The following is a 57,671-nucleotide window of genomic DNA, read 5'->3' as shown; positions in this document are numbered from 1 at the left end:
GCCGTCTCCTCGATCGAGACGAACGGCAGGTTGAACTCGTCGGCGTAGCGGGCCGCGAGGCGGGGCGTACGCTTCGGCCCCTTCCCGCCGAGCAGGATCGGCGGGCGCGGCTGCTGCACCGGCTTGGGCAGGGCCGGCGAACCCTGCACCGGGTAGTAGCGCCCGGCGAAGTCGAAGGTCTCACCGGCCGGGGTCTCCCAGAGCCCGGTGATGACGGCGAGCTGCTCCTCCAGCCGGTCGAACCGCTCCCCCAGCGGCGGGAACGGGATGCCGTACGCGCTGTGCTCCTCGGCGAACCAGCCGGCGCCGATGCCCAGCTCCACCCGTCCGCCGCTCATCTGGTCGACCTGCGCGACGGTGATCGCGAGGGGCCCGGGGAACCGGAAGGTGGCGGCCGTCATCAGCGTGCCGAGCCGGATCCGGGAGGTGTCCCGGGCCAGCCCGGCGAGGGTGGTCCAGGCGTCGGTGGGGCCGGGGTCGCCGCTGACCGAGCCCATCTTCAGGTAGTGGTCGGAACGGAAGAACGCGCCGTAGCCGGCGTCCTCGGCGCAGCGGGCCACGGCGAGCAGCTGGTCGTAGCTGGCGCCCTGCTGGGGTTCGGTGAAGATCCGCAGTTCCATTCCCCGAGCATAGGGAGTGGCAAGGAAGGGCCCCTTGTTAACGCCTCCGGTAGAGAAGGGGACCCTCCTCACGCCCCGGGCCCGCCCCGCGACGCCCACGTCGGGCGGGCGGGTCAGGGCTGGCCGAGGCCGGCCTCGCGGGCCCGCCGGATGGCCTGGCTGCGGTCGGCGACCTGGAGCTTGCCGAGCACGTTGGACAGGTGGTTGCGGACGGTCTTCGGGCTCAGGGTCAACCGGCGGGCGATGACGAGGTTGCTCAACCCCTGGGCGACCAGGTCGAGCACCTCGCGCTCCCGGTCGGTCAGCTCGGGGAACGGCGCCGGGCCGCTCGCCCGCCCCCCGGCCAGGAAGCCGATCGCCCGGCTCGCCACCACCGGCCCGAGCAGCACCTCCCCGTTGGCCACCGCCCGGACGGCGCGGTCCACCTCGCCCGGCGCGGCGCCCTTGAGCAGGTAGCCCCGCGCTCCGGCGCGCAGCGCGGCGAAGACGGAGTCGTCGTCGTCCAGCATCGTCACCACCAGCACCCCGGTCCCCGGGTGCCGGCCGACGATCTCGCGGGTGGCCTCCACCCCGGACCGGCCGCCGCCGAGGTGGAGATCCATGATGATCACCTGCGGGCGGGTGAGGTCGGCGACCCGGACGGCCTCGTCGGCGTCCGCGGCCTCGCCGACGACCTCCAGCCCGGGGGTGGACGCCAGCAGCGCCGTCATGCCGAGCCGGAATACGGGATGGTCGTCGACGACCGCCACCCGGATCGCCGCCTCGTCACCGCCCACGAACGGTCACCTCCGACCCGCCCGACGCGACCCCCACCGGCGGCACACCGCCGACCGGCAGCAGACCGCCCTCCACCCGCGCCGCGCCCACCGGCAGCAGACCGCCCTCCACGCGCGCCGCCTCCATCGGCAGCACCGCGTCCACCGGCCGCTCAGCGCCCACCGCAGCTCCCACCGGCCGCTCAGCACCCACCGGCCGGGCACCGTCGGCCGGGGTCCCGGCCGGGAGCGGCGGGGGCGGCGGGAGCGACGGGGGCGGCGGGAGCCGGTCGGCGGGCACGTGCACGCTGACGACCGTCCCGCCGTCCGGCCCCGGCCCGACCGCGCACACCCCGCCGATCCCCTCGGCCCGCTCCCGCATCGAGAGCATGCCGACCCCGGCCGGGATGCCCGCCCCGATGCCCCGCCCGGCGTCGGCGACCCGCACGGCGAGCCCGTCGGCGTCGCGCTCGACCAGCACCGTGCAGACCGACGCGCCCGAGTGCCGTTGGGCGTTGCGGACGGCCTCGGCGACGATGCCGTACACGGCGGTGGCCACCGGCTCGGGCAGCGGCAGCGGCGGGGCGTCCACCTGCACGGCCAGCCCCGAGCCGTCGTACCGAGCGGCCAGCTCGTGCAGGGCGGGGGCCAGCCCGCGCTCGCCGAGGACCGGCGGCAGCAGGCCGCGGGCCAGGTCACGGACCTGCTCGACGCCCTGGTCCGTCTCGTCGCGCAGCCGGTCCAGCAGTCGGCCGGCGGCGGCCGGGTCGACGCCGAGCAGGTTGCGGGCCGCCTGGAGGCCGAGCGCCACCCCGGCGAGGGTGGGGCCGAGGCCGTCGTGCAGGTCCCGGCGCAGCTTGCGGCGTTCCGAGTCGCGGGCCTCGGCCAGCCGGGACCGCGAGGCCACCAGCGCCCGGCTGGTGGCGGCGAGGCTGGCCGCCGAGGCGACCACGGGGGCCAGGTCGACCAGCGCCGATCGGGTACGCCCGTCGAGCCGCTCGCCGGCCCGCGCCCACGCGGTGAGCCGCCCGACCTCCCGTTCGCCCCGCCGCAGCGGCAGCACCAACGGCTCGCCCACCGGCCCGGTCGAGGCGCAGTGGGCGGTGCAGGGCTCCGGGCCGTCCACCTCGATGCCGCACGCGCCCAGCCGCAGCGAGTCGGTGAGGCTCCGCGCCACCCCGGTCAGCACGTCGGCCGGGTCCTCGCTGGCGCTGATCCGGTCCCCCACGCCCCGGACCACCCCGAGCGGCTCGGCGGCGGCACCGTGGATGAGCCGGTCCACCCGCCGCTGCACCCACCAGCGGCCCGGCTGCACGGCGGCGGCGACGAGGGCCGTGACCAGCACCCCGGGCACCGCCCGGCTGGCCGGGAGCAGGGCGTCCAGGGTGGTCACCCCGACGACGTACGCGGCGACCAGCAGGAACGTCAGCAGGAACCAGACCAGCGTACGACGGACGGCGATCTCGATCCCCCACAGCCGCTGCCGCAGCACGACGGCCAGCACGGCGGCTGGGAAGAACGCCTGGGCGGCCAGCATGCCCGTCGGGGGCAGCCAGGGCGGCACCAGGTGCGCCCGGTCGGCGGGCAGCGCCACCGGGGCGAAGCTCACCGCGAGCAGCGCCGTGCCCACGGCGAGCCAGCCCAGTCCGACCCGTTCGGTGGTCGACGCGACCCGCCGCCGCCACAGCAGCCCACCGGCGGCGATCAGCCCGAGCACCGGCACCAGGGCGGCGAGCACGGGCAGGACCAGCTCGACCAGCGTCGCCCAGCCGGCGCTGCGGATCGGCAGCGGCACGTCGGAGCCGGTGGCCCCCGGGCCCGGCCAGGTGAGCTGGCACAGTTCGAAGGCGGCCACGACCGCCGCGCCCGCCGTCACCGCCACCCGCGCCGGCACCGGCAGCCGCCCCTCCCGCACCAGCCACGGCAGCACCACGATCAGCGACAGCATGCCCGGCGCCCAGCCCCAGTGCCGGGCCGAGGTGAGCCAGGTGATCTCGGGCAGCCCGGGGTGCACCCGGAGCAGGTCGGCGTACTGCGCGCCCAGGGCGGAGACCCCACCGCCGATCCCGGTCACGGCCAGCAGCCACGCGACCGGGTGCCCCCGGCGCAGCAGGACCAGCCAGGCCACCGTCCCGTAGACGGCGCAGTCGGTGAAGTCGACGAGGAAGTAGAGCTGGGCGAGCCCCCACGGGCGGTGGGCCAGCGCCCAGCACAGCGCGGTGCCGGTGAACAACAGCGCGCAGGCGACGGCGACGGCCCGGGCGGCGACCGGGCGGCGGTGGTCGTCGCCGACGCTCGGGACGGGGCGGGCACGCGGCGGCGGGTCGGCCAGCATGACGTGATCCTGTCAGCCGCGTCGTCGGTTGCCGATGGCCCGTTGCTCCAGGGCGGATGTCGGTCCCGCGACAGTCGCCCGCCGGCCGGCGGGGACGGGCTGGGCGCTGACGGACACGGAGACCTCCCGGGCTGACGGCTCGTGGGCGTGGGCCGGCGGGTCGCGGTGCGGGCGACGGCCCCGGCCCGTCGAGCATCCCGGTCCCGGTGTCCCGGCCGCCTGGTGCGTGCCGTCCCGGTCGGTCGGGAACTTCTGCCGTACGCCGCGGGCCCGGCCCGCCGGTACCGCTGTCCCTTCCCGCCGGGACGCCGGGCGACGCACCGTCTGTGCCGTGGCGTCGCAGGGACGTCGCGTGCCAGGTGTGACCAGGAGGCGGCAGTGGACGACCAGGACCGGATTCGCTTGATCGGCGCCGTGCGGGAGCTGGCCCCGGAGCTGGCCCGGCGGGCGGAGGAGATCGAGGCGGCCCGGGGGCTGCCCGTCGACCTGCTCGACCGGCTGCGGGCCGCCGGCTGTTTCCGGATGTTCGTGCCGCGCAGCCACGGCGGGTACGACGCCGACCCGCACACCGGCCTGGCGGTGCTGGAGGCGCTGGCCCGCGCGGACGGGTCGACGGGCTGGACGGTGATGATCGGCGCGGAGACCCCGCACCTGCTGGCGATGCTGCCGCGCGACCAGTTCGACAAGCTGTACGCCCACGGCCCCGACGTCGTGGTGGCCGGCGGCTTCGCCCCGCAGGGGCGGGCGGAGCTGGCCGACGGCGGTTTCCAGGTGACCGGGCGGTGGGCGTTCGCCAGCGGGTCCCGGCACGCCGACTGGATCTTCGGCAACTGCGTGCTCACGGGCGACGGTCAGCCGCTGCCCGGCCCGGCCGGCCAGCCGGTGGAGGTCCGCTCGATGCTGCTCCCGGCCGGGCAGGTGACCGTGGAGGACACCTGGCACGCCCTCGGGCTGCGCGGCACCGGCAGCCACGACGTGCGGGTCGACGCCGTCTACTGCCCGGTCGAGCGGAGCTTCGACCTGTTCACCGGCGTGCCGTGCGTGCCGGGGCCGGGTTTCGTCGCGCCGCTGGCCCAGTTCGTCCTGCACCTGGGCGCGGTGGCCGTCGGGATCGCCCAGGGCGCCCTGGACGACACGGTCGCCCTGCTCGACGGGGGCCGGCGGCGGCTCTACGCCCGGCAGTCGCTGGCCGACTCGCCGGCCTTCCGGGAGCGGCTGGGCCGGGCCGACCTGCACGTCCGGGCGGCCCGGGCGCTGCTGCGGTCGCTGGCCGACGACCTGTTCCGGGCGGCGCACGGCGGCGGGCCGGCCGCGTTCGCCGCGTTGCAGCCGCGCATCTCGGCCAGCCTGCCCTGGGTCACCGAGGTCACCGCCGCCGCCGTGGACGCCTGCTACCGGGCGACCGGGGGCGGCGCGGCGCGGGACTCCTCGCCCGTGCAGCGCCGCTTCCGGGACATCCACACGTTCTCGCAGCACGCGGCGGCGGCCGAGGGCTGGCTGGGCAACAACGGCAGCCAACTGCTCGGCCGCCCGGTCGAGCTCGCCTACTGACGGCGGGGCGGCGGCCACGGCCCGACCGCACCGAGGGCGGCCCGACCGCACCGGAAGCGGCCCGGCCGGACCACGATCGGTCCGGCCGGGCCGAGCAGGGCCGGGCGGGGTCAGTCGCCCGCGCCCAGGGCGGCCACCGGGCTCACCCGGGCCGCCCGGCGCGCCGGCAGCAGCCCGGCGAGCGCCGTCGCCGCCGCGAGGGCCAGCACGACCCCGGCGAGCTGCCCGGCCGGGAACTCGACGGGCGCGTCCTGGCCGAGCGCCGCGACGGTCAGCCACGAGTACGGCCACGCCAGCAGCAGGCCGAGGGCCGCGCCGAGGACGCCGTACAGGCCCGCCTCGACCGTCAGCATCGCCCCGAGCCGGCGACGCGACATCCCGACGGCCCGCAGCAGGCCGGACTCCCGGGTGCGTTCCACCACGGACAGGGCCGTGGTGGTGCCGACGCCGACCACGGCGACGACCACGGTCAGGCCGAGCAGGGACAGCAGCACCCCCAGCAGCGCGTCGAGCCCGCCGTCCAGCTCGTCGCGGTCGTCGGCGGTCACCACGATGCCCACCTGCTGACCGCCGGCCGCGTGCAGGGCCCGTACCGCCGCCGTCCGGGCCCGGTCGTCGTCGCCCGCAACGTCGGCCAGCAGCCCGGTCGGGCCGGCCGGCACGCCGAGCCGGTCCAGGTCCGCCGGGTCGAGCAGCAGGCCCGCGCCGACCGGGGTGTTCGCCATGGTCGCGGCCACCCGCAGCCGCACCGACCGGTCGCCCCGGGTGACGGTCACCTCGTCGCCCGGCCGCAGGCCCGCCTGTTCGGCGAGGAACCGCAGCAGCACCACCCGCCCCGGGCCGGCGTCGGTGAGCCGGCCGGCGCTCGCGCCGAAGTCCGCCCAGGTGGCCAGCGCGCGCAGGTCCAGGTCGGTGGCGGCGAGCCCGTCGACCTCCGCGCCGGCGACGCGCACGTCGGGGCTGCTGCGGTACGGCACCACCCGGTCCAGCTCGCCGATGCCCCGGACGCGCTGCACGAGCCCGGCCGGCAGCGGCCCGTCGCCCCGGGCGGTGACGGCGACGTCGGCCGGCGCCATGCCGGCGAGTTCCCGCTTGAGCAGCGTCCCGAGCGAGGCACTGCCGACGAGCGCGCCCGCGACCAGGGTGACCCCGAGCGCGACGACGACGCTGACCGCCGCCGCCCGACGGGGCGCCCCGCCGACCCCGCCGACGGCCAGCCGGCCGAGCGGGCCGAGGCGGCGCAGGGGCCAGCCGACGACCGCCAGCACCGGTCGCACGAGCAACGGCCCGAGGGCCACCAGCGCGGCGTACGCGAGCGCGCCGGACGCCACGATCGCCAGCAGCGGGTTCGCCGGGTCGTAGTTCTCCGTGTCGGGGCCGGGCAGCCGGCTCGCCACCAGCAGCGCCACCAGCACCGCGCCCACGGCGAGCAGGAGTCCCGCCGCGGCGCGCAGCCGGCCGACGCCGCGCCGGCCGGCCGTGGTGCTGGCCGCGCGCAACGCCTCCAGCGGGGCGACCCGGGCGGCGGTGACCGCCGGGGCGAGCACCGCCAGCGCCGTGACCAGGGCCGCGCCGAGCGCCACGGCGACCGCCGCCGCGACCGGGTGGCCGGGCGAGGCCACGGCGAGGCCGGACGCCCGCAGCACCGGCGGCAGCCCGTGCCCGACGCCGTACGCGGCCAGCACGCCGGCCAGGCCCGCGACGAGGCCGGTGCCGGCCCCCTCGACGACCAGCGCCCGGAGCAGCCCGGCGCGGGGCGCCCCGACGGCGCGCAGCAGGGCGAGCTGCCGCATCCGCTGGGCGAAGACGATCCGGAACGTGGAGGTGGCGACCAGCACCGCCGCCACGACGGCGATCGCCACGAACATCGTGACGAAGGCGAAGAGGTCCTGGACGCGTCCGCTGACCTCGTCGGCCTCCGCGCGGCGGACCTCCGCCCCGGGGCGGACGACGACGCCGTCACCGGCGCCCTCGGACGGGCCGGCCGTCACACCGGGAGCCGACGCGGCGGGAGCCGACGCGGCGGGAGCCGACGCGGCGCCGGCCAGCGCGGCGGACACGGCGTCGGGGTCGACGCCGGGGGCGAGCCGCACCTCGACCTGCCGGAGCTGGTCGGAGCCGCCGAGGCGGGCGGCGAACGCCTCCGTGGTGTAGCCGGTCTCCCCCGGGTCGTCCGGGGCGTCGACCACGCCGACGACGGTCACCGCGACCGGCCGGTCCGGCGCGGCGCCCGCCAGCCGCAGGGTCTCGCCGACGCCCAGCCCGAGCCGGTCGACGGTGCGCCGGGTGACGGCCAGTTCGCCCGCCGTGGCCGGGTACCGCCCCTGCACGACGCGGACCGTGGCGAGCGGCCCGGAGCCGGGGTCGGCGTACACGGACAGGCCCGCGCGCGGGTCGTCGGCGAACTCGTGGAAGTGGTCCGTGCGGCCCACCGCCTCGGCGACGCCCGGCAGCCGGCGGGCCGCGTCCAGCGTCCGCAGGGAGACGCCGTCGCCGCCGGTGACGACCAGGTCGGCCGCCGCCGGGGTGCCGCTGAAGCCGGCGAGCACGGTCCGCTCGGTGACCTGGTAGGCCAGCACGGTGCCGAACACGACGAACGCCGCGACGATCACGGCCAGGCCCGTCAGCAGCGTCCGGCCGGGACGGCGGGCCGCCTCGACGAGCTGCGCGCGCAGCAGCACGGCGCGCCGGCTCACCGGGCCGCCGCCAGGCCGTGCAGGGCGGCGGTGACCGCGCCCCGGTCGGGCTCGGCCAGGTCGCCGGCGACCCGGCCGTCCGCGAGCAGCACCACCCGGTCGGCGTACGCGGCGGCGACCGGGTCGTGGGTCACCATGACGACGGTCTGCCCGAGGGTACGCACGCAGTCGCGCAGCAGGCCGAGCACCTCGGCGCCGGAGCGGGAGTCGAGGTTGCCCGTCGGCTCGTCGGCGAAGACGACCTCGGGGCGGGACACCAGGGCCCGGGCGAGGGCGACCCGCTGCTGCTGGCCCCCGGACAGCTCGCTGGGGCGGTGCGCCAGCCGGTCGCCGATGCCGAGCGCGTCCACCACGTGGTCGAGGAGCTCCCGGTCGACGCCGCGCCCGGCGAGGTCGAGCGGCAGGGTGACGTTCTGCGCGGCGGTGAGCTGCGGCAGCAGGTTGAACGACTGGAAGACGAACCCGATGCGCTCCCGGCGGACCCGGGTCAGCACCCGGTCGGACTGCCGGCCGAGATCGGTGCCGCCGAGCAGCACCTGCCCGGAGGTGGCCGTGTCGAGGCCGGCCAGGCAGTGCATGAGGGTGGACTTGCCGGAGCCGGACGGGCCCATGATCGCCGTGAACGCGGCGCGACGGAAGCCCACCGTCACGCCGTCGAGGGCGCGTACCGCCGTGGCTCCCCTGCCGTACACCTTGACCAGGTCGACCGCCGCGACGGCCGCCGTGGGGTCGGGATGGTGCGTCGTCATGTTCTCCTCCACCTCCGGTGCCGGTCACCGGGACGCCGCAGAGCCTCCCGGTGGACGGGCCGCCGGCGCATCCGTCCGGGGTCGGGTCCGCGCCCGCCGGCTCCGACTTTCGGCAGATCCGCCGGGCCGGCCGGGTGGCTACGGTGGGGGCGATGACCGGAACCCTCAGCGGCGGGTGGCGGCGGGCCGGCCAGGCCGTCGCCCTGGCCGGCATGGCGCTGCTCGGCCTCGTCGACGTCGTCGGCGGCCGGATCTTCCCCGTCGACGGCACCCTGGCCGTGCCGGCCGCGCTGGCGCAGGTCGCGCTGGCGGTCGCCACCGCGGCGGTGTGGTTGCCCGCGCACCGGCAGGGCTCCCGCCGGCTGGCGGCGGCCGGCGGCGCGGTGGCGGCCTGGTCGCTGGCGACGACGACGGCGTACGCCTTCCTACGCGGCACCTACGGCCTGGACGGCCGGGTGCCGGTGCGGGAATCGGCCCACCTGTGGGGGCTGGCCGAGTCGGTCGGGCTGCTCGGGGTGGTCTTCGTGCTGGCCCGGCGGGCCGCCCCGCTGCCGGCCCTGGCCGCCGTGGCCGCGACCGGCCTCGCCGCCGCCGCACTGCCGCTGCGCGCCGAGGTCGACGCCGACCACCTGATCATCGGCATGGCCTACGCGTTGCTCGCAGCCGGGGCCGCCGCCGCCGGCATGTACCTGCGGCTGGCGGAGACCGCCCGGGAGCGCCGGGTCGCGACGGTACGCGCGGAGCAGCGCGCCGAGTTCGCCCGGGACCTGCACGACTTCGTCGCCCACCACGTCACCGGCATCGTGGTGCAGGCCCAGGGCGCGCGCTACGTCGCCGAGCGGGACCCGCAGCGGGCCGTCGCCGCGCTGGAGCAGATCGAGCGGGCCGGCGCGGAGACCATGACGGCGATGCGCCGCATGATCGGGGTGCTGCGCGGCCAGGACGGGCCGGCAGACGCCCCGGTGACGCCTTTGGCCGGGGTGGCCGACCTGGCGGAGCTGGTGGAGGCGTTCACCGCCGCCGGCCCGGTCCCGGCCCACCTGCACACCGACGGGCCGCTGGGCGACCTGCCGGTCGAGGTGACCACGTCGGCGTACCGGGTGGTGCTGGAGGCGCTGACGAACGTCCGGCGGCACGCCACCGGGGCCCGGCGGGTGGACGTGCTGGTCAGCCGTACCCCGCAGTGGTTGTCGGTGCGGGTGGCCGACGACGGGCGGGGGCAGCGCGGCGGCCGGCCGGGATACGGGCTGACCGGGCTCACCGAGCGGGTGGGTGCGCTCGGCGGCCGGCTGCGGGCCGGGCCCGGCGTCGATGGCGGATGGGTGGTCGACGCGGCCCTGCCGCTGGGCGGCGGGTCGCCTGCCGGGAGGGGCCTTACCGGCCCGGCGGCGCGGGGGCTCACGGGCGGGGAGGGCGGCCGGTGATCCGGGTGCTGGTGGCCGACGACCAGGCGATGGTGCGCACCGGGTTCGGGATGATCATCGGCGCGCAGCCGGACATGGAGCTGGTCGGCGAGGCCGGCGACGGCGTCGAGGCGGTCGAGCTGACCCGCCGGCTGCGGCCCGACGTCGTGCTGCTGGACATCCGTATGCCGAGGCTGAACGGGCTGGACGCGCTGCGCCGGCTCGCCGGCCCCGGCGTCGTGGACCCGGTGCGGGTGGTCGTGGTGACCACGTTCGACCTGGACGAGTACGTGCACGCCGCGCTGCGCAACGGCGCGTGCGGGTTCCTGCTGAAGGACTCCGGCCCCGCCCTGCTGGTGGAGGCGGTCCGGGCCGCCGTCTCCGGCGAGGCCCTGATCAGCCCGTCGATCACCGTACGGCTGCTGCGGCACCTCAATCCGCCGGAGCCGGCGCGCCCCGACCCGGCGGGGCTGTCGCCTCGGGAGCTGGACGTGGTGCGGCTGGTGGCGCGGGGTGCGACCAACGCGGAGATCGCCGCGAAGCTGTTCATCTCCGTCGGCACGGTCAAGACGCACCTCGGCAGCGTGCAGGCGAAGCTGGACGCCCGTAACCGGGTGGAGATCGCCGCCTGGGCCTGGGAACGCCGCCTGGTCGGCTGACGGCGACCGGCGCCGCCGCACCGGCACGCCGCGGCACCCGAACTCATCGGTCGTCCGGGCCGACGGCCGGGCGGTGGACAGGCCGCCCGGCCGCAGAACCGGCTACAGGTACGGGCGGGTGATCAGCTCGATGGCGTGGCCCGCCGGGTCCTTGAAGTAGACCCCCCGGCCGCCGTGCTCGGTGTTGGTCTCGCCGGGGCGGCGCATCTGCGGATCGGCCCAGTGCTCGATGCCCTGCTCGCACAGCCGCTGGTACGCCCGGTCGAACAGGTCGTCGTCGACCAGGAACGCGTAGTGCTGCATCTGGATCTCCACCGGCGGCTCGGCGAACTGGAGCAGCACGCCGTCGGTGAGCTGGATGTTGGTGAACGGGCCCCAGGACGGCGCTTCCGGCAGCTCCAGCAACTGGCGGAAGAACCGGGCCGACTCGGCGCGGTCCCTGGCGGCGATGATGGTGTGGTTGAACGTGACTGACATTCGGTTGACCTCGCGGTGCTCGACACGGATGGGGACCTGCGGTGCACAGGCCGCCGGGAGGTCCGCGTGCCGAGCCTGGAGGGTGCCCTGCCGGCACCCGCCGTGCGGTCAGCCCTCCACCGGATCGCCGATCCGTGCGTGGCGAGATGCCGGTCCGGTGTTCACGATCGGTGACGCTACTTGAGGCGTATCGCCACCGCAAACATGATCCCCGCTACGGCATCCGTCCGGGTCTGGGCAGCCGCGCGTTCGGCCTGCGCAGGTCGCGGTGCCGGCCGGCGGAGGCGGGGCCACCCGGCGCCGGGTGCTAGCATTGCTCTCATGACCCAGGTCGGAGGATAAGCGATGGCAGCCCTCAGCATCAGGGATCTCGACGACGCGGTGCGGGAGAAGCTGCGCATCCGCGCCGCGCAGCACGGCAAGTCCATGGAAGCCGAGATCCGGGACATCCTCACCGCGGCCGTCGCCGAGGACACACCAGCGACCGACCTGTTCAGCGCACTCGCCGAGCGCTTCGCCCGGCTGGGCGGCGTCGACCTGGAGCTGCCGTCGCGTTCCACCTCACCCCGCGCGGCGAGCCTGCCCGAATGATGATCGTTCTCGACACCAACGTCGTCTCCGAACTGATGCGGGCCGAGCCCGCGCCAGCGGTGCTCACCTGGCTCCGACAGAGTTCAGGCGCCAGCCTCCACACCACGGTTGTCACTGTCGCCGAGATCCGCTACGGCATCGCTCGGCTGCCCGAGGGCCAGCGTCGGGAATCGCTACACCAAGCCGCCAACGAGATCTTCGCCGCCTTCCCTCGACAGGTGCTGCCCTTCGACCTCGCGGCAGCCGGCGCCTACGCCGACGTGGTCGCCGGCAGGGAAAGGCTCGGCCGCCCGATCGACGGGTTCGACGCCCAGATCGCCGCCATCTGCCGAGCCCGAGCCGCCACCCTCGCCACCCGCAACATCAAGGACTTCGCCGATACGGGGATCGGAGTCATCGACCCCTGGCAGGCCACGAACGCCTGAGACCACCGCCCTGCCGCGCCGGGTTGGGCACGGCTCGGTGCGGCGGCGCACGCGGCACGCCGTACGACAAGCCGGCCCGCCCGTACCACGCAGCACCGGCTCGACGAGTCGCCGGTCAGGTTAGGCTAACCTTTGTCGGCATGTCGACCTTCCGCAACTCGCCCAACGTGCTGTTCGAGACAACCGTGGCGGCGACCCGGCGACTGTCGCCCGGGTTCGTCCGCGTCACGCTCGGCGACGAACGACTGCGGGAGCTGGCCCCGCACCAGCTCGACCAGCGCATCAAGATCATGCTGCCGATCGCCGGCGACTACCCGGCCGGGCTGCGGGCGGGGCTGCCCGAGCAGGGGTGGCGGCGCGCGTGGCGGTCCACGCCCGACCGCGAGCGGCCCCTGCTGCGCAGCTATACCGCGTACCGGACCCGGCCGGCGGCGGGCGAGCTGGACCTGGACTTCTACCTGCATCAGCCGCACGGCCCGGCGAGCGGCTGGGCGGCGAGGGCCCGACCGGGCGACCGGCTGATGCTGTCGGGTCCGCACGTCCGGGCCGGCCAGCCCGGGTACGGCGTGCAGTGGGAGCCGGGGCCGGCGACGCGGGTGCTGATCGCGGCGGACGAGACGGCGTACCCGGCGGTGCGGGGCATCCTGCCCAGCCTCGGGCCGGGGGTGCGGGCGACGGTCCTGCTGGAGGCCGGCGACGCGGCGGACGCCGCCACCCTCGACGACGTGACCGCCCGCCACTCGGTCCAGGTCGGGTTGCGCAGCGGGGCCCGGGGCGGGACGGCGCTGACCACCATGGTGGGTGACTGGTTGGTCGAGCACGGCGCGGCGGCAGCCGGGGCGGGGACCGACTTCTACGCCTGGGCGGCCACGGAGAGTAGCAGGATCGCGGACCTGCGTCGGCTCTTCGGCGAGGCGCGCATCGACCCGGATCGGGTTCACACGCAGGGGTACTGGCATGATCGCCCGGCCCGCGAGGAGGCAGCAGATTAGGTTACGCTAACCTAATCCCGCCGCCCTGGCATCACCATAAGTCACCAGACGGGAACCTGCACCATGCGCTCGACAACCCCTCGAACAGCCCGCCGACGCCTCCTCGCCCTCGCCGTCGCCTCGACGACGGCGCTCGTCGTGGCCGCCTGCGGCTCCGCCGACGCCGACCAGGCGGGCAGCGTCGGTGACACCAGAACCGTCGAGCACGCGCGCGGCAAGACCGACGTGCCGAACAAGCCGACCCGGGTCGTCGTCCTCGAACCGGTCCAGCTCGACACCGCCATCGCCCTGGAGATCACCCCGGTCGGCGCAGCCGTGCTCAGCGAGGCCGCCGGCGTGCCCAGGTACCTCGGCGACAAGGCCGCCGGCATCACCACCGTCGGCACCGTCCAGGAACCCAACGTGCAGAAGATCGCGGCCCTCAAGCCCGACCTGATCATCGGCACCGAGTCCCGGCACTCCGCCCTCTACGACCAGCTCACCGCCGTCGCCCCGACCGTGTTCATGGCGTCCCAGACCGACCCGTGGCAGGACAACGTCACGTTCACCGCCACCACGCTGGGCGGGGCGGAATCCGCCGCCAAGCTCCTCACCGGCTACCAGCAGCGGTGCGCGGAGATCGCCAAGAAGTTCGGCACCGCCGGGAAGACCGCACAGCTCATCCGGCCGCGCGACGGCGTCCTCACGCTGTACGGGCCCACCTCGTTCGCCGGCAGCACGCTGGAGTGCGTCGGCTTCAAGACCCCCCAGCGCGACTGGGAGAACTCCATCTCGGTCGACATCTCCCCCGAGCGGGTGCTGGAGGCCAAGGCCGACCACGTCTTCGTCACCACCGTCGACGTCAACGACCGCAGCACCATCCCGGCCTCGGTCGACGCCAACGCCGCCGCCTTCCCCCGCCTGCACCTGGTCGACCAGTCCTTCTGGATCACCGGGGTCGGCACGGTCGGTGGACAGGCCGTCCTCGACGATCTCGAACGCATCCTCGCCGCGTCGAATTGACCACCACCACACCCGCACGCGCGGCACCGCCGACCACCGGCCGTGCCGCGCGTCGCCGTACCGTCTGGCGCTGGCTGGCCGGGGCGGTCGCCGTACTCCTGGGGTCGGTGGTGTTGTCGGTCTTCGTGGGCGCGAACCCGGTGCCCCCGGCGGACGTCTGGGCGGCGCTGCGGGGCGCGGGCAGCGACACCGCGCAGTACGTCGTCTGGGGACAACGCCTGCCGCGCACCCTCGCCGGGCTGCTGGTCGGCGCCGGGCTCGGGGTGGCGGGCGCCCTGATGCAGGCGTTCACCCGCAACGCGCTCGCCGAACCGGGCATCCTCGGCGTCAACGCCGGAGCCGCCGCGTTCGTCGCCGCGGGCATCGCCTTCCTCGGGGTCACCTCGCCGGCCGGCTACATGTGGCTCGCCCTGCTCGGCGCGCTCCTGGTCGCCACCGCCGTGTACGCCGTCGGCGGCGCCGCGGACCTGCGGGCCTCCCCGACCCGGCTGCTGGTGACCGGGGTGGCGACCGGTGCCGTGCTGGCCGGCCTGACCACGGGGATCACCCTCACCCACCCCGACACCTTCGACCGGATGCGCGGCTGGAACGCCGGCAGCCTGCTCGAACGCGACGCCGCCGTGGTGCTGCCGGTGCTGCCGCTGATCGGGGCCGGGCTGCTCGCCGGGCTGCTCGCGGCCCGCAGCCTGAACGCGCTCGCGCTCGGCCCCGACCTGGCCGCCGCGCAGGGCGTCAGCCTCGTCCGGACCCGGCTGCTCGTGCTGGGTGCGGTGACCCTGCTCGCCGGCGGGGCGAGCGCCATCGCCGGGCCCATCTCGTTCGTCGGGCTCGTGGTGCCGCACCTGGTGCGCTGGGGCGTCGGCACCGACCAGCGCCGGATCCTCGCCGGCTCCCTGCTGGCCGGCGGGGTGCTGGTGCTGCTGGCCGACGTGGTCGGCCGGATCGCCGTGCTGCCCAGCGAGATGCCGGTCGGCATCGTCACCGCGTTCGTGGGCGCGCCGGTGCTGATCGCGCTGGCCCGACGGCGACGGGCGACCGCGCTGTGAGCGCGGGGAGCCGGCCGGTCCGCCGCACCGCCGGAGGCCGCCGGCTGGTGCTCGGCACCGACCGCCGGCACGTGGCCGTCGGCGTACGCGAGGCCGCCGTCTGCGCCGCCGCCGCGCTCGTCCTCGCGACGCTGGCGGTGGTCGGCCTCTGGCTGGGCGACTTCCCGCTCCGCGTCGACGAGGTGCTCGGCGTGCTCGGCGGCCGGATCGGCGGGCTGACCCGCACCGTCGTGCTGGAGTGGCGGCTGCCCCGCGTCGCCGCCGCCGTCGCCTTCGGCGCGGCACTCGGCGTCGCCGGGGCGATCTTCCAGACCATCACCCGCAACCCGTTGGCCAGCCCGGACATCATCGGCCTGGCCAACGGCTCGTTCTCCGGAATGCTGGTCGCCCTGCTGCTGCTCGGCGGCGGCTGGCACCTGCTGATGCTCGGCTCGCTCCTCGGCGGCCTGCTGGCCGCGCTGGCGATCTACCTGCTCGCCTACCGGGACGGCCTCTCCGGATTCCGGTTCATCGTCGTGGGCGTCGGCGTCTCCTCGATGCTCGCCGCCACCAACACCTGGCTGCTGCTCCGCGCCGACCTGGAGACGGCGCTCTTCGCCGCCGCCTGGGGTGCCGGTTCCCTCAACACCGCCACCGCCGAGGTGGTCTGGCCCGCCGCCGGGGTCGTCCTGGCGCTGCTGGCGGTCACCCCGCTGTGGGCGGCGGCCCTGGCCCAGTTGGAACTGGGCGACGACGTCGCCGCCGCCAGCGGCGTCGCGGTCGACCGGAGCCGCGCCATCCTCGTCCTGATCGCGGTCGCCCTGGTCAGCGCCGTCACCACCGTCGCCGGGCCGATCTCCTTCGTGGCCCTGGCCGCCCCGCAGATCGCCCGCCGGCTCGTCCGGGCACCGGGCCTGCCGCTCGCCGCCACCGCCGGGGTGGGGGCGGTGCTGCTGCTCGGCGCCGACCTGGTCGCCCAGCACGCGATCCCGCTGACCGTGCCGGTGGGGGTGGTCACGGTCACCCTCGGCGGCGGGTACCTGCTCTGGCTGCTCGTCCACGAGATCAGGAGGACCAGATGGTCGACCAGCTGAACGCGCGGCTGCGGGCGGAGAACGTCACCCTCCGCTACGACCAGCGGATCGTCAGCGAGGAACTGTCGTTCGCGGTGCCGGACGGCTCGTTCACGGTGCTCATCGGGCCGAACGCGTGCGGCAAGTCGACGCTCCTGCGGGCCCTGTCCGGGCTGCTCCGCCCCGCCGTGGGCCGGGTCCTGCTCGACGGATCGGATCTCGGCGGCCTGCCGGCGAAGGAACGCGCCCGCCGGCTCGCCTTGCTGCCGCAGACCATGACCGCGCCCGAGGGGATCACCGTGCGGGAACTGGTCGGCCGGGGCCGCTACGCCCACCAGCGGGTGCTCCGCCGCTTCTCCCACGCCGACGAGGAGGCCGTCGAGTCGGCGCTGGCCGCGACCGGCACCACCGAGCTGGCCGACCGCCGGGCCGACGAGCTCTCCGGCGGGCAACGCCAGCGGGCCTGGATCGCCATGGTGCTGGCCCAGGAGACGCCGCTCGTGCTGCTCGACGAGCCCACCACCTACCTGGACGTGGCGCACCAGATCGACGTGCTCAACGTGCTGCACCGGCTGGTCACCCGGGGCCGCACCGTCGTGGCCGTGCTGCACGACCTCAACCACGCCGCCCGGTACGCGACCCATCTCGTGGCGATGCGCGACGGCCGGATCGTGGCCGAGGGCCCGCCCGCCTCGACGGTCGACACCGGGCTCGTCACCGAGGTCTTCGGGATGCCGAACCAGGTCGTCCCCGACCCGGTCACCGGAGCGCCGCTCGTCGTGCCGGCCGACACCCGGGAGCCGGACTCGAACCCGTGACCGAGGGATCGTTAGTGGCTCTCGGCGCTAAAGCCAGCGCCTCACGAGGTCACGTGACTGTCAGTTCTCTGGCGCACTACAGATCACCCCAGTCCCTCGGTAGTGCACGGCTTCGCACCACAACCCGCACCACGGATGGCCTACGGATCCAGACGCACGAAGCCGCCACCCTCCTGTTCGTAGATGCAGGAGACGTTGACGCTGTGTAGCAGATCAACGAGATCGGAGCCCGGGTAGGACGGAAGCAGGACCGCCCTGGATCTGTGCTCGACGTAACGCGCGTAGTCCAGCAACTGACCGAGAGCCAGACGCACATGGTGGCGAGCCGCGGAGCTCTTTGCCTCGATCAGCTCAGCCCGGCCTCCGTCGAAGAGATCGGTGTAGAGAGCCCTGCCGAGGTCGGGCAGCTTGATCTCCTTGCGCGACGCGGTGCCGCCTTCTGCCGTCAGGGTACCTACGTATCGATCCACGAGGTCAGCTTCGCGCCGTTCAGCGGTCGTCGGTTCACGCTTGGGCTCTACCTGGAAAGTCTCGGCACGGTGGGCCTCCATCGGAACATCCCGCACTGCCGACTTGCCCGGACTCGTCGCGCCGAACTCGGGCGCTTTGGCATCGACGGGCAGAAGCCGGAACACGATGACCTTCCGTAAGTCCCCCAGCCGGTCCTTCGCCTCTTCCGCGTACCAGGGGCGCTCCGGATCAACCCGGAACTCACCGAGGTAGCGCACGACCGAAGGCTTGACCTGGCCGAAGAAGCGAAGCCGCAGACCGCGGTCAAGGTGGTCCCTTACAGCTGCGTTGCCACGGACGAAGGTCTGATCGCCGACCTGACCCTCACCCGTGTAGTGGAACGCCCCATCAGGCCGCCACCCATCAAAGTCGTACCCAAAGCGAGCGCCGGCCGGCGACGAAAAGAGGAGCACATCCGTGCTGTTGGCCGGTCGCGTGATGCCACCCTGCCGAGAGCCACCGACTCGCTGATGAAGCTGTCGCCGAACGAGCACGTCGCCTAGTTGAATCTCCCACGCCGCACTGATCTGAATGTCCCATGCCACACACGAACGATAGAGCAAGTCAACAAAGGGGCAGAAGCCGCAAATGCCACTATAGCCATCTATTGCTTCTTTTACGCAAGACCTTTCAATCATCTCCATCAATCAATGTCAACTCGTTACATTCCGACTCCCCTCGGATACCTTGAGTAGCCGAAGGCGCAACCCGCGAGACCTACAGGGGGCGGCCATGGCTCGATACTGGCCCATACTCAAGGCACGCGCAGGCGAGTTCAAAGCGCTTAGGAAGCTTCGAGACCACGAGGTCAGCCGCATACACCCCTTGTTCGAGGTCTCCCCTTCAAAGGACGGTCCAACCAAGGCCGGCCTCAAGTTCGTGCGTCAGATCCAAGATGCAGCGCCAGCCGGCCTGGCCGTCGGAGTCGACACCACCTACGTCCGACTCAACGATGATGGTCGAGCCATGATCACGGAGATCGCTAACGACCTGGCACAGTGGGGCGTTCCCATCGCGCCGGTCATCCACCTACACGACTCAGACGAGCAGTTGTCCGCTTGCGGTGAGGCAGCCCGCCTTCACAACGAAACAGCTATCGTGCGCCTGGGCAGCATCACCACAGACCCCGACCCTGTCGCCGATGCATCCCGGCTATCCAGAGCTTTGTCAATCGCCAGGATCAGCCTTGAACAATGCCACTTGATAGTAGACATGGCCGAAGTCTCATCCGAAAGAGATGTCACCCGAGCAGAGCGGGTCGCCAGGAACGTGCTTGACTCCCTCGGCAACCGGGAATGGTTATCCATCGTGGTCGCATCAGGCGCCATGCCAACCGCCATCACGAACCTCCCTCGCAACGAAGCGACACCCTTAACGAGATGGGATTGGGAGCTCTGGAGGCGGCTAGCTGATCGCGGCCCAGATTTTGGCGACTACGCCATCGCGCATCCAGAGATGCAAGGACCTGTGCCCCGCGGTCCCATGCCCAGCCTCAGATATGCCACGACCGACAACTGGTGGATCTACCGTTGGACCCGCAACGAGACCGGCGGTAACGACAGCTTCTACGACTTGTGCCACGCCCTAGTCACATCCGACCATTGGCCGGCCGAGGGTCAAGACTTCTCGTGGGGCGACAGCGAGCTCGCGCGATGCGCTAGACGTCAGCCTGGCCCAGGGGGCGCCACAGAGTGGCGAGCTTGGGGAACGTCCCATCATCTCGCGCACGTCATGAGCGAGTTGGCCAGTCCTCCCGCGTTCTAAGCACGCGCCGAACCTCTGCCTGCAACTCCCTTAACTCCAGAGTCTCGGCAAGGCGTTCCCAGACGAACCACCTCGGCGCCCTGGACAGGCCGCGGTGATTGCCTCGCTCACGCAGGAGCCTCATTGCCTCATCCCGCCAGAGCAGCTGGGCCACTGAAAATGGGTTGGGGCTTGGATTGCAGGTGCCGCGGCGGACGGTCCGAAGCCGGACCGTGCGCTTACCAGGAAGAGCGAGCAACACCCCCCACCAAGAGGGGACTATCTCGGTAGCCTGATCCAGATATCGTTCCGTCGTCACTAACGCGGCGCGATCTAGCACCCGACTATACAACTCGGCCTGGGCCTCCAGCCGGGTCAGCCTGTCCTGGTCACTCTTAATCTCGAAACCCGAGATGTGACCATTGATAACGGCCACATCGACTCGGGTTCGGCCAGCGCAAAGACCTAACTCGTGCCGGATTTGAGTGCCAGGCTGTGAGTCGTACTTGGTGGCGAGGCGAGCCGTTAGCGCTTGGCGGATATCGGTATCGCGCATCTCACCCTCCTCGGCTCGGCGCCATCGATGACCTGACGATCCTTCCATAGAAGACCTCACGCCTCTAGCGCATCCCAGTCCCTATGACTGACGGCAACTGGCGGCCCCACGTGCCCGTGGTCTGACTCACCTGCTAAGGCCACCAGACGCATCCGCCCGTCGTTCTGCATCAGGGGCATTGGCTGAACCCCGCGACGGTCTTGGTGCCTGAAGCATGCGTCCCACCCGCCCCACTCAGTTTCCGTGCTCAGGACCAGGACGGACGGGGCCTTGGGACGGTTGGGGCCGACCGTAGCGCGCTCGCACCACGAGTAGCACCACGGGAAGATCAGTGATCTAGTGTCTTGCCTGGTGGGGCGGAGGCACCACCATATGAACCACACCGCCACGATCACCGGTGACCCGCGCCCACCAAATTCAGGCAGCTCGCAGCGCCGTCAGCCCAGCTGAGGAGTCATGCCGCCAGGGGCACAGCGGCGGCTCGGTCAGACCCGCTCCCCGGAGGGGTCCTACCAACGGTAGGCGTCGCGTCGGTGGCGGATCGAGTGGATCTCCACGACTCGTTTCGCCTCGTTGATCCGGTAGACGATCCGGTAGGTGCCACGCCGGGCGGAGTGGAAGCCGTCGAAGGGTTCGTCGAGAGGCTTGCCCGCCCGATACGGGTTCACCGCGATCGCCCGCTGGATGGTCTCCGTCGCCGCGACCGCCACCTCCAGTGGCAGGTCCTCGTGCAGGTTGCGACGAGCCTGACGGGAGAACATCACCGTGTACGGGCTGAGCGGTTCGTCTGTGTGGTCGTCCATCCGCCTGCCTCCTGGAGGCATCAGGCCGCCCTGCTTCGACGCCGCTCCAGCTCGGCACGAACCTCGTCCACCGAGAACGTGTCGCCGGCCGCGAAGTCCTCCCGCGACTGGCGCAGGTCCGCGAGGGTCTCGTCGTCGGACAGCAGGTCCAACGTCTCCCGCATCGACTCGTACTCGGCCACCGAGATCAGCATCACGTCGGCCCGGCCGTTACGGGTGATCGTAAAGTGATCATGCTCCCGAGCGACCCGGTCGGCGAGCTCGGCGATCCGGGCCTTAGCCTCCGTGATCGGAATGGTCTCCATGCCAACCACTCTAGCGACCGGTCAGAATAATGGCCAATCCGACCGCTCATCCCGACGACCGCGGCTCGCCGCCATGCTGGACGAGCGCACTGGGCCGGAGGCACCCACCATGCGAACCACCGCCACGATCGCTGGGCGACACGTTGGTCCCACGTTGGATCTCCACGGCTCGTTTCGCCTCGTTGATCCGGCACGTGCCGCGTCGGGCGATGCTCGATGACCTCGGCTTGCCGACCGGTGCGGTTCGCCGGGACGACTCGCCTCGTCGTACGTGATGTCGGCCGAGGCGCGCGGGGATCAGGCGATCTGACGGAGGTCGCTGCCGTAGTCGAAGATGATCCGCATCCTGGCGCCGAGCGCTCGTGCGTACCGGCTGAGGGTTGCCACCTCGTTGGCGTCCAGGTCGCCGTTTTCGATCTGGCTCACCCGACCGGGCGTGACTCCCATCAGCTCGGCCACCTGCCGCTGGGTGAGACCGAGACGCTTGCGCTCCTCGGCGAGGTGGAACGCGCTGACCCACGCCTCGGTGCGGGCGCGCTCCACATCGAGCGCGTCGTCGTCCCCATCGTGCAACTCGGCGCGAATGTCGTCCCAGTCATGGAAGTCGACCATCAGCCCTCCCTCCGTTTCCTCTCGAAGGCACCGCCTGCGACCATGGATCAAAGACGAACAGAAGCCGGATAGCGACGTCGCGGCCGGATCTCGGCCGCAGCTCCTTGAGGTTGCTGATGCTCGAACCCCGGAGAGTGTCGACCAGCGGACGCCCCAGACCCGGACCGGTCTCGGCGAGCATGTCGATCGCCGCGTTCACCGAGCGGTACGCCGCCGGGTCGGTCCGACGCAGGGCCCGTAACCAGTCACGGACATCGCCTGTCGCCCTGATCGCCCAGCGGTTGGCCGGCCCATTGGCCACGGGACAACTATAGCTCAGGCTATACACGCCAGGCCGCGCTTCACTCATGCGAACCGTGGAAGCACAGGTCAACAGCGAGATCATGTTACGCGGTGGGGCGGACGGGACTCGAACCCGTGACCGAGGGATTATGAGTCCCCTGCTCTAACCCGCTGAGCTACCGCCCCGCAACCGCGCCGGATCGTAACCCGGCCGGCGATCACCGGCCAGCACGAAACAGCCCCACCCGCCGGCAACCGATCGATGATCCAGCACGATGGGCAACGCGAGGATAACAGCACGCAGCCGTCCGCGACGGCCTCAGCCCTGGGCGCGCAGCTCGGCCAGCACGGCCCCGGCGGCACGCCAGCCGCTGGCCAGCGCGCCCTGGATGGACGGGCTGTCGCGGTGGTCCCCGGCGACGAAGAGGCCACCACCGAGCGCCACCGGTTTGCGCAGCCGGCCCTGCGGCGGCGGCGCGGCGGGCAGCGCAGCGGGGACGCCGACCGTGGTCAGGTGCTCCCAGTCCGCCGTGGGGCGGCCGTAGAGGCGGGCCAGCTCGGCGCGGACGACCGGTTCGGGCGGGACGGACGGGCCCACCACGGAGGTGGCGACGAGGTGCCGCCCGGCGGGCGCGTACGTGGGCGCGGCCTGGCTCAGCACGACGGTGTTGGCGACCAGTTCCCGGCGGTCGCCGTCGACGAGCAGGATCGGCTCGTCCAGGGGCGGGGTGTCCGTGGCGTGGTAGTAGGTGGTGTAGGCGTGCATGCGTACCCGGCCGAGGGCCGGCAGCAGCGTGCCGGCGGTGGGCGGGTCGACGGCGACGAGCACGGCGCGGCAGCGCAGCTCGCCGGCCTGCGTGCGTACCCGATGAGGGCCGACCTCGGCGACCGGCGTGCGCAGCTCGACCAGGTCGGCGGGCAGCGGCGCGGCGATCGCCCGGGGCAGCGCACCCATCCCCTGCGCGGGCACGCCGACGCGCCCCCGGGCGAACGAGCGCAGCACCATCGCCAGCACGTGGCTGGAGGTCTCCAGCGCCCGGTCGACGAGCACGCCGGACAGGAAGGGCCGCAGCAGCTCCTCGATGATCGCGTCGGAGAGGCCGGCGCGGCGCAGCGCCCCCTCGGCGGTGGTCTCGGGGGCGTCGAGCAGCCGGCCGGGCGGCAGGGTGGCGCAGCCGGTGGCCAGCGCCGCGAACCGGAGCCGGTCGCGCAGCGAGCCGACGTCGGCCAGCGCGGTGCCCGCCGCCCCGGCGGGCTCGCGCAGCGGGTTGACCAGCCGGGCGACGGCCTCGCCGCGCCGGACCAGCACCCCGGGGGTGAACCAGCCCAGGTCGAGGGTGGCCAGGTCGAGCAGCGTGCCGAGCCGGGGGTACGCGGTGTTGAGCACCTGGAAGCCCCGGTCGATCAGGTACCCGTCGATCGCGTCGGTGGCGACCCGGCCGCCGAGCCGGTCGCCGGCCTCCAGCAGCCGCCAGGACACGCCGGCGCGGTGCAGCCGGCGGGCCGCGGCGAGGCCGGCGAGGCCGCCGCCGACGATGACGACATCGGGCTCAGCGGGCATGACGCGCCTCCCGGTCCGTGCGGCTCAGCCGGCCGGGCCACCAGATCCGCGCCCCGATGTCGTACGACAGGGCGGGCACCAGCAGCGAACGCACGACGATGGTGTCGAGCAGGACCCCGACGGCGACGGCGACGCCCAGCTCGACGAGGACCACCAGGGGCAGCACGGCGAGCGCGGAGAACGTCGCGGCGAGCACGATGCCGGCGGAGGTGATGACGCCGCCGGTGACGGCGAGGCCGGCGAGCACGCCGGGGCGGGTGCCCCGGTGGACCGACTCCTCGCGGACCCGGCTCATCAGGAAGATGTTGTAGTCGATGCCGAGGGCGACGAGGAAGACGAACGCGAACAGCGGGAACGACTGGTCGACGCCGGGAAAGTCGAGCAGGTGCCGGAAGATCAGCGCGCACAGCCCGAGGGTGGCGAGGAACGACAGCACCACGGTCGCGATGAGCAGCAGCGGGGCGAGCAGGGCGCGCAGCAGCAGGGCCAGGACGACGGCGATCACCAGCAGCACCACGGGGATGATCACGTTGCGGTCGCGGGCGGACGCGTCGGAGGTGTCCACGTTGATCGCGGTGAACCCGCCGACGACCGTGTCCGAGCCGGGTACGCCGTGCACGGCCTCGCGCAGGTCGCGGATGGTGCGCTCCGCGCCGTTGCTGTCGGGCGGGTCGGCGAGGGTGGCCTCGAACTCGACGCGGCCGTCGACCACCTTCGGCGGGGCGTTCGGGTCGGGCGGGCCGGCCTGGCTGCCCTGGGTGACGGGGCGGACGGCGGCGACGCCGGGCACCCGCTGGGCCACCTCGGCGACCTGCTGGGCGCTGGCCTGGTTGGTGAAGATGGTGGCCGGGCTGCCGGTGCCGGCCGGGTAGTGGGCGGCGATCACGTCCTGGCCGGCGACGGAGTCGGTGCGCTGGGTGAACAGGTCGGTCTGGCCGAGGGTGGTGACGCCGAGCTGGGTGAGGCCGATGGTGAGCAGGGCCAGCACCGCGGCGGTGGCGAGCCAGACGACCCGGGCCCGGCGGGCGACGAAGCCGGCGATGCGGCTCCACAGTCCGTGCTCGGTCTGCGGGTCGGCCTGGTCGACGGCGGGCCGGCGCGGCCAGAACGCCCAGCGCCCGCCGAGCACGAGCAGGGCGGGCAGGAAGGTCAGCATCACCAGCAGGGTGGCGGCGATGCCGATGGCGGCGATCGGGCCGAGCGCCCGGTTGGAGTTGAGGCTGGACAGCAGCAGGCAGAGCAGGCTGAGGATGACGGTGCCGCCGGAGGCGATGATCGCCGGGGCGGCGCCGCGCCAGGCGGCCCGCATGGCGTCCCAGGGGCGCCCGTGCCGGTGCAGTTCCTCCCGGTAGCGGGCGATGAGCAGCAGCGCGTAGTCGGTGCCCGCGCCGAAGACGAGGACGGTGAGGATGCCCTGCGCCTGCCCGTTGAGCTTGACCACGTCGTGGTCGGCGAGGAGATAGACGAAGACCGCCGCGAGGGCGTACGACGTGCCGGCGGCGAGCAGCGGGAAGATCCACAGCACCGGGCTGCGGTAGACGACCAGCAGGATGACCAGCACCACGCTGAGGGTGACCAGCAGCAGCGGGCCGTCGATGGCGCCGAAGACCTCGATGAGGTCGGCGAGCAGCCCGGCGGGCCCGGCGACGTCCACGGTGAGGCCGTCGCGGTCGCCGCCGGCGATGGCGCGCAGTTCGTCGACGACCTGCCCGATCCGCTCCCCTTCGGCCTCGTCGATGGGGACGACCACCTGGAGGGCCTGACCGTCCTGGCTGGGCACGGGCGGCGGGATCGGTGTGACGACGCCGGGGACCTGGGCGAACCGGGCGGCGTCGGCCGCGGCCCGCTGCCGGTCGGCGTCGGTGATGCCGGTGGTCCGCGCGTAGACGACGAGCGCCGGGGTGGTCTGCCGGTCGGCGAACTCGGCGGCCAGGTCCTGCGCCCGGGTGGCCTCGGCCTCGGCGGGCAGGAAGGAGGCGTTGTCGTTGGTGGAGACCTCCCCCAACTTCCCCGCGTACGGCCCGGCCACCCCGCCGACGACCAGCCAGCCGATCACGACCAGCGCCGCGACCAGCGTGGCGGTGCCGCCCCGTCTTCCGGCCATCCCACCCACCCACCTCTTGAATCGACGCAGCGATCGACGCAGCGGGAGTCTAAGTCGACATCGACCATCCTGCCGGCCGAGCGCGCCCAGGCGGGCGGAAACGGCCCCGTTACCCCCGCCGGGCCACCGCCGTCGTGGGCCGCGCGCCGCCCCTCACACTCGATTGCCGGGCGCGCGGGGTGCGCGGGGGTGAGAGCGGGGTGAGAAGGGAACCCTTCTCTACCGCAGGCGTTAACAAGGGGCCCTTCCTTGCACCTCAGCTGGCGGTGAGGGTGACGTCGTCCACGACGAAGCTGGTCTGCAGCGACGAATCCTCGACGCCGGTGAACGTCAGGGTGACGGTCTGGCCGGCGTACGCGGCGGCGTCGAAGGTGCGCTGGGTGTAGCCGCTGGCCTTGTTGAGGTTCGAGTACGTCGCCAGGGTGGTGCCGCCGACGGCGACGGTGAGCTTGTCGTACTGCCTGATAGAGGTGGTCTCGGCGGTGTCGATGTGCAGCCAGAACGACAGCGTGTACGTGGCGCAGCCGGCCGGGACGGTCAGCGACTGCGACAGCGTCTGGGTGCGGCTGCCGCCGTACCCGCCGAGCCACGCCTTGTACGAGCCGGCGTGCGCGGCCTGGCTGGCCGAGTTGGTGATGACGCCCGAGGACGCGGTCCAGACGGTGGCGCCGCTCTCGAAGCCGGAGTTGCCGACCACCTGGCCGCCGGCGCAGCCGCCGGTGCCGGTCACGGTGACGCTGTAGGTGGCGGTGCGGGTCGCCGAGCCGGTGCCGGTGACCGTGATGGCGTAGGTGCCGGTGGCCGCCGACGCGGAGGCGGCGATCGTCATCGTGGACGAGCCGCCGGAGGTCACCGACGACGGGCTGAACGACACGGTCACCCCGCTGGGCGCGCCCGTGGCGGACAGGGCGACGGTCTGGGCGCTGCCGGAGGTGGTGGCGGTGGAGACCGTGGCGGTGGTGGAGGCGCCCCGGGCGATGCTGCCGGACGTCGGGCTCACCGCGACGGAGAAGTCGTTGGTCGGGGTGCCGCCGCCGACGGCCTGGTCCCAGATCGCGTACGCGATGCCGTCGGCGCTGCGGTTGAGCCCGGTGGCGTTGATGTTGCTGGTGGTGTCGCAGGCCCGGTGGTAGCACGGGTCGTAGGACGAGCCGGCGGTGCCGCCCCACTTGGTGGCCTGCGCGGAGGTCTTGGTGGCGCTGGCGCCCATCGCGTACCCGGAGGTGGGGATGCCGGCCTGCTGGAAGGAGTAGTCGTCGGAGCGGCCCTGGCCCTCGACGTTCTCCTCCGGCGACAGCCCGAGGGAGTCCCAGTACGCCTTCAGCGGCGCGGCCGTGGTGGAGGTGACCCGGTTGATGAAGTAGCCGCCGTTGGTCGAGGCCACCATGTCGAAGTTGTAGTAACCCTTGATGTAGCCCTTCTGGGTGGCACTGAGCGAGTTCACGTAGAACTTCGAGCCCTGCAGGCCCTGCTCCTCGCCGTTCCACCAGGCGAACCGGACCCGCTTGGTCAGGCTCGGGTTCTGCTGGGCCAGCACGAGGGCGTTCTCCAGCAGCACCGACGAGCCGGAGGCGTTGTCGTTGATGCCCGGGCCGGCGGTGACGCCGTCGAGGTGCGCGCCGAACATGATGACCTGGTCGGCGGGGGCGCCGCCCGGCCACTCGGCGATCACGTTGTTGCCCGAGTAGGTGCAGCTGGTGCAGGTCTGCTCGGTGACCGTGTAGCCGGCGGCCTGGAGCTTGCCCTTGACGTAGTTGACGGACGCCGTGTAGCCGGCGGAGCCGGAGCGACGGTTGCCGCCGTTGCTGGTGGCGATGCTCTGGAACTGGCTCAGGTGGGCCTGGACGTTCGTCACGGAGATGTCCGGCGCGGCCAGCGCCGCGACGGCCGGGGCGGCAGCGGGGGCGGCGGGGACCTCGGCGGCGGTGGCCGGCAGGGCCGCCGTCGACGTGGTCAGCGCGAGGGCGGCGGCGAACGCCAGGCCCGCTGTCACTGTGGTGCGTCTCATGGGTGCTCCTCGGTGCAGGTAGGGGGTGTCGTGCACCTGGGCGTGACCGGACCCCGCTCGCGAGGGTGGGGCGGGCGGGGTCCGGCGGCGTGGCGAGGGGGCGCCGCGACGTTCGTTCCAGGGAAGGAAACACTTACACGCGTCGATTCAGCGGTCAATATCCATCATGGTCATACTGATCCGCTGATCACCCCAGCTCGGGGCGCGGTCCGTCAGCGGGTCGCCGCGGCGGCTGCCCGGCCGGCCTGCCGACCCGAGAAGAGGCAGCCGCCGAGGAAGGTGCCCTCCAGCGAGTTGTAGCCGTGCATGCCCCCGCCGCCGAAGCCGGCCACCTCGCCGGCCGCGTACACGCCGGGCAGCGGCTGCCCGTCGGGGCGCAGCACCCGCCCGTCCAGGTCGGTGTGCAGGCCGCCGAGGGTCTTGCGGGTCAGGATGTTGAGCCGCACCGCGATCAGCGGCCCCGCCGCCGGGTCCAGCAGCCGGTGCGGCGGGGCCACCCGAATCAGCCGGTCCCCCCGGTACGCCCGCGCGCCCCGGATCGCCGTGACCTGGGCGTCCTTGCCGAACGGGTTGGCGATGGCGCGGTCGCGGGCCTCGACGGTCCGCCGCACCCGGGCGGCGTCCAGGGTCGGGCCGCCGTCAGGGGCGACGAGGTCGTTCATCCCGGCCACCAGGGCCTCCAGGGTGTCGGCGACGACGAAGTCCGCGCCCCGCTCCAGGAACGCCGCCACCGGGGCCGGGGTGCCGGCGCGGGCCCGCTCGATCACCTGCCGGACGCTGCGGTTGGTCAGGTCCGGGTTCTGCTCGGAGCCGGAGAGCGCGAACTCCTTGGCGACGATCCTCTTGGTGAGCACGAACCAGCTGTGGTCGTGGCCGGTGGCGCGCAGGTGGCGCAGCGTGGCGAGGGTGTCGAAGCCGGGGAACAGCGGCGCGGGCAGCCGCCTGCCGGTGGCGTCCAGCCACAGCGACGACGGCCCCGGCAGGATCCGGATGCCGTGCTGCGGCCAGATCGGGTCCCAGTTGCGCAGCCCCTCGACGTAGTGCCACATCCGGTCCGGGTTGATCACCTGCCCGCCGGCGGCCTCGGTGATGCCGAGCATCCGCCCGTCGACGTGGGCGGGCACGCCCGAGACCATCCGCTTCGGCGGGTCGCCGAGCCGTGCCGGCCAGGCCGCCCGCACCAGGTCGTGGTCGCCGCCGATGCCGCCCGAGGTGACGACCACGGCCTGCGCCGCGTACGCGAACCCGCCCACCTCGACCCGGGAGCTGGGCGCGCCGCGCGGGACGTCGCTGGGCTCCAGCACCGCCCCGCGTACGCCGGTGACGGCCCCGCCGGTGGTGACCAGGCCGTCGACCCGGTGCCGGAAGCGCAGCCGCACCCGGCCGGCGTCCACCGCGGCGGCCAGCCGGCGGGCGAACGGCTCGACCACGCCGGGGCCGGTGCCCCAGGTGACGTGGAACCGGGGCACCGAGTTGCCGTGCCCGTCCGCCGCGCCGCCGCCCCGCTCGGCCCAGCCCACCACCGGGAAGAGCCGGTGCCCCATCGACCGCAGCCAGGACCGCTTCTCCCCGGCGGCGAAGTGCACGTACGCCTCGGCCCACCGGCGCGGCCAGTGGTCCTCCGGGCGGTCGAACGCGGCGCTGCCCAGCCAGTCCTGCCAGGCCAGCTCCACCGAGTCGCGCACCCCCATCCGCCGCTGTTCGGGCGAGTCGACCAGGAACAACCCGCCGAACGACCACCACGCCTGGCCGCCGAGGTTCTGCTCCGGCTCCTGGTCCAGCAGCAGCACCGTCCGGCCCGCGTCGGCGGCCTCGGTGGCGGCGACCAGACCGGCCAGGCCGGCCCCGACGACGATCACATCCGCATCCATGCCGGAACCCTACGGACCCGGGTGCCAAAATCAGTGGTACGCGGAAGCAGGTTTCGCGCCCGGAACTGTCATCCGGATGACAAACGCGAGGGGGCGCGCGGTGGCGGAGAGCCTCGCCGAGTTGGAGCCCCGCCTCGGCGGGCTGCCCCGGCACGTCGGCGAGCGGCTGCGGGCCGTCCGGGCGGCGCTGCACGAGCGGACCCTCGACGCGGTCCGGGCCACCATGCGCGAGCAGGGCCGGTCGCTGACCGGTAAGCAGGGCCGGGGCCTTGCCCTGGGCGTACGGACGGCCGTGGACGCGTTCGTGGCCGCCGTCGCCGAGCCGACCCGCCCGCTCGCCGACACCCGGCAGGTGTTCCACGCGCTGGGCCGCACCGAATACCAGGAGGGGCACCGCGTCGACGCGCTGCGCTCGGTGCTCACCGTGGGAGCCCGGGCCATCTGGGCGTTCCTCGTCGCGCCCGAACGACCGGACCGGCTGGCCGCCGACGAGCTGTACGTGATCGCCGCCGCACTGTTCGGCTACACCGACACCCTCGCCGGGGCCGCCGCCGAGGGCTACCTCGACGAGCAGCGCGACGCCGCACACGACTGGATCGTCGTCCGCCGCAGGCTGATCACCCTGCTCGTGCAGCCCGACCCGCCCGCCGACACCGCGCTGCACTCCGCCGCCGAGGCCGCTCGCTGGCCGCTGCCCGCCACCGTCGCCGTGATCAGCGTCGACGGCTCCGACGACGAGCACCTCGCCCGCGCCGTCGGCGGCGGAGCCGTGGCCACGGTCATCGACGAGGCGGTGCGGATCGTGCTGCCCGACCCGGACGCCCCGGGCCGGCTCGCCGCGCTGCGCCGGGCCCTCACCGGCCGGCGGGCGGCCCTCGGCCCGACCGTGCCGGTGCGGCAGGCCCGCGCGTCGTACCGGCTGTCGCGGCGGGCGCTGCGCCTGCACGCCGCCGGGGTGCTTCCCGCCGACGGCGTCGTGGACTGCGACGCGCACCTGCTCACCCTGCTCACCCACTGGGAGCCGGGGCTGACCGACCGGCTCGTCGCCCGCGCCCTGGCCCCGCTGGCGCCCCTCGGGCCGGCCGCCCGCCGGGCCCTGGCCGAGACGCTCGCCACCTGGCTGGACACCCAGGGCCAGGTGGTGGAGACCGCCCGGCTGCTGCACACGCACCCGCAGACCGTCCGGTACCGGATGCGCCGGCTACGGGAACGCTACGGCGCGGACCTCGACGACCCGGACGCCCGGCTCGCCCTGCACCTGGCACTGCGCCACCACCTGGGCCGCCGCCCCTGACCACCCGCCCTGGCTCACCTGTTGCCGGGGCGGCTCGCGGGGCGGGGCGGCCCGGGCTCGCCATGTCGGCGACACGGGGGTGTCCTGCGACGGGGATGCCCCGATGTCGCCGACATGGAGTCGATCATCCGGCTCGTCGCCCGGGCGGCGTGGACCGGGCGGCATGGACCAGGCGGCGTGGACCGAGCGGCGGGCGGGCCGCCCGGGTCGGAACGGTCAGGCCGGCGGAGCGAGCAGGGCCGCGAGCGCGTCGGCGGTGGCCGGGTACGCCGTGAGCAGCCCCCCGGCCCCGACGGCGACCGCCGAGCCGGGGCCGGGGGGCCCGAGGCCGCCCGGTCCAGAGCCGCCCGGCCCGGTCCCGCCCGCACCGGTGGTCCCGCCCGGCCCGGGGCCGCCCGAGCCGGTGACGGCTGGGTCGAGGGTCCAGCCGCCCGCGCAGCCGAGCAGCTCCGCCACGGCGTCGCAGGTCGCCGGGTGGCCCGCCAGCAGGTCGACCAGCGGGCCGGGCGCGACAGCCGCCGATCCCGCCGTCACCGGTCCCGGGACAAGCGCCCCGGGGGCGAGCGACCCGCCCGCCGCCGACCCGCCCGCCGGCCGGGGCGCCCACGGGGGCACCCAGGCGTCCAGGACGGGTAGGGCCGCCGGGAACGTGCGGCCGGCCTCGCGGACCAGGGTCGGCACCAGCTCGCCGGCCTGGGCGCGCAGCGTGGTGATCAACGTCGGCAGCCACGGCAGCAGCACCGGGTCGGGCAGCCGGGCGAACGCCGTGGACATCACCTCCACCACGAACGGCGCCAGCCCGGGCACGGGCTCCAGGGCCTGCACGAACCCGCTGAGGTACTGCGGGAAGGACGGCACCACCAGCGGGTTGGCCAGCAGCTCGGCGCTGCGGGCGCGCAGCTGCGCCAGGGGCAGCAGGCCGAGGTGGTGCTGGGCGGCCCAGTGCAGCGCCACCCGGGCCGGCGCCTCCGGCCGGGACTGCCGCACCGCCAGTTCGAGCTGCGTACGGTCGCAGCCGAGGGACAGCGCGAGGCTCTCCATGCCGAACAGGAAGCCGAGCATCGCGCCCACCTGCCGCACCCCGGTCTCCGCGTCGACGAACGCGGTGGGCAGCAGCGTGCAGTACTGGGCGTACCCGGTGGTGACGAACGCGGCGCACCAGGGCGGCAGGGTCGGCTCGGTGGCCCGGTAGTGGGCCAGCAGCCGGCGGATGCGGCGCAGCACCTCGGGGGCCTCGTCGACGGTGCGCTCGGCCGCGAGCAGCTCCACCGCCCGGGTGCCCAGCTCGTCGACGAGCCGGCGGCCGTCGAGCAGCAGGAGCGCGTCCTCGACGGCTTCGAGTGCGACGGCGGCGGTGGCCCGGGGCCCCCACGCCCGGCGGCGCAGCCGCTGCTCCAGGACCTGCTCGACGGTGACGCCCTCGTAGCCCAGCTCGATCAGCGCGCGCTGGTTGCGGCCGAGGGCGAGGTCCCAGCTCTCCTGGGTCGACCGTTCCCCGAGCCGGCGCTCCCCCATGATCGGGCGGACGGCGTCGCGGGGCAGCAGGTGGCGCAGCCGCCACAGCAGGTCCGAGCAGCCGGCCACGGCCGGGTCGGCGGTCAGGTCCAGCAGGGCCCGCTGGATGGTGCGCTTGTCCAGGTCGAGCCCGAGGGGGGCGAGCCGGTCGAGCACGTCGCGGGCCAGCGGGGGCAGGGCGTCGTACCCGACCTGGCCGATGCGGTCGCCGCCGAGCAGGATCTCGCAGAGCCGGCGCACGTCGCGCCGGCCCGGGACCACGTCCTTCTCGATGCAGGTCACGGCCGCGTCGGCGAAATCGTACGGGGTGGGCCGGGCCCGGTTGCGCAGCCCGGCGAGCAGGATCGACGTCTCGAACACGGCGATCGCGTCGGCGGTGCTGGCCAGGTAGCCGTTGCGTCGGGCCAGCCGGACGATGTCCACGCACCAGCCGCGCAGCTCCGCCTCGTCGAGCTCGTCGAGGACCGGCGGCCGGGCGAGGAACCCCGACAGTCGATCGGTGACGGGCTCGTCGGCGGCCTCGGCCGGGGTGGCCCTGCGGGCCCGGCCCTTCGCCGCTCTGCCGCCGGCCTGCCCGGCCAGCCGGAACGGGGTCACCCCGGAGCGGGACACCGCCTTGGCCCAGGTGGCCGCCGCGATCGAGACCGAGCCGGGCGCCAGCCCGAACTGCGCCTCGATGGCGGAGTGGCTGGACGGGATCAGCCCGTACAGCCAGCGGGTGGCGGTGCGCGGGCTGATCTCGTACGGCGCGGCGTCGGGCCCGGTGCCGAACTGTTCGACGGGGCTCGCGGCGTGGAACGCGCCGCAGACGTAGAGACAGTCGGTCGGGTCGACGCCGGAGTCGGCGAGGTGCTGCCGCATCCGGGTCCACATGTAGCGCTCGCGTTCGACGTCGCGGTCGAGGCGGTCGGCGTCGCTCGGGCGCAGCCGCCGGAACAGGCTGCCGATGAGGACCATCACCTGCCGGTACGTCTCGTGGTCGGCGGCGACGAGGGGCTGCTCGACGTACTGGTCCCACCACTCCGACCAGTGCCGGACCTTGCCGTGGTGCAGCAGGTAGGCCTCCAGCTCGGCGAAGCGGGGCCGCAGGTCGCCGATCTCCACGCCGACGGCGTCGCCGTGCAGCGCGGCCTCCTCCTCGGCCGCGGCCGGGGCGTCGGGGGTGCCCGCCGGCCCCTCGGCCGGGTCGCGGGGCGCCCACTGGAAGACGTGGTCGACCGAGCGGTCCACCAGCACCAGCTCCACGCCGGGGGTCTCCAGCGCGTACGCGATGGCCTGGTATTCCGCCGACGCCTCGGTGATCGGGGCGACGACGCTGAGCGGGGCCCACTCGGCGGGGAAGCCGTCGAGCTTCGACGCGAACGCCTGCACGGCCACCGGGAGGCGGCAGTTGCGCAGCTCCCCCAGCAGGGGCTGCAGGTCCTCGCACAGCTCCAGGTAGATCACCTTCGGTCGTTTGGCGCGCAGCCGGCGCGCCATCGCCAGGGCGGAGGCCGGCGAGTGGTGGCAGACCGGGAAGATCTCCAGCCGCTCGCCGAGCGCCCGGTCGACATCGTCGATCATCCCGGTGAGGATCTCCGCGAGCGCGCCGGGGCTGCCGGCGAAGGCCGCGGCGGCGTCGGTGAGCTGTCCGCGCAGCGCGTCGAACGCGCCGGGGCCGCCGGCGGGCGGGACAGCGACGCCGGCGGGCGGGGTGGGGACCGGCGCGACGACGGAGGGTGGGTGCACCCCGGGGGCCGCGCCGGGCGGGGTGGTCGTCGGGCCGGTCACGACAGGGTGGCGATCGCCTGGCGGCCGCCGTCGAGGAAGCCCTCCCACGGGCCGCCGTCGGCCTTGGCCCGGGGCTCCACCACGCCGTGCAGGTATTTGTTGAGGATCGCCAGGTCCTCCGGGCTGCGCCGGGCCAGCGAGCCGACCAGCGAGCCGGCGAGGGTCTCGGCGCGCAGGGTGCGGTCGCCGAAGAACTGGCTGTGCAGGATGGCGTCCTCCAGCACGCCGATCTGCTCGGCGGTGGACAGCGCCGACTCCAGCTTCTCGTCGTCGCTGGTCGCCGACGCGGCGGCGGCCCGCAGGTCGGCGAAGCTCTGCAGCAGGATGTCCAGCAGGGTGGGCGGGACGTCCAGCTCGATGCGGTGCCGGCGCAGCAGCTCCTCGGTGCGGAACCGGACGATCTCCGCCTCGCTGCGCTTGTTGGTCACCACGGGGATGCGGACGAAGTTGAACCGCCGCTTCAGCGCCGAGGAGAGGTCGTTGACGCCCCGGTCGCGGCTGTTGGCGGTGGCGATGATCGAGAAGCCGGGCCTGGCGAAGACGATGTTGTCGGCGTCCAGCTCGGGGATGGCGACGTACTTCTCGGACAGGATGGAGATCAGGGCGTCCTGCACGTCGCTGGTGGAACGGGTCAGCTCCTCGAAGCGGCCGATGACGCCCTGCTCCATCGCGGTCATGATGGGCGACGGGATCATCGACTCGCGGGACTGCCCCTTGGCGATGACCATGGAGACGTTCCACGAGTATTTGATGTGGTCCTCGGTGGTGCCGGCGGTGCCCTGCACCACGAGGGTGGAGTTGCCGCAGATCGCGGCGGCGAGCAGCTCGGCGAGCCAGCTCTTGCCGGTGCCCGGGTCGCCGATGAGCAGCAGGCCCCGGTCTGAGGCGAGGGTGACGATGGCGCGTTCGACGAAGCTGCGGTCGCCGAACCACTTCTGGGCGACCTCCCGGTCGAGGCCGTCGGCCCGCTCGGAGCCGAGGACGAACAGCCGCACCATCCGGGGGCTGAGCCGCCACGAGAACGGCTTCGGGTCGGTGTCGACCGACTCCAGCCAGGCCAGCTCCTCGGCGAACGTGACCTCGGCGGGGGCGCGCAACATCTCGGACATGTCAGGGGTCTCCTAGGTGAGGAAGTTCTTCAGCTCGAAGACGAGCTTGCGGATGTGGCCGGAGATGACCGGGGTGCCCAGGTCCTTGAAGCGCTGCCGGAACCAGGGGTTGACGATCTGCGTGCCGGAGCTGTTGACCGAGCCGACCGGGATGAACTTGACCCCGGAGCGGTGCACCGCCTCGATGCCGTCGAACAGCGGCTGGGAGCGGTCGAACTCGTAGAAGTCGGAGATCCAGACCAGCACGGTGTTGCGCGGCTCGGTGATCTTCGGTCGGGCCATGGCCATCGCCACCGGGCCGTCGTTGCCGCCGCCGAGCTTGGTGCGCAGCAGCACCTCGAACGGGTCGTGCACCCACGGCGTCAGGTCCAGCGCCCGGGTGTCGTACGCGATGAGGTGCACGTCGACCTTGGGCAGGCCGGCGAAGATGGACGCCAGGATCGTGCAGTTGACCATCGAGTCGACCATCGAGCCGGACTGGTCGACGACCACGATCAGCCGGGCCGGGGTGGTGCGCCGGGCGGTCTGCCGGTAGAAGAGCCGGTCGACGTAGAGGCGCTGGTCCTCCGGGCTCCAGTTGGTGAGGTTCTTCCAGATCGTGCGGTCCAGGTCGAGGTTGCGGAACACCCGCTTCGGCGGCACCGACCGGTCGATCGTGCCGACGCTGGTCTGTTCGACCTGGGTGCGCAGCACCTCGGCGACCTCGTCGACATACCGGCGGATCAGCGCCTTGGCGTTGGCCAGCGCCACCCCGGACAGGTTCGACTTGTCGCGCAGCAGCTGCTCGATCAGCGACATGCTCGGGGTGAGCTTCGCGGCCAGCTTCGGGTCGGCGAGGACCTCGCGCAGGTGCATCCGGCGCACCAGGTCGCCCTCCAGGCCGGCCAGCACCCCGCCGAGGCCGCCGCCGTCGCGCCCGTTGCCGGCCTGCCGGCGCAGGTCGCCGGGCTCACAGCCGAGCGCCCGCTCGAACCAGCCGGCGTCGGACTGCCACCGGGCGAGCTGGGTGGCGCTGACACTGCCGCCGCCGGTGGCGAACACGTTGAGCAGCAGCTTCGACACCAGCGCGGCCCGGCGCACCTCCGCGCCGCCGGCCGGCGGGGCGGGCCCGTCGCCCGGTGGCACCGCCTCATCCGCGGGCGGGGCGGACCCCGCACCCGCCGCAGGCTCGGGACCAGGCGAGGGCTCGGGCGGGGTGAGCAGGCCGGTCAGCTCGCCGGCCAGGTCGGGGAAGCGCTGCACGACGGTGTCGACGGAGACCGACGGGTCCAGCAGCGCGGCCGGCAGGCCGAGGTCGTCGACGACGGCGACGCTCGCCGCCTCCAGCGCCGGCTGCTCCTCGGGGTCGAAGAGCCGGGCCAGCAGCCGCCAGTAGAGCACCTGCCGGCGGTTGGCGTCAGGGTTCACGGGCGCGCGCGCGGCGTCGTCCGACCCGGGAACGGGCAGGCCCGCAGCGGCGTCGCCGGGCCCGGGAGCGGGCGTGCCCTGCGGGGTGTCGGGGGTCGTGGTCATCGGCGCAGCAGCCGTCCCGCGCGTTCCCGCAGCACGGCGACGGAGTCGCCGGCCTTCGCCTCGGCCTTGGCGACCTTCGCGTCGGTGGGGCCCTGCGCCCAGTCGCCGGTGTGCGCGGCGACGGTGGCCCGCTTGACGGTGCTCTGCACGGCCAGCGGCTGCACGGTCCACCGGCCGGCGTCCCAGCGCAGCAGGCCCAGGCAGGCCGTCGAGGCGGCGACCAGGGCGGGGGTGAGCGGGCCGCAGGTCGGCAGCCGGTCGATGTCGACCGCGATGCTCGCCCCGTCGACGGTGAGCCGGACGTCGTCGCCGGTGGTGTCGACCGCGTAGCCCTCCAGCAGCACCGGCTCGGCGACGGCGACGGGGTGCCGGTCCAGCGGGGGCGTCGGCGCGGCCAGCGCGGCGGGCAGCAGCACCCGGGCGGTGGCGAACGGGTCGGCGGGCTCGCCGGCGCGGGCCTGCCCGTCGCGCCACCACAGGTCGCCGCCGGCCAGCGGCAGGTCGGTCACCTCCAGGGCGCGGCGCTCGGCCAGCGCGGCCAGCAGGACGGGGTGGTCGGCGAGCAGCCGCCACAGCGCCGGGCCGACGATCGTGTCGACCTTCGTCGCGGCGACGGCGGTGCGGACCAGCCGCGCCGGGGCGCCGCCGGACGGTTCGAGGACGCCGTGCACCTGCACCTGGACGGCGGTGGCGTGCTCGTGCACGTCGACGCCGAGCACCAGCAGCCGGCCGGAGACCCGCTCGGCGGCGGCCGGGTCGGCCACGCCCGCGGTGTCCTGGGCGAGCAGCACGGCGCGGGCCCACAGGTCGGCCCAGCGCCGGGCCGGCACCGCCGGCATGGTGGCCACCGGGCAGGACGCGGCCAGCTCGCCGGCCAGGCCGTCGAGGAGCACGGCGAGGCGGCGCAGCGGCGCGACGGCGAGGGTCGCCTCGACCGGCCGGCCCCCGGCCGCGGCCAGGTCGTGGCCGACCCCGCGCCAGCCGGTGATGGCCAGCTCGGTCAGCCAGGAGCGGGCGGCGGCCAGCGGGGCGGCGGCCCCGTCCGGCAGCGGACCGGCCGCCGGGGCGGGCGGCGCGGCGCGCTCCCGGCCGAGCGCGGCGTCGGCGGCGGCGAGCAGGGCGTCGTGGGCCGCGCCGAGCAGGGCGGCGCGGGCCCCGGCCAGGGCGGCGAGGTGCTCGGCGGCGGGCGCCCCGGCGGTGACCTGCGCGACCGCCTCGGCGACCCGGCCGCCCAGCGGGGTGACCGCCAGGGCGGCGGCGACGTCGCCGAGCGCGGCGAGCTGCGTCTCGCCGGGGCGGGCCAGGCCGGCGACCAGGGCGTCGTCGAGGCCCGCGACCACGTCGAGGGCCGCGTCGACGCCGGCCGGCGCGGCGTCGACCAGCGCGGTGAGCTGGGCCCCGCGCATCAGCGGCCCGCCCCGGTCGCCGGGAACCAGTGCAGCTCGGGCAGCGGCCCGTCGGCCGCCGGCAGCTCCAGGTAGGCCAGGTGGCGCAGGAACCGGCTGAACACGACCGCCGCCGGGGTGGGCTCGTGGTGGCCGTCGATCCCCCGGAGCAGGTCGCCGCCGGTCTGCGCCCCGTCGGGCGCGTCGATGCGCAGGTAGCGGGCGACGCGGGCGACGCCGTACTGCAGGACGGCCTCGTCGAGCAGGGCGTGCAGGTGCTTGCAGGGCGCGCCGCGCAGGCCGCCGCAGGGCCGGTTGTTGTTGGTGGAGCAGTGGAAGGCGTGGCTGCCGGCGGCGATCGAGGAGACGTAGACCCGCTCGATGTCGGAGCCGCTGGACACCACCCCCTGCAACCGGCCGTCCGCCAGCTCGACGAAGGGGACCTTCGCCAGCTTGCGGGGACGCACCGCGGGCAGCACCGGCGCGAGGCTGCGCCGCTCCCACGGTGCGTGCTGCGTCTGGGGCACTGCGACCTCCGTAACCGGTGCGCCCGCGGGCGCGCCGACTGGGGCGCCGGCCGTGGGCCGGCGCGCGACGACAGGGGGATGGCGGAGCACGGTGGCCCGCCGGAACCGGGCCCCGCAGCGCCCGTCCTGGGAAAGATCATGCCCCCGGGGTACGACAGGTTCGCCGCCGGGCCGGACGGGCGGCGGCGATGCGCGCGCCGGGGGTGCGACACGTCCCGGCTGGTGGCAGGCTGGCCCGGGCGGCCGGGCGCACGCAGTACGGTTACGGCCGCGCAACGGTTGTGAGCAGGTGCGGGAGGAGAGCCGGAATGGCCGAGGAGATCACCACCACCGACGAGTGGCGGGCGCTGGCGGCGCACGCGGAGAAGCTGCGGGACGCGCACCTGCGCGACCTGTTCGCCGCCGACCCGGACCGCGGTGAGCGGTTGGCCGGCGAGCTGGCGGACCTGCACGTCGACTACAGCAAGAACCTGGTGACCGACGAGACGTTGGCCCTGCTCGCCGCCCTGGCGCGGCGGGCCCGGCTGACCGACCGGATCGCGGCCATGTTCGCCGGGGAGCACATCAACACCACGGAGGACCGGGCGGTGCTGCACACCGCGCTGCGCGCTCCGGCGGGCGCGGCGCTGACCGTGGACGGCCGCGACGTGGTGGCCGACGTGCACGCGGTGCTGGACCGGATGGCGGCGTTCGCCGACCGGGTCCGCTCCGGCGAGTGGGTCGGGCACACCGGTGAGCGGATCCGCACGGTGGTCAACATCGGCATCGGCGGCTCCGACCTCGGGCCGGTGATGGCGTACGAGGCGCTGAAGGCGTACCGGGACGCGGGGATCACCTGCCGGTTCGTCTCCAACATCGACCCCACCGACATCGCCGAGGCGACGGCCGACCTGGACCCGGCGAGCACCCTGTTCGTGGTGGTGTCGAAGACGTTCTCCACCCAGGAGACCCTGGCCAACGCGCGGCAGGCCCGCGACTGGCTGCTCGCCGGCCTGGGCGGCGACACCTCGGCGGTGGCCCGGCACTTCGTCGCGGTCAGCACCAACGAGCAGCGGGTACGCGACTTCGGCATCGACCCGGCGAACATGTTCGGCTTCTGGGACTGGGTGGGCGGGCGCTACTCGCTGCCCTCGGCCGTCGGGCTGTCGGTGATGCTGGCGGTGGGGCCGGCGCGGTTCCGGGAGCTGCTGGCCGGCTACCACGCCGTCGACGAGCACTTCCGCACCACGCCGGTGGAGCGCAACGTGCCGGCGCTGCTCGGGCTGCTCAACGTGTGGTACACCAACTTCCTGGGCGCGCAGACCCACGCGGTGCTGCCGTACTCGCAGTACCTGCACCGGTTCCCCGCGTACCTGCAGCAGCTGACGATGGAGAGCAACGGCAAGTCGGTGACGCTGGACGGCACGCGCGTGTCGTACGACACCGGGGAGATCTTCTGGGGCGAGCCCGGCACCAACGGTCAGCACGCCTTCTACCAGCTCATCCACCAGGGGACCCGGCTGGTGCCGGCGGACTTCATCGGGTTCAGCCGGCCCCGGCACGACCTGGATGACATGCACGACCTGTTCATGTCGAACTTCTTCGCGCAGACCGCCGCGCTGGCGTTCGGGCGCACCCGGGAGCAGGTGGAGGCCGAGGGCACCCCGGCGGAGCTGGCGGAGCACAAGGTGATGCCGGGCAACCACCCGACCACCTCGATCGTCGCCGCCGAGCTGACCCCGGCGGTGCTCGGCCAGCTCATCGCGCTCTACGAGCACATCGTGTTCACCGAGGGCGCGATCTGGGACATCAACCCGTTCGACCAGTGGGGGGTGGAGCTGGGCAAGGTGATGGCCAACCAGCTCGCGCCGCTGCTCACCGGCGACGACGCCGACCTGTCCGGGCTGGACTCGTCGACCCGCGCCCTGATCGCCCGCTACCGGGCGCAGCGGCACGCCACCGACTGACCGGCCCGCGGTTTCCCGGAACCGGCCGACGCCCCCGCGGCGTCGGCCGGTTCTTTCTTTCGAGGCAGCACGGGTCGCCGGTGACTTTTGTCATCGCGGGCCGTGCGGGCCGCATCCACGGTCATGACTAACTGCACTGGGGGCGGACGGGTCCGGTCCACGAGACTCGTATCCGTCGCCGGGCAACGGAACCGGCCGAGATCGCGGAGGGGGTCACGGTGGACGAGCGCTACGACAACTACTGCGCCGCGGACCGGCTCTTCTACGACTCGCTGGGCAGCGCGGTCGCGCAGCCGGCGTTCGCCGCCGCCGAGCGGGACGTGCCGGCCGGCTGGCGTCGAGAGCCGCTCGACGACTGGCTGATCCACGCGCCGGAGGGCGGCTCGCTGCCCCAGCAGGGCTGGAAGATCCACGTGTCGGCGACCCTCGACAACGCCGAGCGGGTCCTCGACGCGGTGTGGGACTACTGCGTGCCGCGCGGGCTGTCGTTCAAGTTCCTGCGCGGGCCGCGCACCCTGCTGCTGCGCAACTCGAAGTACGCGTCGCGGTCGGCCAGCGGCAAGTTCGTCACCGTCTACCCGCACGACACCGCCGAGCTGGAGCTGGCCTGCAAGGAGCTCGACGCGCTGCTCGCCGGCGAGGCCGGGCCGTACATCCTCAGCGACCTGCGCTACGGCGCCGGGCCGGTGCACGTGCGCTACGGCGGATTCGCCCGCCGCTACTGTCTCTCCCCGGACGGGCAGGTCGTCCCCGCGATCGCCGACGCCTCCGGCACGCTGGTGCCCGACCGCCGCGACCCGGTGTTCCACCTGCCGGAGTGGGTGACCCTGCCGGACTTCCTGGCCCCGCACCTGGCCGCCCGCAACGCCACCAGCACCACCGAGGTGCCGTACAAGATCGAGAAGGTCATCCACTTCTCCAACGGCGGCGGCCTGTACGTGGGCCGGGACCTGCGCACCGACGCCCAGGTGGTGCTCAAGGAGGCCCGCCCGCACGCCGGCCTCGACGCCGACGGCGTCGACGCGGTGGCCCGGCTGGCCCGGGAGGCCGCCGCGCTGCGCCGGCTCGCCGACCTGCCCCAGGTGCCCGCCGTGCACGACGAGTTCGCCATCGGCGACCACCGGTTCCTGGCCCTGGAGTTCGTCGAGGGCCGGTCGCTGAACAAGGTGGTCGTCGAGAAGTACCCGCTGATCGACGCCGACGCGACCGACGCCGACCGGGCCGAGTACGCCCGCTGGGCGCGCGACGTCCTGGCGCAGGTCGAGGCGATCGTCGCCGCGATCCACGAGCGCGGCCTCGTCTACGGCGACCTGCACCTGTTCAACATCATGGTCCGCCCCGACGACCGGGTGGCCCTGGTCGACTTCGAGGTCGCCGCCCCGATCGAGGGGCATCGCCGCCCGGGCCTGCGCAACCAGGGGTTCGCCGCGCCGAACGACCGGACCGGCACGGCCGTCGACCGGTACGCGCTGGCCTGCCTGCGCCTGGCGCTGTTCCTCCCGCTGACCCAGCTCGTCCGGCTCGCCCCGGACAAGGCCGCCCACCTCGCCGACATCGTCGCCGAGAGCTTCCCGGTGCCCCGCGGGTGGCTGGCCGAGGCGGTCGCCGAGATCACCGGCGCCGGCCGACGCGAGGACGCCGGCGGCGACGGGGACACCGTGACCAGTCGCGCACAGGCGGGCGGCGACGACGCCTTCGACGCGACCGGCGACTGGCCCGGCACGCGCCGGCGGATCACCACCGCGATCCTCGCCAGCGCCACGCCGCACCGCGACGACCGGCTCTTCCCCGGCGACATCGAGCAGTTCCGCAGCGGCGGGCTCAACCTGGCCCACGGCGCGGCCGGGGTGCTGCACGCCCTCGCCGTCAGCGGCGCGGGCCGGTTCCCCGAGCACGAACAGTGGCTCGTGCGGCGGGCCACCGCCCCCGCGTCGGGCACCCGGATCGGCTTCTACGACGGCCTGCACGGGGTGGCGTACGCGCTGGAACACCTGGGCCGCCGCGCCGACGCCCTCGACGTCCTCGACGTCTGCCTGCGCCAGCCGTGGGCCGAGCTGGACCTGAGCCTGGCCAACGGCTTGTCCGGCATCGCCCTGAACCTCGCCGAGCTGGCCGGGCGCACCGGGGAGACCGCGCTGCGCGACGCCGCCGACGAGATCACCGCCGCCGTGCTCGACCGGCTCGCCGACGACCCCGGCCCGGACATCAGCGGCGGCCGGCACCCGTACGCGGGGCTGCTGCGCGGGCGCACCGGGGCGGCGCTGCTGCTGGTGCGGATGCACGAGCTGACCGGCGACCCGGCGCTGCTGGAGCACGCCGCCACCGCGCTGCGGCAGGACCTGCGCCGGTGCGTGGTCCGGCCGAACGGGGCGCTGGAGGTCAACGAGGGCTGGCGCACCATGCCGTACCTCGGGCAGGGCGGCGTCGGCATCGGCCTGGTCCTCGACCAGTACCTGCGCCACCGCGCCGACGAGCGCTTCGCCGAGGCCAGCGCCGGGGCACGCCGGGCCGCCCGGTCCCCGTTCTACGCGCAGTCCGGCCTCTTCGCCGGCCGGGCCGGAATCATCGCGTACCTGGCCACGCTCGGCGACGCAGACAGCCGCCGGGAGCTGGACACACAGCTACGCCGGCTCGGCTGGCACGCCCTGCCGTACGGCGGCGGGACCGCCTTCCCCGGCGAGCAGCTGCTGCGCCTCTCCATGGACCTGGGCACCGGCGCCGCCGGAGTGCTGCTCGCGCTGGCCTGCGCGCGGCACGACGAGCCGGCGACCCTGCCCTTCCTCGCGCCGCTGGCCGGCGCGCCCGAACTCCCCCGCGGCCGCGGGGGCGACCACGACCCGCCAACCGACGGGAGGAGGTGATTCGACATGGCACTCCTGGACCTCCAGGGCCTCGAGCTGGCCCCGGCCGACCGCACCAGCGGCGACTCCAGGGCGAGCCTGCTGCTCTGCGGCGACAGCGGTCTCTCCGTCACCACCTGCAACTGACCCCCATCCACCGCACCACCTTCGAAAGGACTGATCGACATGGCGCTCCTCGACCTGCAGGGCCTCGAGATGGCCCCGGCCGACCGCACCGGCGGCGGCTCCAGCGCGAGCCTGCTGCTCTGCGGCGACAGCGGTCTCTCCGTCACCACCTGCAACTGACCCAGACCGTTCCGCGGCGCCCCGGGTGGACAGACGTGTCCACCCGGGGCCGCCCGCCGTTTCGCGGGGAGGCGCCGATGCGCAGGGGCGACGGGCCGTTCCGCCAGGCCGCCCGCGACGCCGGGGCTTGGGCCTGGGCGCTGGGCGCGGTCACCCTGACCGGCGCCGTCGCCGAGCTGCTGCTGCCGGCGGCGCTCGGCCTCGCCGTCGACGCCGCCCTGACCGGCGGCAGCCGCTGGTGGCCGGTGGCCGTCTGCGCCCTGGTCGCCGTGCTCGTCACCACCGACACCCTCGGCGACCTGGCCGCCGGCTACGGCGCCGCCCGCGCCACCGCCCGGCTGCGCGGCCGGCTGCTGCGGCACCTGTTCGCCCTCGACGTGCGCGCCGCCCGCCGGTATCCGGTCGGCGACCTGGTGGGCCGGCTCGTCGGGCAGGCCGCCGACGCCGGCCAGGCCGGCAACACCGTCGTGCTGGGCGCGATCGCGCTGCTGCCTCCGCTGGGCAGCGTCGTCGCGCTCACCCTGATCGAGCCGGCGCTGGGGGTCACCCTGCTCGCCGGCCTCCTGCTGCTCGGTGGCCTGATGCGCGCGTTCGTCACCGACGCGTCGGCGGCCACCGCCGGCTACCAGAAGGCCCTGAACCGGATCGCCGGCCGGCTGCTGGAGTCCCTCGCGGGCGCGCGGACCATCGCCGCCGCCGGGAGCCGGCGGCGGGAGCAGGCCCGGGTGCTCGCGGCCCTGCCGGAGCTGGGCGGGCACGGCCGGCGCGGCTGGGAGCTGCTGGCCCGGGCCAGCGCCCGCACGGCCGCCGTGGCGCCGCTGCTGCAACTGGCCGTGATCGCCGTCGGCGGGTACGCCCTGACCGTCGGCTGGCTCACCCCCGGTCAGCTCGTCTCGGCGGTCCGCTACGCGGCGACCGGGGCGGGGCTGGGCGCGGTGCTGGCCACCCTGAACCGGCTCGTGCGCAGCCGCTCCGGGGCCGCCCGGGTCGGCGAGCTGCTGGCCCTGCCGGCACCGGCCGACGGCGACGCCCCGCTGCCGCCGGGCGCGGGGGCGCTGCGGCTGCACGGCGTGACCGTGCGCGGCGACGACGGCCGGCCCGTCCTCGACGGCGTCGACCTGAGCGTCCCGGCCGGCGCGACGGTGGCGGTGGTCGGCCCCTCCGGCGCCGGCAAGTCAACCCTCGCCGCCGTCGCCGGCCGGCTGCACGACCCCGACGCCGGTCAGGTGCGGCTCGACGGGGTGCCGCTGCCCCGGCTCGACCCGGCCGAGCTGCGCCGCGCCGTCGGGTACGCCTTCGACCGCCCCGCCCTGGTCGGCGCGACCGTGCACGACGCGGTCGGCCTGGCGCTGCCCCCGCAGCAGGCCGCGCCCCCCGCCGACGGCTCCCCCGCGACGGTCGCCGTGCGGCGGGCCGCCGAGGCGGCGGCCGTGGACGACGTCGTCGCCCGGCTGCCGCAGGGTTTCCGCACCCCGCTGGCCGACGCGCCGTTCTCCGGCGGCGAGGCGCAGCGCCTCGGGCTGGCCCGGGCGTTCGCCGGGGCGCGGCGGCTGCTGATCCTCGACGACGCCACGTCCAGCCTGGACACCGTCACCGAGCATCGGATCTCCCGGGCGGTGACGGGGCGGCCGGGCGGGCGTACCCGCATCGTGGTCACCCACCGGGCCGCCACGGCGGCGGCGGCCGACCTGGTGGCGTGGCTCGACGGCGGCCGGCTGCGCGCCGTCGCCCCGCACGCCCGGCTCTGGGCGGACCCGGCGTACCGGGCGGTCTTCCGCGCCGACGGGGAGGCCGGATGAGCGCGCGGGACACCTCCGACGCGGGCACCCCCGGGGTTCGGCGGGCGACGTGGGCGGCGCTGCGCGCCCGGCGCGCGGCCGTGGCGCGGCTGGCCGGCTGGTCGGCCGTGGAGGCGCTGCCGGCGCTGCTGTCGGGGGCCCTGGTGGCGCGGGCCGTCGACGGGGGCTTCCTGGCCGGTCGGCTCGGCGCGGGGCTCGGCTGGCTGGCGGCGCTGGGCGCGGCGGTGCTCGTGGGGGCGGTGGCGACCGGCCGGACGTACCGCAGCCTCGGCGCGGTGGTCGAACCGTTCCGCGACGACCTCGCCGCCCGGGTGGTTCGGGCCGCCCTGCACGACGCGACCCGGCCCGGCGGACGCCCCGACAGCGCCGCCGCGGCCCGGCTCACCCACCAGGTGGAGCTGGTCCGCGACACCTTCGCCGGCCTGCTCATGGTGACCCGGGGGTTCCTGTTCGCCGCCGGCGCGGCGTTGATCGGGCTGCTCGCCCTCGACCCGGTGGTCGCGGCGCTGGTGGCCGCGCCCCTCGTCGCCGGCGTGGTCGTGTTCCTCGCCGCGCTCCCGGCGATGGCGGGGCAGCAGCGCCGGTACGTGCGCGCCGGGGAGGAGCTGGGCCGGGCCGCCTCCGCCGCGCTGGCCGGGCACCGGGACGTGCGGGCCTGTGGCGCGGCCGGGCGGGTCGTCGCCGACGTGGGCACGCGGGTGGCCGACCAGGCCGCCGCCGAGCGCACGCTGGCCCGGATGGCCGCCGTGCGCAGCCTCAGCCTCGGCCTCGGCGGCTGGCTGCCGCTGGCGGTGCTGCTGCTCGCCGCGCCCTGGCTCGTCGACCGGGGCCTCACCGCCGGCGCGGTGCTCGGGGCCCTGGTGTACGTCTCCACCGGCCTCCAGCCCGCCCTGCACGCGCTGGTGCAGGGCGTCGGGGGTGGCGGCCTGCGCTACGTGGTCACCCTCGACCGCATCCTGCGGACCTGCCCCGACGAGGCGGGCGAGCCGCCCGTGCGGCGGCCCGACGCCGCGCCCGTCCCGCCCGGCGACGGGACGCCCGCCGTCTGCGCCCGGGGGCTGACCTTCCGGTACGGCGTCGCGGCGCGGCCGGTGCTCGACGACGCAGGCGTGACGCTGGCCGCCGGGGAGCACCTCGCCGTGGTGGGGCCCAGCGGGGCGGGCAAGTCCACCCTGGCCGCGCTGCTGTCCGGGCTGCTCGCGCCGCAGGCCGGCACCGTGCGCCTCGGCGGGGTCCCGGTCGCCGATGCCCCGCCGGAGGCACAGGCCCGGCTGCGGGTGCTGGTGCCCCAGGAGGCGTACGTCTTCACGGGATCGCTCGCCGACAACCTGCGCTACCTGCGGCCCGACGCCGACGACGCCACGGTCACCGCCGCCCTCGACGCCCTCGGCGCGGGCCCGCTCGCCGCCCGGCTCGGCGGGCTGGCCGGGGAGGTGACGCCGGCGGCGCTCTCGGCCGGCGAACGGCAGCTGATCGCCGCGGTGCGGGCGTACCTCTCCCCCGCCCCGCTGGTGCTCCTCGACGAGGCGACGTGCCACCTGGACCCGCCGACCGAGGCGCGGGTCGAGGAGGCGTTCGCCCGGCGACCCGGCACGCTGGTGGTGATCGCCCACCGGATCAGCTCGGCCGTCCGGGCCCGCCGGGTGCTGGTGCTCGACGGGGCGCAGCCGGTGCTCGGCACCCACGAGGAGCTGCTGGCCCGGTCGGCGACGTACCGGGAGCTCGTCGGCCACTGGGACGACCGGCCGACCGCCGCCGCCCGGAGCTGACCGCCCCGGGCCGCCGGCGGCCGGCCGGCGGCGCGCCTCAGATCCAGCCGGACTCGCGGGCGAACCGGACCGCCTCGATCCGGGTGCGGGCCCCGGTCTTGCGGGCGATCCGCCCGAGGTGGTTGCGGACGGTGCCGCAGGACAGCCGCAGCGATCCCGCCACCTCGGCGACCGGTGCGCCGGCGGCGGTCAGCCGCAGCACCTCGGTCTCCCGGGCGGTCAGCGGGCAGTCGGCGGCGAGCGCCGCCATGACGAGCTCGGCGTCGACCACCGACTCCCGGCGGGCGAGGCGACGGACCCCGTCGACCACCCGCTGCGGCGCCACGTCGCTGGCGAGGATGCCGACGGTGCGCCCCGGGGCGAACACCCCGTGCAGGCCCCGGGCGCGGCGCGGGTCGGCGAGCACCAGCAGCGGACACGGCTGCGCCGTCGCCGGGTCCACCATCGCCCGGCCCTCGTTGATCAGATCGAAATCCACCACGGCGACGTCCGGCCGGCCGGCACGCACGGCCTGGTCGACCGCGTCGCCGCGGCCCACCTCCCCCACCACGTGGATGTCCTCCTCGGCTGCGAGGACGAGCGACAACGCGCCCCGGACCAGGGCACCGTCCAGGGCGAGCAGGGTACGGATCACGTTGGACCTCTCCCAGGCGTCTCGGCGCATCACAGATCGTGAACATTCAAACACGAATCACAATGCATCGCTCGACGAGCGAACGGGGTACCGGATCGCTCCGTCGGTACCCCGTTCGGCACGTCTACAACCATCCCTCCCGTTGCGCCAGGCGGACCGCCTCCATCCGGTTGCGGGCACCCGTCTTGTGCAGGATCGCCGACAGGTGGTTGCGCACCGTCCCGTGGGCCAGGAAGAGCCGGCGGGCGATCTCCTTCAGCGGTACGCCCTCGGCCGCCTCCCGCAGCACCTCCCGCTCCCGCCGGGTGAGCGGGTTGACCGGTGGGCTGAGCACCGCGACGGCGGCGGACGGGTCGATCACCCGCTCCCCGGCGGCGGTCGTGCGGACGGCGCGGACCAGTTCCGGCAGCGCGACGTCCTTGCTGACCAGGCCGCGCGCCCCGGCCGCCAGGGCCGCCTCCACCAGCGGCGGGCTCCACCGGAGGCTCATCGCCAGCACGGCCGTCCCCGGCGCCTCGGCGACCACCTTGGCCACCACCTCCGCCGACTCGGGCAGCTCCGGCTTCAGGTCCAGCACCAGCACGTCGGGACGTTCCCGGCGCAGCACCGCCCACAGGTCGCCGACGTCGGCGGCGTCGGCGATCACCTCGATGTCCTCCTCACTCGACAGCGCGGCGCACAGCGCGCTGCGCAGCAGTCCCATGTCCTCGGCCACGACGACGTGGATCACCACGGATCTCCGATCTCGGATACGCGGCACGCCGGCCCGGCCACGCCGGCTCGGGGCGGGCGGGGCGGGGTCGGTGTGCGCGGAACGGGCAGCGTCGGCCCGCGGCGGTCCCTGGTGGACGCCCACAGGCCCCGTACGGCCACGTCGGCGGTGCGGCACGGCACAGCGCCGGCGACCGCGGGACGGGCCCTGCCGAGACCTCAGCCGGGACGGGCGGCGACTCCCGGAGCCCGGCCGTGGGCCGAGGCGGGCGGGAGGGCGGTGCGGTGCCGGCCGACCGCGCTCACGGGCGAGCGCGGGGCCTCGGCCGCTGCGGGCGTGGGCCCGGACCCGGTGCGCGGGTCGTCGGCGCGGTCGTCCGTGGGCGACACGGGTCGGCTCGGGCCACCCGCCGACGTCGGCCCCGCCGCCGCCCGGACGGACCCGGACGACGAATCCGACGACGCACCGACCGGGGCGGCTGGCCACGCGGCCAGGAACGTCCCGGTCGGGGCCTCGGCCGCGACGGCGGACCGCACGGGCGGGAACGCGGACGGCGCTTCACCACCGGGTACCACCGCCGGGGCGTCCACCGGGTCGACCGGCCCGCCCCCGGGTGTCGGCCCCGCGCGCGGCGGCGCCGACCCCGTCGGGTCGGCGGGATCGGACGGGACCAGGGGAAGCACCGGCAGCACCGGCGAGAGCAGGTTGCCCACCAGGCCCAGGATCGGGGCCACGAGATGCTGGTTGACCCCGGAGAGGGTCGAGGCGAGCAGGGCGCCGAGGGAACTCGTCAGGTCGCCGACGACCTCCGGCAGGCAGTGCGCGAGCCGCCCGTCACCGCCCCGCCCCGGCTCTCCGGACGGCAGCGCGGGAAGCGAGCCGGCGGGCGGGACGGCGGGGTGCTGCGGTGCGGCGTCCGGCGCGGCCGGTCCGCCCGGCGTGACCGCCACCCCGCCGGGCGACGTGCCCGGACCCCCCGGTCCACCGGAGACGGGGTCGACAGCGGGTCGGTCCGACGCCGGCGCGGGCTCGGCCGACACGGGTGGCGCGGGCTCGGACGGTGTAGCCGGCGCAGGCTCGGACGGTTCGGACGGCTTGCTCGGCCCGGACGGCCTGTCCGGCTCGGGATCGGCCGGGGCGGGCTTCGCCGGGGCGGGGTCGGACGGGGCGGGGGTGGAGGCGTCCGGAGGCGACGGGGCCGGTCGGAGCACCCCGCGCAGCGGGCCGGTCGGGACGGGCCGCTCCCGGTCGGGCCGCGCGGGATCCCGCAGGGACGAGCCGGGACGCGGCCGGTCGGGCGACGCGAGGCGCGGTCGGCCGGCGTCGCCGGGCGCGAGGGCGGCGGCGAGCGGGTCGGCGTGACGGAGTGGCCCCGAGTCCTCACGTGCCGCCGCCGGGCCGGAGAACAGGACCGCCGTGACGACGCCCGCACCTACCGCCGCCAGCAGCAGCCCGGCCCGCCGCCACAGTTGGGCCGGCCCGGGGGCCGACGGGGCCCCGGCACGCCGCGACGCCACGGCAACCACGGCCGGGGCGGAGCGGACAGCGGGACAACGCACGCGGGCCGACCTCTCTGCTCGGAAGGCGTCGACACATGGTAGCCACGCCGTAACCCCGCTGCATCTTCGTCGCGCGTCCGGTTTCCGACTGATCGGGCGGGGCGGTCAGTGGGGCGGAAGGTGGTCGCGGAGTGCGGCGAACTGGGCGACGGTGAGGTACGACGGGTTGGCCGCCTGCGGCTGGCGGAGCACCTCCAGCCCGCCCAGCCGCGCGTCGGCGCGCAGCCGGTGCCGGGGCACCCGGTCTGCTTCGTCGAGGACGGTCAGGTCCAGCGGCACGGACCATCCCCCGTCGCGGTCCACGACCGGCGGGGCGGCGACGCGGCCCACGCCCCAGACCCCGTACGGCAGTCGGCCCCGGCTGCCACTGGCCCACAGCACCACCGGCTGGCCGGGTCGCATCAGGCGGGCCCGGTAGCCGGGGCGTACGCACCAGCTCTCGACGCGGGGGTCGCGCCGGAACCGGGCCGCGAGGTCGACCCGGTCGGCATTGCCCTTGACCAGCCACGCGCCCAGGTCGTCGAGGCTCACCCGTCGCTCGTTCACCCCGGCATTGTGCCCGCGCCGCCGGACCTCCGGCGCGGATGTCGGCGAGGTGGCGGTATCCCCGCGCCCCGATGCCGCCATGTCGGCGACCCGGCGCGCGCCCCCGCATGCGTGCCCCCGCACACGCGACCCCACCGCCGGCCCGGGGCCCCCGCGCGGCGCCCCGCCGAACGGGACGGGGGCGTCAGCCGTCGAGCCAGCGGTGGATGCAGTGCAGCAGGTCCTCGGCGTCCACCGGCTTGGTGACGTAGTCGCTGGCACCGGAGGTGAGGCTCTTCTCCCGGTCGCCGCGCATCGCCTTGGCGGTGACCGCGATGATCGGCAGGTCCGCGTAGCGCGGCATGGCGCGGATCGCGGCGGTGGCGGCGTACCCGTCCATCTCCGGCATCATCACGTCCATCAGCACGAGGTCGATGTCGTCGTGGCGCATCAGCGTCTCGATGCCCTTGCGGCCGTTCTCAGCGTAGACCACGTCGAGGCCGTGCAGTTCCAGGATGTTGGTCAGGGCGAAGACGTTGCGGGCGTCGTCGTCGACCACCAGCACCTTGCGGCCGGCGAGGCCGACGCCGAAGCCCTCCCCGGGTGCGGCGGCCGGAGGCAGGGGCCGGGCGAGGGGCACCACGTGGCCGGCGGCGTCCGCCGACAGGTGCAGGACGATCCGCTCCCGCAGGTCGTCCAGGCTGCCGAGGATCTCCAGGGGACGGTCGCCGGCCACCGCCCGCAGCAGCGCCTCCTGGCCGGCCGCCAGCGGGCGCGCGTGGTACGCCAGCACGGGCACGCCCCGGTGCGCGGGGGCGTCGTGCAGCGCCCGCAGGAGCACCGCCCCGCTGTCGTCCGGCAGGTCGAGGTGGACGACCAGGCACTGGTGCCGGTGCTGCGCCACGGCCTCCAGCGCGGCCGGGGCGTCCAGCGCGGTGGCGACCTCGACCGGCGGACCGGCCAGCCCGGCCGTCACGCCGTGGACCAGCATGGTCAGCAGCCCCTTGTCGTGGTGTTCGAGGACCAGGACCCGCCGCGGCCCGACCGGCGGCTCCCCGGCCGGCGCGGTGACCGGGTGCGGCCCCGCCGCCAGGTCGAGCCCCGCGCGGCCGGCGAGGGCGGCGAGGGCCGCGGCGGAGGACGCGGCGGCTGGCGGGACGGGGGACGTGGGCGGGGTCCCGGGGGCGACCGGGCCCGTGAGCGTGGCCGGCAGGTAGAGGGTGAAGCTGCTGCCCCGGCCGAGGACACTGCGGGCGGTGATCCGGCCGCCGAGCAGGTGGGCGATCTCCCGGCTGATGGACAGGCCCAGCCCCGTGCCGCCGTAGCGGCGGCTGGTGGTGCCGTCGGCCTGCTGGAAGGCGTCGAAGATGGCGGTGAGGTGCTGCTCGGCGATGCCGATGCCGGTGTCGACGACCCGGAACGCGACCACGGTCTCCCCCGGGGTGAACCCCTCGGGCAGTTCGTCGGGGCGGGCCCGCTCGATGCGCAGCTGCACCCGGCCCTGCTCGGTGAACTTGACCGCGTTGGAGACGAGGTTGCGCAGCACCTGCCGCAGCCGCTGCTCGTCGGTGTGCAGCCACTGCGGCACGTCCGGGCCGGTGCTGATGTCCAGCTCCAGGCCACGCGGCGTGGTCAGCGGCCGGAACGTCGCGTCGACGTAGTCGCGCAGCTCGCTCAGCGCGAACGTCTCCGGGTTGACGTCCATCTTCCCGGCCTCGACCTTGGACAGGTCGAGGATGTCGTTGATCAGCTGGAGCAGGTCGGTGCCGGCGGAGTGGATGACGGTGGCGTACTCGACCTGTTTGGCGGTGAGGTTGCGGTTGGGGTTCTGCGCCAGCAGCTGCGCCAGGATGAGCAGCGAGTTCAGCGGCGTACGCAGCTCGTGGCTCATGTTGGCGAGGAACTCCGACTTGTACTTCGAGGCCAGCGCGAGCTGCTGGGCGCGGGCCTCCAGCTCCTGGCGGGCCTGCTCGATCTCCGAGTTCTTGGTCTCGATGTCGTGGTTCTGCCGGGCCAGCAGCGCCGCCTTGTCCTCCAGTTCGGCGTTGGAGCGCTGGAGTTCCTCGGAGCGGGCCTGCAACTCCTCGGAGCGGGCCCGCAGCTCGGCGGCGAGCCGCTGGGACTCGGTGAGCAGCACGTCGGTGCGGGCGTTGGCGACGATGGTGTTGACGTTGACGCCGATGGTCTCCATCAACTGGTCGAGGAAGTTGCGGTGCGTCTCGGTGAACCGGCTCATGCTGGCCAGCTCGATCACCCCGAGCACCTGGTCCTCGAAGGGGATCGGCAGCACCACCAGGTGCCGGGGCGTCGCCGCGCCGAGGCTGGAGGAGACGGTGACGTAGTCGGCCGGCACGGCGTCGACCACGATGGCCCGCCGGCTCGCGGCGGCCTGCCCGACGAGGGAGTCGCCGAGGGTGAAGCGACGGCCGGAGGCGCGGTGACCGTACCCGCCGACCACCCGCAGGGTGGGCTCCCCGGCACCGTCCTCGACCAGCAGGAACGTGCCGAGCTGGGCGGAGACCAGCGGCGCCAGTTCGTCCATCACCAGCCCCGCGACGATCTCCAGGTCCCGGTGGCCCTGCATGAGGCCGGAGATCCGGGCCAGGTTGGTCTTGAGCCAGTCCTGCTCCTGGTTCATCCGGGTGGTCTCGCGCAGCGACTCCACCATGGAGTTGATGTTGTCCTTCAGCTCGGCCACCTCGCCGGAGGCGTCGACGGTGATCGAGCGGGTCAGGTCGCCGGTGGCCACCGCGCTGGTCACCTCGGCGATGGCGCGGACCTGCCGGGTGAGGTTGCCGGCCAGCTCGTTGACGTTCTCGGTGAGCCGCTTCCAGGTGCCGGAGACGCCCTCGACCTCGGCCTGCCCGCCGAGCCGCCCCTCGCTGCCCACCTCGCGGGCCACCCGGGTCACCTCGGCCGCGAACGACGAGAGCTGGTCGACCATCGTGTTGATGGTCGTCTTCAGCTCCAGGATCTCGCCCCGGGCGTCCACGTCGATCTTGCGGGTCAGGTCGCCCTGGGCCACGGCCGTCGTCACCTGGGCGATGTTGCGGACCTGGCCGGTGAGGTTGTTGGCCATCGAGTTGACGTTGTCGGTGAGGTCCTTCCAGGTGCCGGCCACGTTGGGCACCCGGGCCTGCCCGCCGAGCCGCCCCTCCGTGCCCACCTCCCGGGCCACCCGGGTCACCTCGTCGGCGAACGCGCCGAGGGTGTCCACCATCGTGTTGATGGTCTGGGCGAGCACGGCCACCTCGCCCTTCGCCTCCACCGTGATCTTGCGGCTGAGGTCGCCCTGCGCGACGGCCGTGGCCACCAGCGCGATCGAGCGCACCTGGTTGGTGAGGTTGTTGGCCATCTCGTTGACGTTGTCGGTGAGGTCCTTCCAGGTGCCGCCGACGTTGGACACCCGGGCCTGCCCGCCGAGCCGCCCCTCCGTGCCCACCTCCCGGGCCACCCGGGTCACCTCGTCGGCGAACGCCGAGAGCTGGTCGACCATCGTGTTGATGGTCTCCTTCAGGGCCAGGATCTCGCCCCGGGCGTCGACCCGGATCTTCTGCGTCAGGTCGCCCTTGGCCACCGCCGTGGTGACCTCGGCGATGCTGCGCACCTGGGCGGTGAGGTTGTCGGCCATGACGTTCACCGACTCGGTGAGGTCCTTCCAGGTGCCGGAGACGCCCTTGACGTCGGCCTGCCCGCCGAGGCGGCCCTCGGTGCCGACCTCCCGGGCGACCCGGGTCACCTCGTCGGCGAACGACGACAACTGGTCCACCATGGTGTTGATCGTGCTCTTGAGCTCCAGGATCTCGCCGTGCGCGGTGACGGTGATCTTCTGCGACAGGTCGCCGCGCGCGACCGCCGTGGCCACCTGCGCGATGCTGCGGACCTGGTCGGTGAGGTTGCCGGCCATCGAGTTGACGGAGTCCGTCAGGTCCCGCCAGGTGCCGGCGACGCCACTGACCTGCGCCTGGCCGCCGAGACGGCCGTCGGTGCCGACCTCCCGGGCGACCCGGGTCACCTCGTCGGCGAACGACGACAACTGGTCCACCATCGTGTTGATCGTGCTCTTCAGCTCCAGGATCTCGCCCCGGGCGTCCACGGTGATCTTCTGCGACAGGTCGCCCCGCGCCACCGCCGTGGTCACCTGCGCGATGTTGCGGACCTGGCTGGTCAGGTTGCCGGCCATGAAGTTCACCGAGTCGGTGAGGTCCCGCCAGGTGCCGGCCACTCCGGGCACCTCGGCCTGCCCGCCGAGGCGGCCCTCGCTGCCGACCTCCCGGGCCACCCGGGTCACCTCGTCGGCGAACGACGACAACTGGTCCACCATCGTGTTGATCGTGACCTTCAGCTCCAGGATCTCGCCGCGCACGTCCACGGTGATCTTCTGCGACAGGTCGCCCCGCGCCACCGCCGTCGCCACCTCGGCGATGTCGCGGACCTGGTCGGTGAGGTTGCCGGCCATCGCGTTGACGGAGTCCGTGAGGTCCTTCCAGGTGCCCGACACGCCGGGCACCTCGGCCTGCCCGCCGAGCTGACCCTCGGTGCCCACCTCGCGGGCCACCCGGGTCACCTCGGAGGTGAACAGCGACAGCTGGTCGACCATGCCGTTGAAGACGGTGGCTATCTCGCCGAGCAGGCCGTCGCCGTCCTCCGGCAGCCGGGTGCCGAAGTCGCCGTCGCGGACCGCGGTCAGGCCGGCCAGCAGCTGCCGCAGCCCGGGATCGGTCACCGGGCCGGGGGGCGTGTGGGGCGTCGCGCCACCGTGCCGTGCCGCCGACCGCTCGACCATCGCAACCCCCCGCACCGCGACCCGCCCGACGGCCCGCCCGCCCGGCAGCGACACCAAACCCGCGCAAGTATGCCCGGAAGGTCACCCAAGCCGCATCGGGGGCGGCCGGCGGGTCGTCAGCGGCGGTCGGCCGCCGGGGCCGGCAGGCGGGCGCTGACCCAGGCGGTGGTGCCGCGTCCGTCGGCCCGGATCTCCAGGCCGTCGGTGAGCTGCTGGGCCAGCCACAGGCCACGGTGGCCGACCTCGTGGGGCGCGGGCAGCGCGACGCGTACGTCGCCGAGGCCGGGGCCGTCGTCGCTGATCTCGCAGGTCAGCAGGTCGCCGTCGCGCCGCAGCCGCAGCCGGCCGCTGCCCCCGCCGTGCCGGACGACGTTGGTCACCAGCTCGTGCACCGCCAGCACGAAGTCCTCCAGGGCGACGTCGGCCAGCCCGGCCGCGCCGGCCGCGGCAGTGACGGCGTGGCGCAGCGCCGTCACCCCGTCGGCCCGGATGGCCTCCGCCAACAGCGTCACCCCGGCATCCTCCCGGGACGCGCCGGCCCCCGCGCCGCCGCCGTCACCCCCACCGCTGCTCATGGCCGGACCGTACACGTCCCGCAGGTGACGTGGGCGGGCCCGGGCGGTTTGCCGCCGGTCAGGCCGCCGGGAGCCCGGCCAGCAGCCGGAGCTGCGCGGCGCGCGAGCGGGCGATGCGGTCGGCGAGATCGCGTACCTCGGGCCCGACGGCCACCGGCAGGTGGGCCCGGGCCAGCGTGACGGCGGCCCGCTGGTGGGCGGTGAGCACCTCGACGAGTACGGCGTCGAACCGGCCCGCGGGCGCGGCGCGCAGCCGCGCCAGGTCGGGATCGGCGGTCGCCGCGGCGCCCTGGGTGCCTTGGACGTCGTGGTGGGCGTCGTGGTGCGGATGCTGGCCCGCCGGTGCGGTGGCGCCGCCGTCGGGGGCCGCGGCGAGCCAGCGCCGCATGGTGGCCAGCTCGTCGGCCTCGGTCACGTCGACGGCGGCGACGAGGGTGCGCAGCTCGACGTCGGTGATCCGGCCGGTGGCCGCCGCGGCGACGACCCGGGTCCGGTCGTGGTGGGCCACCATCGCCCGGAGGAACGGCACGTCCGCCGGGGCGGGCGCGCAGCGCGCGCAGTCCCCGCCGGGCGTCGGCGCCGAGGCAGCCGGCGGGGCGGGGGCTGTCGGGCCGGGGTCCGCCGCGCAGCCGGTGGCGACCAGGAGCGCGGCGAGCGCCAGCGCCGCACGGCGGGCGCGGCCCGGGAGCCCGGGCCGCACCCGCCGGCGGGTCAGAGCCGGGTCCACAGGGCGGGCACGTTCGGCGGCTCCCAGCCGGGCAGGGCGGTGTGGGCCTGCACGCACCGGTACGTCGCGCCGCCGTAGGTGACCTGGTCGCCCACCCGGTACGCCTGACCGGCCGTCCAGGTGCCGCCCGGAGCGGGGGTGGTCGGGGCCGGGGTGGTCGGCGCGGGGGTGGCCGTCCTCGTCGGCGACGGCGTCGGGGTGGGGGTGGGCGTCGGGGTGCCGCCGGTGCCGACCTGGAGGTCCACGCAGGAGTAGAAGGCGTTGGCGGTGTCGGCGATGTTCCAGATGGCGAGCACCTTCTGCCGGCCCGACCAGCCGCCCAGGTTGACGGTGTGCGAGACGGTGGCGTCGGGCTGCCGCCCGCCCCCGTCGACGACGGCGACCCGGGTGCCGCCGATCCAGTATTCCCAGTTGCTGGTGGCGTGCCGGGCGGTGTTGGTCCAGGTGAACGTGACGGAGCTGCCGACCTGGGTGGCCGGCCAGCCCCGGGCGTCGTCGTCGAGGACGGCGAACTGGCCGATACCGGCGCTGCAACTGCGCAGCCCCTTCGGGCCCTCGACGCTCTGCGGCTCGTACCTGATCTGGCCGCAGTCGGGGACGCGGCCCTGGGCGCAGAGCGCCTGCCGGCTCGGCGGTCCGGACACGTAGCCGTGCGCCTGGGCGGGCACCGCGACGGCCAGGGAGGCGACGACGGCCCCCGCCGACGCCAGCGGGAGGACGACTCTTCGACGCATGTGACGCTCCTTCGTTTCGGGGCAGGCGTCGGCGCAGCACGCCGAGCTGGGCCGACACGCCCGCCGGAGGCATACGATGAACATAAATTAAACTTTCTTAACAGTAAACCCCGCCCCCACC

At 74.8% G+C, this 57,671-nt stretch carries 46 protein-coding genes, 1 tRNA gene and 1 pseudogene (1 of these 48 running past the window's edge); 18 read left to right on the top strand and 30 right to left on the bottom strand.

What is annotated here, in order from left to right; genetic code table 11:
* The 3 genes from LPA42_RS23490 to LPA42_RS23480 all read right to left on the bottom strand — a co-directional run.
* Nucleotides 1-620, bottom strand: partial view of an LLM class F420-dependent oxidoreductase gene (locus LPA42_RS23490; protein WP_043966893.1) — the 5' portion only. 310 nt of this gene lie to the left of the window's left edge; only the first 620 of its 930 coding nucleotides appear in the window; it begins with the start codon at nt 618-620; its stop codon lies off the left edge, out of view.
* 113 nt (nt 621-733) lie between these two features.
* Entirely contained in the window at nt 734-1,396 is a 663-nt protein-coding gene (locus LPA42_RS34570) for a response regulator transcription factor (RefSeq protein ID WP_228986859.1), read from the bottom strand.
* Complete coding sequence (locus LPA42_RS23480) at nt 1,386-3,710, bottom strand: sensor histidine kinase (RefSeq protein ID WP_228986858.1); 2,325 nt, start codon at nt 3,708-3,710, stop codon at nt 1,386-1,388. Before LPA42_RS23480 ends, LPA42_RS34570 begins: the two co-directional genes overlap by 11 nt.
* Nucleotides 3,711-4,088: 378 nt before the next feature.
* Here LPA42_RS23480 and LPA42_RS23475 point away from each other — a divergent pair, with 378 nt between their 5' ends.
* Nucleotides 4,089-5,261, top strand: coding sequence for an acyl-CoA dehydrogenase family protein (locus tag LPA42_RS23475; RefSeq protein WP_077938814.1), 1,173 nt, complete (start codon nt 4,089-4,091; stop codon nt 5,259-5,261).
* 110 nt (nt 5,262-5,371) lie between these two features.
* On the opposite strand, the gene LPA42_RS23470 is transcribed toward LPA42_RS23475, so the two are convergent.
* Together LPA42_RS23470 and LPA42_RS23465 are read right to left on the bottom strand one after the other, a co-directional pair.
* Complete coding sequence (locus LPA42_RS23470) at nt 5,372-7,957, bottom strand: FtsX-like permease family protein (protein ID WP_077938813.1); 2,586 nt, start codon at nt 7,955-7,957, stop codon at nt 5,372-5,374.
* A complete protein-coding gene (locus LPA42_RS23465; protein WP_077938812.1) occupies nt 7,954-8,706 on the bottom strand; it encodes an ABC transporter ATP-binding protein in 753 nt (250 codons plus the stop codon). The genes LPA42_RS23470 and LPA42_RS23465 overlap by 4 nt, the downstream gene beginning before the upstream one ends.
* A 152-nt stretch (nt 8,707-8,858) precedes the next feature.
* Between LPA42_RS23465 and LPA42_RS23460 the strand changes: the two genes are divergently transcribed.
* Both LPA42_RS23460 and LPA42_RS23455 read left to right on the top strand, forming a co-directional pair.
* Entirely contained in the window at nt 8,859-10,130 is a 1,272-nt protein-coding gene (locus LPA42_RS23460) for a sensor histidine kinase (protein ID WP_077938823.1), read from the top strand.
* Nucleotides 10,127-10,768, top strand: a complete 642-nt coding sequence (locus tag LPA42_RS23455) for a response regulator transcription factor (RefSeq protein WP_077938811.1) — start codon at nt 10,127-10,129, stop codon at nt 10,766-10,768. Before LPA42_RS23460 ends, LPA42_RS23455 begins: the two co-directional genes overlap by 4 nt.
* Before the next feature lie 102 nt (nt 10,769-10,870).
* Here the strand turns inward: LPA42_RS23455 and LPA42_RS23450 are convergent, their stop codons facing one another.
* Entirely contained in the window at nt 10,871-11,245 is a 375-nt protein-coding gene (locus tag LPA42_RS23450; RefSeq protein ID WP_077938810.1) for a VOC family protein, read from the bottom strand.
* A 345-nt stretch (nt 11,246-11,590) separates the two neighbouring features.
* Here LPA42_RS23450 and LPA42_RS23445 point away from each other — a divergent pair, with 345 nt between their 5' ends.
* The 7 genes from LPA42_RS23445 to LPA42_RS23415 all read left to right on the top strand — a co-directional run bounded on the left by LPA42_RS23445 (nt 11,591) and on the right by LPA42_RS23415 (nt 17,171).
* A complete protein-coding gene (locus LPA42_RS23445) occupies nt 11,591-11,836 on the top strand; it encodes an Arc family DNA-binding protein (RefSeq protein ID WP_074474644.1) in 246 nt (81 codons plus the stop codon).
* Complete coding sequence (locus LPA42_RS23440) at nt 11,833-12,261, top strand: type II toxin-antitoxin system VapC family toxin (RefSeq protein ID WP_228986857.1); 429 nt, start codon at nt 11,833-11,835, stop codon at nt 12,259-12,261. The genes LPA42_RS23445 and LPA42_RS23440 overlap by 4 nt, the downstream gene beginning before the upstream one ends.
* 140 nt (nt 12,262-12,401) lie before the next feature.
* The gene (locus LPA42_RS23435; protein WP_077938809.1) at nt 12,402-13,253 is read left to right on the top strand and encodes a siderophore-interacting protein; all 852 of its coding nucleotides are present in this window, start codon (nt 12,402-12,404) and stop codon (nt 13,251-13,253) included.
* Nucleotides 13,254-13,316: 63 nt separating this feature from the next.
* Complete coding sequence (locus LPA42_RS23430; RefSeq protein ID WP_077938808.1) at nt 13,317-14,255, top strand: ABC transporter substrate-binding protein; 939 nt, start codon at nt 13,317-13,319, stop codon at nt 14,253-14,255.
* Nucleotides 14,252-15,301, top strand: coding sequence for an iron chelate uptake ABC transporter family permease subunit (locus LPA42_RS23425; RefSeq protein ID WP_077938807.1), 1,050 nt, complete (start codon nt 14,252-14,254; stop codon nt 15,299-15,301). The genes LPA42_RS23430 and LPA42_RS23425 overlap by 4 nt, the downstream gene beginning before the upstream one ends.
* Nucleotides 15,298-16,374, top strand: coding sequence for an iron chelate uptake ABC transporter family permease subunit (locus LPA42_RS23420; RefSeq protein WP_198956654.1), 1,077 nt, complete (start codon nt 15,298-15,300; stop codon nt 16,372-16,374). Before LPA42_RS23425 ends, LPA42_RS23420 begins: the two co-directional genes overlap by 4 nt.
* Nucleotides 16,371-17,171 (top strand): ABC transporter ATP-binding protein, encoded by an 801-nt coding sequence (locus tag LPA42_RS23415; RefSeq protein WP_198956655.1) that lies wholly within the window; start codon nt 16,371-16,373, stop codon nt 17,169-17,171. The genes LPA42_RS23420 and LPA42_RS23415 overlap by 4 nt, the downstream gene beginning before the upstream one ends.
* A gap of 140 nt (nt 17,172-17,311) precedes the next feature.
* Here LPA42_RS23415 and LPA42_RS23410 read toward each other — a convergent pair whose 3' ends face one another.
* Complete coding sequence (locus LPA42_RS23410) at nt 17,312-18,226, bottom strand: hypothetical protein (RefSeq protein ID WP_228986856.1); 915 nt, start codon at nt 18,224-18,226, stop codon at nt 17,312-17,314.
* A gap of 187 nt (nt 18,227-18,413) precedes the next feature.
* Here LPA42_RS23410 and LPA42_RS34755 point away from each other — a divergent pair, with 187 nt between their 5' ends.
* On the top strand, nt 18,414-19,445 hold the full coding sequence (locus tag LPA42_RS34755; RefSeq protein ID WP_077938805.1) for a beta family protein: 1,032 nt from the start codon (nt 18,414-18,416) through the stop codon (nt 19,443-19,445).
* Here the strand turns inward: LPA42_RS34755 and LPA42_RS34750 are convergent.
* The 10 genes from LPA42_RS34750 to LPA42_RS23365 form a co-directional block, all read right to left on the bottom strand.
* Nucleotides 19,411-19,980 (bottom strand): sce7726 family protein, encoded by a 570-nt coding sequence (locus LPA42_RS34750; RefSeq protein WP_158229442.1) that lies wholly within the window; start codon nt 19,978-19,980, stop codon nt 19,411-19,413. The genes LPA42_RS34755 and LPA42_RS34750 overlap by 35 nt on opposite strands.
* A gap of 509 nt (nt 19,981-20,489) precedes the next feature.
* The gene (locus LPA42_RS23405; protein WP_077938804.1) at nt 20,490-20,783 is read right to left on the bottom strand and encodes a type II toxin-antitoxin system RelE/ParE family toxin; all 294 of its coding nucleotides are present in this window, start codon (nt 20,781-20,783) and stop codon (nt 20,490-20,492) included.
* A gap of 20 nt (nt 20,784-20,803) precedes the next feature.
* Nucleotides 20,804-21,088 carry a type II toxin-antitoxin system Phd/YefM family antitoxin gene (locus LPA42_RS23400; RefSeq protein ID WP_077938803.1) on the bottom strand — a complete coding sequence of 95 codons (285 nt, stop codon included), beginning with the start codon at nt 21,086-21,088 and terminating at the stop codon, nt 20,804-20,806.
* Nucleotides 21,089-21,385: 297 nt separating this feature from the next.
* Nucleotides 21,386-21,700 carry a transcriptional regulator gene (locus tag LPA42_RS23395; RefSeq protein ID WP_077938802.1) on the bottom strand — a complete coding sequence of 105 codons (315 nt, stop codon included), beginning with the start codon at nt 21,698-21,700 and terminating at the stop codon, nt 21,386-21,388.
* A complete protein-coding gene (locus tag LPA42_RS23390; RefSeq protein ID WP_077938801.1) occupies nt 21,684-22,049 on the bottom strand; it encodes a type II toxin-antitoxin system RelE/ParE family toxin in 366 nt (121 codons plus the stop codon). Before LPA42_RS23390 ends, LPA42_RS23395 begins: the two co-directional genes overlap by 17 nt.
* 45 nt (nt 22,050-22,094) lie before the next feature.
* Nucleotides 22,095-22,168, bottom strand: a tRNA-Ile gene (locus tag LPA42_RS23385).
* Nucleotides 22,169-22,301: 133 nt separating this feature from the next.
* Complete coding sequence (locus LPA42_RS23380; RefSeq protein ID WP_077938800.1) at nt 22,302-23,543, bottom strand: NAD(P)/FAD-dependent oxidoreductase; 1,242 nt, start codon at nt 23,541-23,543, stop codon at nt 22,302-22,304.
* Nucleotides 23,533-25,647, bottom strand: coding sequence for an MMPL family transporter (locus LPA42_RS23375; protein ID WP_077938799.1), 2,115 nt, complete (start codon nt 25,645-25,647; stop codon nt 23,533-23,535). The genes LPA42_RS23380 and LPA42_RS23375 overlap by 11 nt, the downstream gene beginning before the upstream one ends.
* Before the next feature lie 256 nt (nt 25,648-25,903).
* A complete protein-coding gene (locus LPA42_RS23370; protein ID WP_077937748.1) occupies nt 25,904-27,655 on the bottom strand; it encodes a M28 family metallopeptidase in 1,752 nt (583 codons plus the stop codon).
* 212 nt (nt 27,656-27,867) lie between these two features.
* Nucleotides 27,868-29,526, bottom strand: a complete 1,659-nt coding sequence (locus tag LPA42_RS23365; protein WP_077937747.1) for an FAD-binding dehydrogenase — start codon at nt 29,524-29,526, stop codon at nt 27,868-27,870.
* Between the two features lie 76 nt (nt 29,527-29,602).
* Here LPA42_RS23365 and LPA42_RS23360 point away from each other — a divergent pair, with 76 nt between their 5' ends.
* A complete protein-coding gene (locus LPA42_RS23360; RefSeq protein ID WP_144082650.1) occupies nt 29,603-30,820 on the top strand; it encodes a CdaR family transcriptional regulator in 1,218 nt (405 codons plus the stop codon).
* Between the two features lie 432 nt (nt 30,821-31,252).
* Here the strand turns inward: LPA42_RS23360 and LPA42_RS23355 are convergent.
* The 5 genes and pseudogenes from LPA42_RS23355 to LPA42_RS23335 all read right to left on the bottom strand — a co-directional run.
* Nucleotides 31,253-33,973, bottom strand: a pseudogene (locus LPA42_RS23355) (hypothetical protein); the annotation flags it as partial.
* A 128-nt stretch (nt 33,974-34,101) separates the two neighbouring features.
* Nucleotides 34,102-35,214 (bottom strand): AAA family ATPase, encoded by a 1,113-nt coding sequence (locus tag LPA42_RS23350; RefSeq protein ID WP_077937745.1) that lies wholly within the window; start codon nt 35,212-35,214, stop codon nt 34,102-34,104.
* A 12-nt stretch (nt 35,215-35,226) separates the two neighbouring features.
* A complete protein-coding gene (locus LPA42_RS23345) occupies nt 35,227-36,621 on the bottom strand; it encodes a VWA domain-containing protein (protein WP_228986866.1) in 1,395 nt (464 codons plus the stop codon).
* A gap of 101 nt (nt 36,622-36,722) precedes the next feature.
* On the bottom strand, nt 36,723-38,132 hold the full coding sequence (locus LPA42_RS23340; protein ID WP_077937743.1) for a hypothetical protein: 1,410 nt from the start codon (nt 38,130-38,132) through the stop codon (nt 36,723-36,725).
* Entirely contained in the window at nt 38,132-38,590 is a 459-nt protein-coding gene (locus LPA42_RS23335; RefSeq protein ID WP_096761647.1) for a hypothetical protein, read from the bottom strand. Before LPA42_RS23335 ends, LPA42_RS23340 begins: the two co-directional genes overlap by 1 nt.
* A 356-nt stretch (nt 38,591-38,946) precedes the next feature.
* On the opposite strand from LPA42_RS23335, the gene pgi reads away from it, so the two are divergent.
* The 6 genes from pgi to LPA42_RS23305 all read left to right on the top strand — a co-directional run bounded on the left by pgi (nt 38,947) and on the right by LPA42_RS23305 (nt 47,298).
* Entirely contained in the window at nt 38,947-40,584 is a 1,638-nt protein-coding gene (gene pgi, locus LPA42_RS23330) for a glucose-6-phosphate isomerase (protein WP_077937741.1), read from the top strand.
* Between the two features lie 218 nt (nt 40,585-40,802).
* Nucleotides 40,803-43,445: a class III lanthionine synthetase LanKC gene (lanKC, locus tag LPA42_RS23325; RefSeq protein WP_077937740.1), complete on the top strand. Its 2,643-nt coding sequence runs from the start codon at nt 40,803-40,805 to the stop codon at nt 43,443-43,445.
* Between the two features lie 6 nt (nt 43,446-43,451).
* Nucleotides 43,452-43,571: a SapB/AmfS family lanthipeptide gene (locus tag LPA42_RS23320; RefSeq protein WP_074476205.1), complete on the top strand. Its 120-nt coding sequence runs from the start codon at nt 43,452-43,454 to the stop codon at nt 43,569-43,571.
* Between the two features lie 39 nt (nt 43,572-43,610).
* Nucleotides 43,611-43,730 (top strand): SapB/AmfS family lanthipeptide, encoded by a 120-nt coding sequence (locus LPA42_RS23315; RefSeq protein ID WP_043963346.1) that lies wholly within the window; start codon nt 43,611-43,613, stop codon nt 43,728-43,730.
* Nucleotides 43,731-43,807: 77 nt separating this feature from the next.
* Nucleotides 43,808-45,529 carry an ABC transporter ATP-binding protein gene (locus tag LPA42_RS23310; protein WP_077937739.1) on the top strand — a complete coding sequence of 574 codons (1,722 nt, stop codon included), beginning with the start codon at nt 43,808-43,810 and terminating at the stop codon, nt 45,527-45,529.
* The gene (locus LPA42_RS23305) at nt 45,526-47,298 is read left to right on the top strand and encodes an ABC transporter ATP-binding protein (RefSeq protein WP_077937738.1); all 1,773 of its coding nucleotides are present in this window, start codon (nt 45,526-45,528) and stop codon (nt 47,296-47,298) included. The genes LPA42_RS23310 and LPA42_RS23305 overlap by 4 nt, the downstream gene beginning before the upstream one ends.
* Nucleotides 47,299-47,335: 37 nt before the next feature.
* Here LPA42_RS23305 and LPA42_RS23300 read toward each other — a convergent pair whose 3' ends face one another.
* The 8 genes from LPA42_RS23300 to LPA42_RS23265 form a co-directional block, all read right to left on the bottom strand.
* The gene (locus LPA42_RS23300) at nt 47,336-47,962 is read right to left on the bottom strand and encodes a response regulator transcription factor (protein ID WP_228986855.1); all 627 of its coding nucleotides are present in this window, start codon (nt 47,960-47,962) and stop codon (nt 47,336-47,338) included.
* Nucleotides 47,963-48,056: 94 nt separating this feature from the next.
* Nucleotides 48,057-48,662, bottom strand: coding sequence for a LuxR C-terminal-related transcriptional regulator (locus LPA42_RS23295; RefSeq protein WP_228986854.1), 606 nt, complete (start codon nt 48,660-48,662; stop codon nt 48,057-48,059).
* Between the two features lie 200 nt (nt 48,663-48,862).
* Nucleotides 48,863-50,161 (bottom strand): hypothetical protein, encoded by a 1,299-nt coding sequence (locus LPA42_RS34205; RefSeq protein ID WP_305076037.1) that lies wholly within the window; start codon nt 50,159-50,161, stop codon nt 48,863-48,865.
* Nucleotides 50,162-50,308: 147 nt separating this feature from the next.
* The gene (locus LPA42_RS23285) at nt 50,309-50,749 is read right to left on the bottom strand and encodes a hypothetical protein (RefSeq protein ID WP_077937734.1); all 441 of its coding nucleotides are present in this window, start codon (nt 50,747-50,749) and stop codon (nt 50,309-50,311) included.
* A gap of 184 nt (nt 50,750-50,933) precedes the next feature.
* Nucleotides 50,934-55,454: a HAMP domain-containing protein gene (locus LPA42_RS23280; protein WP_228986853.1), complete on the bottom strand. Its 4,521-nt coding sequence runs from the start codon at nt 55,452-55,454 to the stop codon at nt 50,934-50,936.
* Nucleotides 55,455-55,630: 176 nt separating this feature from the next.
* Nucleotides 55,631-56,089, bottom strand: coding sequence for an ATP-binding protein (locus LPA42_RS23275; protein WP_077937731.1), 459 nt, complete (start codon nt 56,087-56,089; stop codon nt 55,631-55,633).
* Nucleotides 56,090-56,147: 58 nt separating this feature from the next.
* On the bottom strand, nt 56,148-56,816 hold the full coding sequence (locus LPA42_RS23270) for a DUF305 domain-containing protein (RefSeq protein WP_228986852.1): 669 nt from the start codon (nt 56,814-56,816) through the stop codon (nt 56,148-56,150).
* Nucleotides 56,801-57,550 (bottom strand): lytic polysaccharide monooxygenase, encoded by a 750-nt coding sequence (locus LPA42_RS23265; protein ID WP_228986851.1) that lies wholly within the window; start codon nt 57,548-57,550, stop codon nt 56,801-56,803. The genes LPA42_RS23270 and LPA42_RS23265 overlap by 16 nt, the downstream gene beginning before the upstream one ends.
* Between the last annotated feature and the right edge of the window lie 121 nt (nt 57,551-57,671).

The organism is Micromonospora sp. DH13 (assembly GCF_020873825.1).
GTDB classification, from domain to species: Bacteria; Actinomycetota; Actinomycetes; order Mycobacteriales; family Micromonosporaceae; genus Micromonospora; species Micromonospora haikouensis.
Note: the sequence above shows the minus strand (reverse complement) of the source record. Positions and strands in the feature narration are given on the sequence as shown.

Coding starts and splice junctions, on each gene's coding strand:
- LPA42_RS23480 (WP_228986858.1), bottom strand. CDS start 3,710: ATGCTGGCCGACCCGCCGCCGCGTGCCCGCCCCGTCCCGAGCGTCGGC.
- LPA42_RS23465 (WP_077938812.1), bottom strand. CDS start 8,706: ATGACGACGCACCATCCCGACCCCACGGCGGCCGTCGCGGCGGTCGAC.
- LPA42_RS23460 (WP_077938823.1), top strand. CDS start 8,859: ATGACCGGAACCCTCAGCGGCGGGTGGCGGCGGGCCGGCCAGGCCGTC.
- LPA42_RS23450 (WP_077938810.1), bottom strand. CDS start 11,245: ATGTCAGTCACGTTCAACCACACCATCATCGCCGCCAGGGACCGCGCC.
- LPA42_RS23445 (WP_074474644.1), top strand. CDS start 11,591: ATGGCAGCCCTCAGCATCAGGGATCTCGACGACGCGGTGCGGGAGAAG.
- LPA42_RS23440 (WP_228986857.1), top strand. CDS start 11,833: ATGATGATCGTTCTCGACACCAACGTCGTCTCCGAACTGATGCGGGCC.
- LPA42_RS23435 (WP_077938809.1), top strand. CDS start 12,402: ATGTCGACCTTCCGCAACTCGCCCAACGTGCTGTTCGAGACAACCGTG.
- LPA42_RS23430 (WP_077938808.1), top strand. CDS start 13,317: ATGCGCTCGACAACCCCTCGAACAGCCCGCCGACGCCTCCTCGCCCTC.
- LPA42_RS34755 (WP_077938805.1), top strand. CDS start 18,414: ATGGCTCGATACTGGCCCATACTCAAGGCACGCGCAGGCGAGTTCAAA.
- LPA42_RS34750 (WP_158229442.1), bottom strand. CDS start 19,980: ATGCGCGATACCGATATCCGCCAAGCGCTAACGGCTCGCCTCGCCACC.
- LPA42_RS23405 (WP_077938804.1), bottom strand. CDS start 20,783: ATGGACGACCACACAGACGAACCGCTCAGCCCGTACACGGTGATGTTC.
- LPA42_RS23400 (WP_077938803.1), bottom strand. CDS start 21,088: ATGGAGACCATTCCGATCACGGAGGCTAAGGCCCGGATCGCCGAGCTC.
- LPA42_RS23395 (WP_077938802.1), bottom strand. CDS start 21,700: ATGGTCGACTTCCATGACTGGGACGACATTCGCGCCGAGTTGCACGAT.
- LPA42_RS23390 (WP_077938801.1), bottom strand. CDS start 22,049: ATGAGTGAAGCGCGGCCTGGCGTGTATAGCCTGAGCTATAGTTGTCCC.
- LPA42_RS23380 (WP_077938800.1), bottom strand. CDS start 23,543: ATGCCCGCTGAGCCCGATGTCGTCATCGTCGGCGGCGGCCTCGCCGGC.
- LPA42_RS23375 (WP_077938799.1), bottom strand. CDS start 25,647: ATGGCCGGAAGACGGGGCGGCACCGCCACGCTGGTCGCGGCGCTGGTC.
- LPA42_RS23370 (WP_077937748.1), bottom strand. CDS start 27,655: ATGAGACGCACCACAGTGACAGCGGGCCTGGCGTTCGCCGCCGCCCTC.
- LPA42_RS23365 (WP_077937747.1), bottom strand. CDS start 29,526: ATGGATGCGGATGTGATCGTCGTCGGGGCCGGCCTGGCCGGTCTGGTC.
- LPA42_RS23360 (WP_144082650.1), top strand. CDS start 29,603: ATGACAAACGCGAGGGGGCGCGCGGTGGCGGAGAGCCTCGCCGAGTTG.
- LPA42_RS23350 (WP_077937745.1), bottom strand. CDS start 35,214: ATGTCCGAGATGTTGCGCGCCCCCGCCGAGGTCACGTTCGCCGAGGAG.
- LPA42_RS23340 (WP_077937743.1), bottom strand. CDS start 38,132: ATGCGCGGGGCCCAGCTCACCGCGCTGGTCGACGCCGCGCCGGCCGGC.
- pgi (WP_077937741.1), top strand. CDS start 38,947: ATGGCCGAGGAGATCACCACCACCGACGAGTGGCGGGCGCTGGCGGCG.
- LPA42_RS23320 (WP_074476205.1), top strand. CDS start 43,452: ATGGCACTCCTGGACCTCCAGGGCCTCGAGCTGGCCCCGGCCGACCGC.
- LPA42_RS23315 (WP_043963346.1), top strand. CDS start 43,611: ATGGCGCTCCTCGACCTGCAGGGCCTCGAGATGGCCCCGGCCGACCGC.
- LPA42_RS23310 (WP_077937739.1), top strand. CDS start 43,808: ATGCGCAGGGGCGACGGGCCGTTCCGCCAGGCCGCCCGCGACGCCGGG.
- LPA42_RS23305 (WP_077937738.1), top strand. CDS start 45,526: ATGAGCGCGCGGGACACCTCCGACGCGGGCACCCCCGGGGTTCGGCGG.
- LPA42_RS23300 (WP_228986855.1), bottom strand. CDS start 47,962: ATGCGCCGAGACGCCTGGGAGAGGTCCAACGTGATCCGTACCCTGCTC.
- LPA42_RS23275 (WP_077937731.1), bottom strand. CDS start 56,089: ATGAGCAGCGGTGGGGGTGACGGCGGCGGCGCGGGGGCCGGCGCGTCC.
- LPA42_RS23265 (WP_228986851.1), bottom strand. CDS start 57,550: ATGCGTCGAAGAGTCGTCCTCCCGCTGGCGTCGGCGGGGGCCGTCGTC.